Raw genomic sequence first — 57,671 nt, 5'->3', positions numbered from 1 at the left:
GGAGATCGATTTCGAGTTGGCCGCCGGTGGCGTGCTGGAAATCGAGTTTGAGGATGGCAGCAAAATCATTGTGAACCGCCATGCCGTTGCCAAGGAAATCTGGGTGGCGGCCCGTGCGGGCGGCTTCCATTTCCGCTGGGATGGTGCTGCCTGGGTGGACACCCGTGACGGACAGGAGCTGATGCAGAAGCTGTCCGCCCTCGCCAGCCAGCAGGCTGGCGAGACCGTGGTCTTGCGCTGACTTAGTCGCTGGGCGGCTTGCTCAGATCCGGTTTGGGTTCGGGCAAGGCTGCGGCTTCGTCAGGCGCCGGCGCCTGACCGATGTTTTCCGCGTAAATGTAGTTGCGGTCGCGCCCTTCGCCTTGTGCCACGAGGCCGTCCGGCATCGGTGGCGTTTGCGGCGGAACATCTTTCAGGGCCCGTTGCATGTAGCCGATCCAGATCGGGAGGGCGGCGACCCCGCCGGTTTCCTTGTCGCCCAGCTTCTTTGGCTGATCGAAGCCAACCCAGGCGCACCCTGCTGCCGTCATCTGGTAACCGCAGAACCAGGCATCGACGTACTCGTTCGTGGTGCCCGTCTTGCCGGCCAGATCCTGCCGTTTCAGGGTAGCCGAGGCGCGGGCGGCGGTACCGTAAATCGTCACGTCGCGCAGCATGGCGTCCATCATGAAGGCATTGCGCGGATCAATGACGCGAATGCTTTCATCTCCTGCTGGCGTGGCTGCAGCCTGGGCCAGCACCTGATTTTTTTCATCGCGGATTTCGCTGACCACGTAAGGGCTGATCTTGAAGCCGCCATTGGCAAATACCGCGTAGCCGGTCACCATCTGCCACGGGGTGACCGAGCCGGCGCCCAGTGCCATGGTCAGGTAAGGCGGGTGTTTGTCGGCGTCAAAACCAAAGCGCGAGGTGTAGTCCTGGGCGTATTGGGTTCCCATCGCTTGCAGGATACGAATCGAGACCATGTTCTTGGATTTGGCCAGCGCGGTCCGCAGCTTCATGGGGCCTTCATATTTGCCGTCGTAGTTATGCGGCTCCCACGCCTGAGCGCCGGTCTGGCTTGCCGGAATCACGATGGGTTCGTCGGCAACGATGCTGCCCGGCGTGTAGCCTTTTTCCAGGGAGGCCGAATAGATGAAGGGCTTGAAGCTGGAGCCGGGCTGGCGCCAGGCCTGAGTCACGTGGTTGTATTTGTTTCGATTGAAGTCAAAGCCACCGACCAGCGCGCGAATGGCGCCACTTTGCGGGTCGACCGCCACAAAGGCTGACTCCACTTCAGGGAGCTGGGCAATTTGCCATTGTCCCTTGTCATCCTTCTGCAGTCGAATGACGGCGCCGCGCTTCAGTCGCTTGTTGGGCGGCGCCTTGTCGTCCAGCATGCGGGCCGCGAATTTGAGGCTGTCGCCTGCCAGACTCACGATTTCGCCTCCACGGCGATAAGCGCGGAGTTGTTTGTTGTCCGCACTCAGGACAATGGCCGGAACGAGGTCGCCGGCATCGACAATATCGTGCAGCGCGTCATCCAGGGCTTCGTCCTGATCCGAGGTGATCTGTTTCATCTCCAGGTACGCTTCTGCGCCCCGGTAGCCATGTCGCCGGTCATAGTCCATCACGCCTTTGCGCAGGCTGTTGTAAGCGGCTTCCTGTTCTGCTTTGATCAGGGTGGTGTACACCTTGAGGCCACGCGTGTAGACATCCTCCGGGAAGCGCTCAACGACCATTTGCCGGGCCATTTCGGCAACGTATTCGGCGTGGACCGCGTAGTCGCCGAGTTCTCGACGCAGCACCAGCGGCTCTTTCAAGGCTGCTTCGTGTTGAGCGTCGGTGATGTGGCCGAGTTCGTGCATGCGGCGCAGCACATATTGCTGACGCAACTTGGCGCGCTTGGGATTGACGATCGGGTTATATGCGGACGGGGCCTTCGGGAGCCCGGCGAGCATGGCTGCTTCGGCAATGGAAATGTCCTTCAGCGGTTTTCCGAAATAAATCTGGGCGGCGGCGGCAAAACCGTAGGCGCGCTGACCGAGGAAAATCTGATTGATGTAAAGCTCAAGAATCTGGTCCTTGCTCAGGTTGTTTTCGATCTTGAAGGACAGCAACGCTTCGTAGAGCTTACGGGTGTAAGTTTTCTCACCGGTCAGGAAAAAATTGCGTGCAACCTGTTGGGTGATCGTCGACGCGCCCTGACGTTTGCCTCCGCCGATAACGTTTGTGACCGCAGCGCGAATGACGCCGACATAATCAATGCCGTTGTGATGATAGAATCGGTCATCTTCTGCCGAGAGAATGGCCTGCTTCATGATGTCCGGCACTTCCTGGATATTCACGACAGCGCGTCGTTCCTCACCGAACTCGCCAATCAGATGTCCGTCTGCTGAGTAGATACGCAAGGGAATCTTGGGGCGGTAGTCCGTGAGTACTTCCAGAGAAGGAAGATTGGGATAGGCCAGGACTACCATGATCATGCCGACGGCAATGACGATTGCGATGGCGCCGGCGATCATCAGCAAGGGGTACAGCAGAATGCGAAGCGAGGTAGGGGCGTTCGGCACGGTTGAGGCCATTTAAAAAAGTAAATTGACTGCGGGGCATTATACGCTGGCAGGATGTGGCCTCATGAAAGTCCTTTACAGCATTGGGGCTTGTTGCTAGGATTTGAAGTGAATTATTGGATTTTTATCTAACTACGTATTCTGTAAAGGTTTTTTGGGGGGGCTGTGCGTTTCGATATCTCCGCTTTGCTCAATCCAAAGGCAAAATCCCTGCTTGGCTTGGACATCAGTTCGTCTGCGGTCAAGCTGGTAGAGCTTGCTGCGGATGGGAAAAATGGCTATCGCGTTGAACGCTATGCCATTGAAGTTCTCCCCAAGGATGCCGTCGCAGACGGCAATATTGTCAATCACGATGGTGCTGTTGAGTCGGTCAAGCGAGCCTGGAAGCGTTTGGGTACCTCGACGCGCAACGTCGCCATGGCCCTGCCTACTTCGGCGGTCATCACGAAAAAAATCATCGTGCCCGCTGGCTTGCGTGAAGAAGAGTTGGGCATTCTGGTTGAAACAGAAGCCAATCAGTACATTCCGTTTGCCATCGAGGAAGTGAATCTCGACTATCAGGTCATTGGGCGTTCGCCTGTTTCTGCCGACGAGTTGGAGGTGTTGATTGCTGCCTCCAAAAAAGAGCGTGTCGAGGACCGGGTTGCGGTTGCCGAAGCGGCTGGCTTGAAGGCCACCGTCATGGACGTTGAGTCTCTGGCATCGCTGGCGGCATTCGAGTTGATTCAGCGTCAGTTGCCAGATGCCGGGCGCAACCAGATTGTTGCCCTGGTCGACGCTGGGGCCAACGTCACGACGCTGACGGTGCTTCGTAACGGTCAGCAGGTATATAGCCGCGAACAGGCTTTCGGTGGCCATCAGTTGACTCAGGAAATCGCCCGTCATTTCGGGATGAACCTGGATGATGCGGAGGCTGCGAAGCGGCGTGGAGATTTGCCCGAGGGATACGAAACCGAGTTGCAAGTGCCGTTCATGGAAGGGCTGGCATTGGAGATTTCCCGTGCTCTGCAATTCTTCTTTACATCCACTCAATTCAACCACGTTGACCATATCGTGCTTGCCGGTGGGTGCGCGGTCATGCCCGGGATTGAAGATATTGTCGCAACCCGCACTCAAGTGAATACCTTGCTTGCCAACCCCTTTGCGAACATGGCTGTTTCGGATTGGGTACGTTCCAAGGCACTCCTTGCTGATGCATCATCGTTGATGATTGCCTGTGGCCTTGCTCTGCGGAGGTTTGACCCAGCATGATCCGCATTAATCTGCTCCCCCACCGGGAAGAGGCTCGGAAGGCTCGACGCCAGCAATTTTACGTACTGGGTGGTTTGATATCCGTACTGGCTACGCTTATCGTTTTTGCTGGGTTCACGTTCATCTCGGGCTATGTGGATAGCCAACAGGAAACGAACAATTTCCTGAAAACGGAAATTGCCAAACTCGATGCGCAACTTGATCAGATCAAGCGTCTCAAGGAACAGACGCAGGCGCTGTTGGCACGTAAACAGATTATTGAGAACCTGCAGCGCGACCGTGGCGAGACGGTCTACTTGTTGAGCGAGATGGTGTCGCAAGTGCCTGAAGGTGTGTATTTGAAGACACTGAAACAGGATGGTCTGACGGTCAACATGACCGGATATGCACAATCCAATGCGCGTGTTTCCGCATTGATGCGCAATCTGGAGGCCTCTCCCTGGCTTGAGAATCCTCAATTGGTTGAAGTTAAGGCGGGGGTTCTGCATGGGCGGCGTATTAACGAATTTGTCATGAACGTAACCCTGACTCGCGTGAAAGCTGACGACGGCAAGGTGAAGAAATAATGGCTAAATCGCTGACATTGCCTCAAGTCGACTTCCAGAAGATTGCCGACGAATTTCGCTATCTCAATCCGAATGATCCGGGCGCATGGCCCCTGATTCCGAAAGTGGTGATCCTGGCGGGCTGGTTTTTGGCCGTCTTGATTGCCGGCTGGTGGTTTGTTTGGAGTGATCAGCTGACGGAGCTGGAAACCAAGGAACAAGAAGAGCAGACGTTGCGCCAGCAATATCTGGAAAAAAAGCGTCAGGCGATCAATCTTGACCTCTACACGCAGCAGTTGGCAGATATTGACCGCTCGTTCGGCGCACTCCTCAAGCAACTTCCTAACAAATCCGAAATCGAGTCATTGCTGATTGAGATTAACCAGGCAGGTCTGGGACGTGGCCTGCAATTTGAACTCTTCCGTCCGGGCAATGAAGAATTCAAGGATTTTTATGCGGAAATGCCGATCGCTGTTCGCATTAACGGTACTTACCATGATATCGGGGCTTTCGCTGCTGATATTGCAAAATTGCCACGCATCGTCACGCTCAACAATATCGCGATTACCCCGATGAAGGACGGCGGCTTGCTGACCTTGGATGCAACGACAAAGACTTTCCGTTACTTGGACGATGAAGAGGTCGCTCGACAGAAAAAGGCGCTGCAGGGGGCTAAAAAGTGAATAAGCTGATCGCTTTTTCGATGATTCTCTTGTTGTCGGGCTGTGGCGGCGCAGATCATGAAGACTTGCGTCAGTGGATGACGGATAGCGCAAAAGATATGCGTGGCAATATCCCGAAGCTACCCGAGGTTCTGCCTTATGAGCCGGTGCCCTATACGGTGGAGGGGCAACTCGACCCCTTCAAGGCCAGCAAAATTGAGCCCGATGCTAAAAATCGCTTCAATGGCAAGGGCGGTGCTTTTCAGCCTGATTTTGAGGCCAGGGACCTTAGAAATAATCTGCTTGAAAAATATCCGATCGAATCATTGAAAATGATTGGATACATGAATATTAATCGGCAGCCGATTGCCGTTGTTCAGGTTGAGGATAAAGTAAAACAAGTCAAGATGGGTGATTATCTTGGCCTCGATTTCGGGATGGTGACCAAAATCACGGATAAGGAAATCGAGTTGAGGGAATTGATTCAGGATTCTGCCGGTGATTGGAGCGAGCGCAAGAGTTCGCTTTTCCTGCAGAGCAAGGAGGGAAGTAAGCAATGAAATTGATCAATCGTCTCCGGCTTGTCGCCTTGGCTGGCAGCCTGTTTTGGGCTGGGAGTGTATTGGCACAAACGCCCTCGAATGTGATCGAGGCAATTAACGTCTCTCCGCAAGGCACCGATGTTGCCGTCAAGATTGATCTTAAGGAACCGCTTGCAAAAGGGCCTGCAGGATTCAGTGTGGCGAATCCCGCAAAAATTGCACTGGATTTTCCGGCAACCACAAACGGCCTGGGTAAAAATGCACAGGTGGTGAATGAGGGAGATTTGCACAGCTTGAATATCGTGCAAGTGGGCGAGCGGACACGATTGGTCCTGAATCTGACCCGCAATATGAATTATTCAACCCGCCTCGATGGCCGTTCCTTGTATGTGCTGCTTTCCCCGATTGCGCGTATTTCAGATGCACAAGTTCAGCGCGGTAGTCGATTTGCGGAAGAAACCCTGGTTGGGAGCAAGCATGCGATTCGCGATATTTCTTTCCGGCGCGGCAAAGATGGTGAAGGGCGGGTTATTGTTGATCTGAGCGATGCGGGTACCGGGATTGATATTCGCCAACAAGGAACTTCATTGTTGGTTGATTTTTCGAAAACCACGCTGCCTGACAGTTTGCGCCGTCGCTTGGATGTGCTGGATTTTGCAACCCCAATTTCGACCATTGAAACCAAACCGTTTGGCGATAATGTACGCATGGTGATTACACCAAAGGGGCAGTGGGAGCATAACGCCTATCAAAGCGACAACCAGTTCGTTATTGAAGTTAAACGCATTGTTGAAGATCCCAATAAACTCGTTCAAGGAACAAAAACCGGCTACCAGGGGCCGCGCGTCAGCATTAACTATCAAAATGGCGATGTTCGTGCGTTACTGCGCTTGATGGCGGAAGAGTTAGGCTTGAATGCAGTCATCAGCGAAACGGTGACTGGCTCTACGACGCTGGTTTTGAAAGATGTACCGGCGGACCAGGTAATCGATATCATCTTCCAGCAAAAAGGCTTGGATATGCGGAAGAAGGGCAACATCATCATGATTGCCCCTCGCGATGAAATTGCAACACGCGAAAAAACTGAGTTCGAATCCAAGCAACAGATCAGTGAACTGGAACCGCTGCAATCCGAACAATTTGTATTGAACTATGCCAAAGCTGCGGATGTGGCCCGCTTGCTTGCCGGTCTGGCGCCACTGGGGCCCGCGGGGCAATCAGTGCCGATGCCAACGCCTGGGTCGAACACGCAAAATGCACTCAGAATGCTAAGCAAACGCGGCAGTGTGATTGCCGATATTCAATCCAACCAGATTTTTGTTAACGATATTCCTTCTAAAATGGATGAAATTCGTGCCTTCATCAAAGCAGTGGATATTGGTGCGAAGCAGGTTTTAATTGAAGCTCGGGTTGTTGAGGCGACAGATGATTTTAATAAGACCCTAGGTGCGAAGCTCAATTTCCTGAACCGTCAGCCTGTGCAGTTGGGGGGCAGTGGAACTTACTTGGGCGGCGGGGCATATTCTCCTCCGACGCGAAGTAGCAGTGTTAACCTGGAAACAGGTGTGACCACGGGGACGTCAACACCGGGGACTCAAACAAGCGCAAATAACATTGGTATTAATCTTCCATCCTATGCGTCGAAGGGGGGGACATTGGCTTTCTCTTTGTTTAATGCCTCTCTGACTCGCATTTTGAATCTTGAATTGGCTGCACTGGAAATTGATGGGGTCGGTCGGATTGTGTCGTCGCCGCGAGTGATTACTGCCAATAACGTTAAAGCCAAGATTGAGGATGGGACTGAAATACCCTATGTCACTACTACGAACTCAGGCGGGGTGGTGACGCAGACAGTAAGTTTTAAGCCTGCCAAACTGGTGCTTGAGGCGACGCCTCAGATAACGCCGGAAGGGACCGTCAAGATGAATCTCGTCATCAAGAAGGAAGAGGCTGATTGGACCAATGCTGTATTGGGAAATCCCCCGATCAAAAGTTCGGTGGTGGAGACCAATGTGGTTGTTGAGAATGGGGGTACGGTGGTCGTGGGTGGGGTCTATATTACGAACACACAGAACTCCGTTGAAAAGGTGCCCTTGTTGGGGGATATTCCAGTATTGGGCTGGATGTTTAAATATAAGAATGAGATTGGTAAACGTCGCGAGTTGTTGGTCTTCATCACGCCTCGCATCATTTCAGAAAAAATGCGTTTGGACTAATTCTGAAGCGCTTTCAAAAGGCCGGCTTTGCCGGCCTTTTTTGTTAGTAGCCAAGAGTCGGCTAGAATCGCGGGCGTGGAAAATAGTAAAAACATCTATCTGGTCGGCTTGATGGGGGCGGGCAAGACGACGATTGGCAAGCAACTGGCCAAACGTCTGGGCCGCCGCTTCTACGATTCCGACCATGAAATCGTGGCACGGACAGGTGTGCCGATCCCAACGATTTTTGAGATCGAGGGCGAAGCGGGCTTTCGGCGTCGGGAGGCGCAGACAATCGTTGAGTTGACGGCCGAGTCCGGTATCGTGATGGCCACCGGCGGTGGTGTGGTCATCAATCCCGAGAATCGCCAGCGCCTCCGTGAAACCGGTTGGACGGTCTATCTCAATGTGCCGCCCAGACTGCTCTATGAACGTACCCGCCACGACAAAAATCGTCCGCTTTTGCAGGTCGCGGACCCCTTGGGCAAACTGGAAGAACTGCATGCCCAGCGAGACCCCTTTTATCGCGATGTGGCGAATATCGTGATCGAGGGGAACCAGTTGCTTGCAAGCGGGATCGTGCACCATCTTATTCGTGAATACAGCCAACTACCCCTGCTATGAACCAAACACTCAATGTCGCTTTGGGGGAGCGTAGTTACCCCATTCATATCGGAACCGGTTTGTTGGCTGACCCGGCGCTGATCCAACCCTTTTTCAAGCAGCGCAAGGCCCTGATCGTCACCAATGAGACGATTGCCCCCTTGTATCTTGATCGCTTGCGGTCGACGCTCGAAACAGCCGGAATTTCCGCGCTTTCAGTGGTCTTGCCGGATGGTGAGGCCTTCAAAACCTGGGAAACACTTAACCAGATTTTTGATGCGTTATTGGCCAGTCACTGTGAACGCAACACGACGCTGGTGGCCTTGGGCGGAGGGGTGATTGGGGACATGGGGGGCTTTGCTGCAGCGTGTTACCAGCGTGGCATGCCTTTTATCCAGGTTCCGACGACATTGCTGTCTCAGGTCGATTCATCGGTCGGCGGGAAGACGGCGATCAATCATCCGCTCGGCAAGAACATGATCGGCGCGTTTTATCAGCCGCGTCTGGTCCTGGCGGATATCTCCACGCTGGATACTTTGCCGAACAGGGAGTTGAAAGCCGGCCTGGCGGAGGTCATCAAGTATGGCTTGATTCGTGACCCCGAGTTCTTTTCATGGCTTGAGGGCAACATGCCACGCTTGCTGGCGAGAGATCGTGAGGCACTGATTTATGCGGTACATCGCTCTTGTCAGAACAAGGCAGACGTTGTCGCTGCGGATGAGCGCGAAACGGGCGAGCGTGCCTTGCTCAATCTGGGGCATACCTTCGGCCACGCCATCGAAACCGGCATGGGCTACGGGGTGTGGTTGCATGGCGAAGCGGTCTCTGCCGGCACCTTGATTGCGGCTGAACTGTCGATGCATTTGGGTTGGCTGACTGCAGACGATTGTGCACGGATAGAGCGTATTTTCAAGGCGGCGGATCTGCCGGTGCGTGGCCCTGCGCTGGGGGCTGCGCGTTACATTGAACTGATGCGTCACGACAAGAAGGTTCAGGATGGAAAGATGCGTCTGGTCCTGCTGAAATCGATCGGTCAGGGTGTCATTTCCGACATCGCGACGGAAGCGCAGATGGCCGAGGCCATTCAGGCACGTTGCGATGGGGGCTAAGCGCCCTGCATGACCTAATTTGGTGCGTCGCAGCATCTTGAATTGACGGGGTTTTCGGGGTATATTGCGTAGTTGCCCCTAATATTCGTACAAGCCGGCTAGCCGAAGGGGTGGCCGGCTTTTTTTATCTTTGGTCCTTGATTTCATTGGCCGAGTTTTTTGAAGGAACGACAGTGATGGAACCGGCAGTACCTGAGCGGCAGGGTTTGTACGACCCCGCCAACGAGCACGACGCCTGTGGCGTAGGTTTTGTAGCCCATTTCAAGGGGCAGAAAAGCCACAGCATCGTTGAGCAGGGTTTGTTGATCCTGAAAAACCTGGATCACCGCGGTGCCGTGGGTGCCGACCCCTTGCAGGGCGATGGCGCCGGTATTCTGATTCAGATTCCGGACCTGTTCTATCGCGAAGAGATGGCGAAGCAAGGCGTCGATTTGCCGCCGGCCGGCGAGTATGGCGTCGGTATGGTCTTCCTGCCCCAGGAAGCCGCTTCCCGCCAGGCCTGCATCGAAGAAATCGAGCGTTCTATCGCCGCCGAAGGCCAGCGTCTGATCGCCTGGCGTGATGTGCCGGTGAATCGTGACATGCCGATGTCGCCGACTGTTCGTGCCAAAGAGCCGATCATCAAGCAAGTCTTCGTCGGTCGCGGTCCGGACGTCTTCGTGACGGACGCTCTCGAGCGCAAGCTGTACGTGATCCGCCGTCGTGCTGCCAACGCGATCAAGTCGCTCAAGCTGAAGCACGGTCAGGAATTCTACGTGCCGTCGTTCTCGGCCCGGACCGTGAACTACAAGGGCCTGCTGCTGGCCGATCAGGTCGGTGTCTATTACTACGACCTTCAGGACAAGCGCACGACCTCCGCCTTGGCACTGGTGCACCAGCGCTTCTCGACCAACACCTTCCCGACCTGGGATCTGGCCCACCCGTTCCGTTACATCGCCCACAACGGCGAAATCAACACGGTGCGCGGTAACGTCAATTGGTTCAAGGCGCGCGAGCAGGCCATCTCTTCGCCGATCCTTGGCGATGACCTGAAGAAAATCTGGCCGCTGCACTATCCGGGCCAGTCGGACTCCGCTTCGTTCGATAACGCCCTCGAACTGCTGGTCATGGGCGGTGGCTATTCCCTCGCCCAGGCCGTCATGCTGATGATCCCGGAAGCTTGGGAAAAGCACACGACGATGGACGAAAACCGTCGCGCCTTCTACGAATACCATGCTGCCATGATGGAGCCGTGGGACGGCCCGGCTGCCGTGGCCTTTACCGACGGCCGCCAGATCGGCGCCACGCTGGACCGTAACGGCCTGCGTCCGGCTCGCTACCTGGTGACCGACGATGACCTCGTCGTCATGGCCTCCGAATCCGGCGTGTTGCCGATTCCGGAAAAGAAAATCGTCAAGAAGTGGCGCCTGCAACCGGGCAAGATGTTCCTGATCGACATGGAACAGGGCCGCATCATCGACGACAAAGAGTTGAAGGACTCCCTCGCCAATTCCAAGCCCTACCGCGAGTGGATCGACAAGATCCGCATCAAGCTGGATGAGGTTGAGGCCCCGGCCGAGCAAGCTCCGGCCGCCTCTGCCGCTGCTCTGCTCGATCGCCAGCAGGCCTTCGGTTACACCCAGGAAGACATCAAGGTCATCCTGGAGCCGATGGTTCAGAACGGTGAAGAAGCAACGGGTTCGATGGGTACGGACAGCTCGCTGCCGGTTCTCTCGAAGAAGAACAAGACCCTCTACACCTACTTCAAGCAGTTGTTCGCCCAGGTGACGAACCCGCCGATCGATCCGATCCGTGAAGAACTGGTCATGTCGCTCGTGTCGTTCATCGGTCCGAAGCCGAACCTGCTGAACACCAACGACATCAATCCGCCGATCCGTCTGGAAGTCTCCCAGCCGGTCCTGTCCTTTGCCGACATCGAGAAACTGCGCAATATCGAGCAGTACACCTCCGGCAAGTTCCGCTCTTTCGAGCTGGATATCTGCTATCCGGTGTCCTGGGGCAAGGAAGGCATTGAAGCCCGTCTGGCTTCGCTGGCTGCTGATGCCGAGGATGCAGTGCGTTCCGGTGCCAACATCCTGATCGTTTCCGACCGCAAGCTGGATGCCGACAATGTCGCCATTCCGGCCCTGCTGGCCACGTCGACCGTCCACCAGCATCTGGTGAAGAAGGGCCTGCGTACCTCGGCTGGTCTGGTGGTTGAAACCGGCTCTGCACGTGAAGTGCATCACTTTGCCCTGCTCGGCGGTTATGGCGCCGAAGCGGTCCACCCCTACCTCGCCCTCGAAACCATCGAGAGCCTGGCCAAGGGCGACGCCGAAAAGGCCGAGAAGTTCACCAAGAACTTCATCAAGGCCATCGGCAAGGGCCTGTGCAAGGTCATGTCCAAGATGGGCATCTCGACCTACATGTCCTATACCGGCGCGCAGATTTTCGAAGCCATCGGTCTGAAGAAGGACTTCATCGAGAAGTACTTCACCGGTACCCCGTCCAACGTCGAAGGGATCGGTGTGTTCGAAGTGGCAGAAGAAGCCATCCGTCTGCACAACGAAGCCTTCTCGGCTGACCCGGTGCTGACCAACATGCTGGATGCCGGTGGCGAATACGCCTTCCGTGTCCGTGGTGAAGACCACATGTGGACGCCGGACTCGATCGCCAAGCTGCAGCACTCGACCCGCTCCGGCAAGTACGAGACCTATAAGGAATACGCCAAGCTGATCAATGATCAGACCAAGCGCCACCTGACCCTGCGCGGTTTGTTCGAGTTCAAGTTCGCCGGTCAGGCGATTCCGCTCGACGAAGTCGAATCCGCCAAGGAAATCGTCAAGCGCTTCGCCACGGGTGCCATGTCGCTCGGTTCCATTTCGACCGAAGCCCACACCACCCTGGCCATCGCCATGAACCGCATCGGCGGCAAGTCGAATACTGGTGAAGGTGGCGAAGATGCCAAGCGCTTCCAGCCCCTGAAGGCTGGTCAGAAGCTGTCTGACGTGGTGGGTGCATCGCGTATCGAACGCGATTACACCTTCAAGGACGGCGATTCCCTGCGCTCTGCGATCAAGCAGGTTGCCTCCGGTCGTTTCGGTGTGACCGCCGAATACCTGGTCAATGCCGATCAGATCCAGATCAAGATGGCTCAGGGCGCGAAGCCGGGTGAAGGCGGTCAATTGCCGGGTACCAAGGTGTCCGAATACATCGGCAAGCTGCGTCACTCCGTCCCGGGCGTGACCCTCATTTCGCCGCCGCCGCACCACGACATTTACTCCATCGAGGATCTGGCTCAGCTGATCCACGATCTGAAGAACGTCAATCCGACCGCTTCGATCTCCGTCAAGCTGGTCTCGGAAGTCGGTGTCGGTACGGTGGCAGCCGGTGTCGCCAAGGCCAAGGCCGATCACGTCGTGATCGCCGGTTTCGACGGTGGTACGGGTGCTTCGCCTGTGTCGTCCATCAAGCATGCCGGTACGCCGTGGGAACTCGGCCTGTCCGAAACCCAGCAGACCCTGGTGCTGAACCGCCTGCGTTCGCGTATCCGCGTTCAGGTCGATGGTCAGATGAAGACCGGTCGTGACGTGGTTATCGGTGCCCTGCTGGGTGCGGACGAATTCGGTTTCGCCACCGCCCCGCTGGTCGTCGAAGGCTGCATCATGATGCGCAAGTGCCATCTGAACACCTGCCCGGTCGGCGTCGCCACCCAGGATCCGGAACTGCGCAAGCGTTTCTCCGGTCAGCCTGAGCACGTGGTGAACTACTTCTTCTTCGTTGCTGAAGAAGTGCGCGAACTGATGGCCCAACTGGGTATCCGCAAGTTCGACGATCTGGTTGGCCGTGTCGACCTGCTCGACATGCGTGCCGGTATCGAACACTGGAAGGCCAAGGGTCTCGATTTCTCCAAGATCTTCCATCAGCCTGCCGTGCCGGCCGATGTGCCGCGCCTGCATACCGAAGGCCAGGACCATGGTCTCGACAAGGCGCTGGATCACAAGCTCATCGAGCAAGCCAAGCCGGCACTCGAAAAGGGCCAGAAGGTCCAGATCGAAACCGAGATCATCAACGTCAACCGTACCTGCGGCACCATGCTCTCCGGCGAAGTGGCCAAGCGTTATGGTCATGCCGGCCTGCCGGACGACACCATCCACGTCAAACTGACCGGCACTGCCGGCCAGGCCTTCGGTGCTTTCCTGGCCAAGGGCGTGACCCTGGAACTGACCGGCGAAGGTAACGACTACGTTGGCAAGGGCTTGTCGGGTGGTCGCATCATCATCAAGCCGAGCCCGGATTTCCGTGGCGATACGCAGCAGAACATCATCGTCGGCAACACCGTCATGTACGGTGCCACCGAGGGTGAGTCCTTCTTTGCCGGTGTGGGTGGCGAGCGCTTCTGCGTGCGTAACTCCGGTGGTACGGCCGTGGTGGAAGGCGTGGGTGACCACGGTTGCGAATACATGACCGGTGGTACGGTCGTGGTGCTGGGGATGACCGGCCGTAACTTCGCGGCCGGTATGTCCGGCGGTATCGCTTACGTCTTCGACGAAGACGGCAGCTTCAAGAACCGCTGCAACCTGGCTCAGGTTGCGCTGGAAAAGGTGCTGCCGGCCAACCGTCACGCAGCCGGCGAGCCGCTCCATCGCGGCCAGGCTGACGAGAACCAGCTCAAGGAGCTGATCACCCGTCATGCCGAATACACCGGCAGCAAGACCGCCAAGGCGATCCTGGCCAACTGGGAAGCCAGCCGCGAGAAGTTCGTCAAAGTTTATCCGCATGAATACAAGCGCGCCCTCACCGAGATGGCCGCTGCTGCGAAGAAGGAGGCCGCATAATGGGCAAGCCGACTGGATTCATGGAGTTCGAGCGCCTGGAAGAGGCCTACGAACCGGTCGAACACCGCCTGAAGCATTACAAGGAGTTCGTCCAGACCTTGTCTGACGACGATTCCAAGACGCAGGGCGCACGCTGTATGGACTGCGGCATCCCGTTCTGCAACAACGGCTGCCCGGTGAACAACATCATTCCGGACTGGAATGATCTGGTTTACCGCGGCAACTGGAAGCAGGCGCTGGATGTGCTGCATTCCACCAACAACTTCCCGGATTTCACCGGCCGCATCTGTCCGGCTCCGTGTGAAGCCGCCTGTACGCTCGGCATCAATGCGGCACCGGTCGGCATCAAGTCGATCGAGCATGCCATCATCGATAAGGGCTGGGAAATGGGTTGGGTCGTGCCGCAGCCGGCCGCCGCCAAGACGGGCAAGAAGGTTGCCGTCGTCGGTTCCGGCCCGGCTGGTCTGGCTGCTGCACAGCAGCTGGCACGTGTCGGCCACGATGTGACCGTCTTCGAGAAGTCCAGCCGTATCGGCGGTCTGCTCGGTTTCGGCATCCCGGATTTCAAGCTGAACAAGTCCGTGATCGATCGTCGTGTTTCCCAGATGCAAGCCGAAGGCGTGGTCTTCAAGACCAAGGTCATCGTTGGCGACAAGTTCATTCCGGCCGGCATCAACAACGATGCGACCGAATGCGTTTCCGCAGACGATCTGAAGAAGTCCTTCGATGCCGTTATTCTGGCAGCCGGTTCCGAAATCCCGCGCGACCTGCCGGTGCCGGGGCGTGAGCTGAAGGGCGTCTATGCCGCCCTCGAGTTCCTGATCCCGCAGAACAAGGAAGTGCAGCAAGGCATTGCCAACCCGATCAACGTCAAGGGCAAGCATGTTGTCGTGATCGGTGGCGGCGATACCGGTTCCGATTGCGTCGGTACCAGCTACCGTCACGGTGCTGCGTCCGTGACCCAGTTCGAACTGATGCCGGCACCGCCGGAGCAGGAAGACAAGCCGCTGGTCTGGCCGTATTGGCCGCTGAAAATGCGTACCTCCTCTTCCCACAAGGAAGGTGAAACGGTGCGTGAATTTGCGGTGGCGACCAAGGAATTCATCGGCGATGGTAACGGCAACGTCAAGGCACTCAAGGCCGTGCGTGTCGAGTGGAAGGACGGCAAGATGGTTGAAGTGGCCGGTTCCGAATTCGAACTGCCGTGTGATGCCGCTTTCCTGGCCATGGGCTTTACCAACCCGGTGGGTTCCCTGCTGGATGCCTTTGGCGTCGAGAAGGATGCGCGTAACAACGCCAAGGCGGGTACCGAAGGCGAAGGCTGCTACCGCACCAACGTTGACGGTGTCTATGCTGCCGGCGACGTGCGTCGTGGCCAGTCCCTGGTTGTCTGGGCCATCCGTGAAGGCCGCCAGGCTGCCCGCGAAGTGGACCTGTTCCTGATGGGTGAGACGAACCTGCCGCGCTAAGCGACAATCAGTCTGATCCTGAGGCCCCGCCGTGCTTGAAGCCGGCGGGGCCTTTGTTTTTGCCGTTGGTCGGAAAAAATGACAAAAAACGAACCTGATCGCGGGGGCGCAATCGAACCAGCAAAGAACAGCGTCGGTGATCAGCGCCGCTGGCGTCACGTCGGCTCAAGCTTGCCAAGGCGAGGACGTTAATTCAGACAGGAAGACGCAATACCCGGCAGCCCACCAGACCACCACCACGCGGAGGTAGCCATGTCGATCTTCACCCGCTATCAAAGTCGCTACGATGCGGCGCAGGAAGAAGAGTTCTCGCTTCAGGAATACTTGGAACTCTGTCGCAATGATCCTTCAGCCTACGCTTCGGTCGCTGAACGGATGCTCATGGCAATCGGTGAGCCCGAGGTGGTCGATACCCGGCTCGATCCACGGCAATCCCGCATCTTCGCGAACAAGGTGATCAAGCTCTACCCGGCCTTCCGCGAGTTCTACGGGATGGAAGATGTCATCGAGCACATCGTGGCCTACTTCCGCCATGCCGCACAAGGGCTGGAAGAAAAGAAGCAGATTCTCTACCTCCTCGGACCGGTCGGGGGCGGCAAGTCCTCCCTGGCGGAACGCCTGAAGGCCTTGATCGAGAAAGTCCCTTTCTATGCGATCAAGGGATCGCCGGTGCACGAGTCGCCCCTCGCGCTTTTCAATATCGATGAAGATGGGCCGATTCTCGAGCAGGATTACGGTATTCCCCGGCGCTATCTGGGGGGCATCATGAGCCCTTGGGCGGTGAAACGGCTGCACGAGTATGGCGGGGATATCACCCGCTTCAAAGTGGTACGCCTCAGACCTTCCGTTCTTAATCAGGTCGCTGTGGCGAAGACCGAGCCCGGGGATGAAAATAATCAGGACATCTCCTCGCTGGTCGGCAAGATCGATATCCGAAAACTCGAAACCTATTCGCAGAACGACCCGGATGCCTACTCCTACTCCGGTGGCCTGTGTCTGGCCAACCGGGGCATCCTCGAATTTGTCGAGATGTTCAAGGCACCCATCAAGGTGCTGCATCCGCTCCTCACTGCGACGCAGGAGCAGAACTACAAAGGTACGGAAGGCTTTGGCGCTATTCCCTTCGACGGCCTGGTGCTCGCGCACTCGAACGAGGCGGAATGGCAGACCTTCCGCAACAACCGGAACAATGAGGCTTTTCTGGATCGCATCTACATCGTCAAGGTGCCGTATTGCCTGCGCGTGACCGATGAAATGCACATCTACGAGAAGTTGCTGGCCAACTCCTCGCTCACCCGCGCCCCGTGTGCCCCCGATACCTTGCGCATGATGGCCCAGTTCTCGGTATTGTCACGCCTCAAGGAGCCGGAAAACTCCAATCTGTTCAGCAAGATGCGGGTCTATGACGGTGAAAACCTCAAGGACACCGATCCGAAGGCGAAGAGTTATCAGGAGTACCGCGACTTTGCCGGGGTCGACGAAGGCATGACCGGCATTTCCACGCGTTTTGCTTTCAAGATCCTGTCCAAGGTGTTCAATTTCGATCATCGGGAAATCGCCGCCAATCCGGTGCATCTGATGTACGTGCTGGAACAGCAGATCGAGCAGGAGCAGTTCCCGCCTGAAGTGGAGGATCGCTATCGCCGTTTCATCAAGGAATACCTGAGCCCGCGCTATGCGGAGTTCATCGGCAAGGAAATCCAGACGGCCTACCTGGAAAGCTATTCCGAGTACGGGCAGAACATTTTCGATCGGTATGTGACCTATGCCGATTTCTGGATTCAGGATCAGGAATTCCGCGATCCGAATACCGGTGAAATGCTGGACCGTTCCGCGCTCAACGATGAGTTGGAAAAGATCGAGAAGCCTGCCGGCATCAGCAACCCGAAGGACTTCCGCAACGAGGTCGTGAATTTCGTGCTGCGGGCCCGCGCCAAGCATGACGGCAAGAACCCGGCCTGGACCAGTTACGAGAAGCTGCGGGCGGTCATTGAAAAGCGCATGTTCTCGAATACGGAAGACCTGCTGCCGGTCATCTCCTTCAATACGAAGGCCAGTGCGGACGAGCAAAAGAAGCATCAGGACTTCGTCGACCGCATGATCGACAAGGGATACACCGAAAAGCAGGTACGCCTGCTCTGCGAGTGGTATCTGCGCGTCAGAAAGAGCAGCTAGGCGGACGGACGGCCCTGCGGGGCCGGTCCCAACCAGCGACCACCGGACCACGGGAGGCGTCATGACCGTACGCATCGTCGATCGTCGGCAGGACAGCAGGAACAAGAGCTCCATCAACCGGAGCCGCTTCATCCGGCGTTTCAAGGGCCAGATCCGCAAGGCCGTGGCGGATGCCATTGCCAAGCGCGGCCTGCGTGATCTGGAGAGCGGCGAAAAAATCGGGATTCCCGGTAAGGACATTCACGAACCGCATTTTCAGAACGGTCGTGGTGGTGTGCAGGAGCGCGTGCATCCGGGCAACGACCGCTTTATCCAGGGCGACCAGATGGCCCGTCCGAGCGGCGGTGGCGGCCAAGGCCAGGGCGCGGGCCAGGCCAGCAATGAGGGTGAAGGACTGGATGACTTCGTGTTCACTCTGACCCGGGATGAGTTCCTCGACCTTTTTTTCGAAGAACTCGAGTTGCCGCACCTGGTGAAACGCCAGTTGGCCCGCATCGACGAATTCAAACGCATGCGGGCGGGCTATACGCAGACCGGCGTGCCGACCAACATCAATCTGGTACGCACCATGCGCGGTGCGGCCGGCCGCCGGATCGCCGTGGGCGGGCCCTATCGCCGCCGTTTGCGCGAACTACAGCAGGAACTGGAGTCATTGCTCGACGAGGCCTGCCCGGATGAGACGGAGGTACAGCGTCTGCGTCACGAAATCGCCGTGCTGCGGGCCAAGGCCGAGGCCGTTCCCTTCATCGACCCCTTTGACCTGCGCTATTCGAACCGGGTGCGTGTCCCGCAGCCGTCGACCCAGGCCGTGATGTTTTGCCTGATGGATGTCTCGGGCTCGATGGATGAGGCCACCAAGCAGATGGCGAAGCGGTTTTTCATGCTGCTGTACCTCTTCCTGAACCGCAATTACGAGCACATCGAGGTGGTCTTCATTCGTCACCACACCCTGGCTGAAGAGGTGGATGAGGATGCCTTCTTTCACAGCCGGGAAACGGGGGGCACGGTGGTGTCGACCGCCCTGAAGCTGATGCACGAAATCATCACGGCGCGCTACGCGAGCAGTCAGTGGAATATCTACGGTGCCCAGGCATCCGATGGCGACAACTGGAACGCGGATTCGCCCTTGTGCCGGGAGATACTCGAATCTGCCATCCTACCGGTGGTGCAGTATTTCGCCTACATCGAGATCACCGAAGGCGAACCGCAGAATCTCTGGCAGGAATACGAGAAGCTGGCGAGCACGCATGCCGGCCATTTTGCGCAGCAGCGCATCACCTCGCCCGCCGACATCTACCCGGTGTTCCGCGAACTCTTCCGGAGGCAGACGGCATGAGCAGGAAACGTCCCAGGAAAATCGCCGAAGGGTCGGACTGGACTTTTGAGGCGCTGGATCAGGCCGATGCGGAGATTGGGCGCGTCGCACGTGCCTACGGCCTGGATTGCTATCGGCATCAACTGGAGATCATCACCGCCGAGCAGATGATGGACGCTTACGCCGCCATCGGTATGCCTGTGTATTACCATCACTGGTCTTTCGGCAAGCATTTCCTGGAAACCGAAAACCGCTACAAGCGCGGCCACATGGGCCTGGCGTATGAGATCGTGATCAATTCCGATCCCTGCATTGCCTACCTCATGGAGGAAAACACGATGGCCATGCAGGCCCTCGTCATTGCCCATGCCGCCTACGGCCACAATTCCTTCTTCAAGGGCAATCATCTCTTCAAGCAATGGACCAGTGCCGATGCGATCATCGACTATCTGGTCTTCGCCCGGAATTACATCGCCGAATGCGAGGCGCGCCACGGCGTCGACGCCGTCGAGCAACTGCTTGATGCCTGCCACGCCCTGTCCAATCTCGGGGTCGATCGCTACAAGCGCTCGCCGCCCCTGTCCATGCAGAAGGAACAGGTTCGGCAACGCGAGCGGGAGGCTTATCTGCAATCGCAGATCAATGAATTGTGGCGGACCTTGCCACCTTCGGCCCAGGAACCCGCGAGCGACGAGGCCAGCCGTTTTCCGGCGGAGCCGGAAGAAAATCTGCTCTATTTCATCGAAAAGCACGCGCCGCTGCTCGAATCCTGGCAGCGCGAGATTGTCCGCATCGTGCGCAAGATCAATCAATACTTCTATCCGCAGCGCCAGACCCAGGTCATGAATGAAGGATGGGCCACCTACTGGCACTACACCCTGCTTCATACGCTCTATGACGAAGGCTGCCTCAGCGATGGCTTCATGCTGGAGTTTCTGCAGTCGCATACCAATGTCGTCATGCAGCCGCCTTATCACCACGACTGGTACAGCGGGATCAATCCTTATGCGCTGGGCTTTGCCATGTGGCAGGACATTCGCCGGATCTGCGAGGCGCCGGATGAGGAGGATCGCGCCTGGTTCCCCGAGATTGCCGGTTCGGACTGGCGGGAAACATTCGATTTCGCGATGCGCAACTTCAAGGACGAGAGCTTCATCGCGCAATACCTGTCGCCGCGTCTGATGCGCGAATTCCGCTTCTTCGCCGTTCAGGACGACGACACGCAACCCCGCCTCGCCGTCAGCGCCATCCATGACGAGAGCGGCTACCGCAGCCTGCGCCTCAAGCTGGCCGAGCAGTACAACCTCGGCAGCCACGATCCGGACATTCAGGTCTGGAACGTCGATTTGCGCGGCGACCGTTCGCTGACCCTGCGCCACTTCATGCACAAGCGCCAACCGCTCGGCGGCCAGATCGAGCGCATGATGGATCACCTTGCGACCTTGTGGGGGTTTACCGTGCGCATCGAACAGCAGGATGAACAGGGGCGTGTCACCCCGCTGATCGAACGCCAGAACGACCGCCGGCGGAACGCCTGAAGGCGCCTGGCGCCTCCTGCAAGCCGGAGTCAGGCCGCGTGTTGCGGGCTATCCACAGTCTGCCCGGATCATGTGACAATGTGACCTGATCAAGGGGGACAACACATGGCAGGCGAGTTGCAGGCAGCGTATTCCGTGTCCTTACCCAGCGGGGGGCTGGACGGACACATGATGTTGGTACTGGTCATCATGGTGCTGACCGGGGCATTGGGCGGGGTGGCCAATGTGTTTCTGGCCGAGCGGCAGGGCCCCCCAACCCGGCATGACTGGGTGAAATATCCGGTTTTTGGCATCGTGGCGGCGTTGACCGTCCCCCTCTTCCTGAACATGATCGCTTCGACCCTGCTCGAAGGCGCACGCACCAAGCCGATCGACCTCTTTGTCTTCGCCGGCTTCTGTTTGCTGTATGTCGTCGCCTCGCGTCGGCTCTTCGACAACATTGCCCAACGCCTGCTCGGACAGATGGAACATGTGCGGCGCGATGTCCTGCACCTGAAAACAGCGCAGGCCGAGCATGGCGCAGCGATCGCCGCCCTGCCGACACGCGCCGAGGCTGAGGTGGCCGCGGTGCCTGAACTTCCGAAAGCGCCAGAACCGGATCCGCGCGAGGTCCTCTCGTATAATGACGTGGAGATTTTGCGGGCCTTGCAGGCCGAGCGTTTTGTCTATGGCAACCTGGCCGCCCTGTGCGAGCGGACCGGTCTGCCGCGGGATCTGGTCAGCCAGCGCCTGACGGTGCTGAAGACCCTCGGGGTGATCGAAACCCGGATCAATGAACGCAACGTCCTGCACTGGATGGTCTCCGCGCGCGGCAAAGCCGTGCTGGACGACATTCTGGGCAGCAACGAAGACAAGAAAATTGCTTGAAACCTCGGCCCGAGCGGGCCTTATCTGATTAAAAACATGAACATCGTCATTCTCGCTGCCGGCCAAGGCAAGCGCATGCATTCCAACCTTCCCAAGGTTTTGCACCCGGTTGCCGGCAAGGCGCTGGCCCAACATGTGATTGATACGGCGCGCAGCCTCAACCCGGAAAAACTGGTGGTGGTGTATGGCCACGGTGGCGATGTCGTCCGGTCGACCCTCGCCGCAGACGATATTTGCTGGGCCGAGCAGGCGCAGCAACTCGGCACCGGCCATGCCGTGGCGCAGGCCGTGCCGCAGTTGGGTCGTGCTGCCCAGACGCTGGTGCTCTACGGCGATGTGCCGCTGACCTCGGCCGCAACGCTGAAGCGCCTGCTGGCCGCCGGTGAAGGTGGCCTGGCCATCCTGACGGTCGACCTCGCCGATCCGACCGGTTATGGCCGGATCGTGCGCGATGCGGCAGGCCAGGTGCAGCGTATCGTCGAACAAAAGGACGCCAGCGAGGCCGAAAAGGCCATCCGTGAGATCAACACCGGCATCATGGCCGTGCCCACCGCCCGCCTGGGGGCATGGCTGGCCAGCCTGAAGAACGACAATGCCCAGGGCGAGTATTACCTGACCGACATCGTCAGCCTGGCGGTTGCCGAAGGCTTGCCGGTGCGCACCGCGCAGCCGGAAGGCGAGTGGGAAGTCCTCGGCGTGAACAGCAAGGTCCAGCTGGCCGAACTGGAGCGCCAGCATCAGCGCAATCTCGCCGATGGCCTGCTGGTTGCCGGGGTGCGTCTGGCCGATCCGGCCCGGATCGATATCCGGGGTGAATTGAAGCATGGCCGTGATGTCGCCATCGATGTCGGCTGTGTCTTCGAAGGCACGGTAGAATTGGGCGATGCGGTGGAAGTGGGTCCTTACTGTGTGCTGAAGAATGTGAAGGTTGGCGCCGGGACGCGCATTGCGGCCTTCTGTCATTTCGAGGATGCGGTGATCGGCCCGGATGGCATTCTCGGGCCGTATGCCCGCCTGCGTCCGGGGGCGGAGCTGGGGCCGGAAGTGCACATCGGCAACTTCGTCGAGGTCAAGAAGAGCAAGATCGGCGCGCAATCGAAGGCCAACCATCTGGCTTACATCGGCGATGCCGAGATCGGCCAGCGCGTGAATGTGGGGGCCGGCACCATCACCTGTAACTACGATGGCGTGAATAAGCACAAGACCATCATCGAGGACGACGCCTTCATCGGCTCCGATAGCCAGTTGGTCGCACCGGTGACGGTGGGACGCGGCGCCACCCTGGGGGCCGGTACGACGCTGACCAAGGATGCCCCGCCCGATGCGCTCACCGTCTCGCGTGCCAAGCAGCTGACCCTCAGCAGCTGGCAGCGCCCGGTCAAGATCAAGAAGTAATCATGGATATCTGGTTTACCGTTTTTGCCCTTGTGACGTCCGTGCTGCTGGCGGGCGGAGGGACGCTGATTCTGGTCGGCTATATCGGCACGGTGCCGGCGGCGCTCAGTTTTGGCTGGCGGACCGGCATCCCGGCGCTCCTGCTGCCGGTGGTCGGCCCGCTCTGGTTTGCTTTCACCCATGGGCCGGATTTCCGGCGTGCTGTCTGGCAACTGATCGGCGGCAGTGTCCTGCTGATCCTGGCCGGAGCCTTGCTGCTCGGCCTGGGTCCGCACTTTGCCGAGCAGATGGTGGCGGACGCGATCGAGGCGGCCAAAATGCGGTGAGGTTTCTCATGTAGTCCAACTGTTCAGGGAGAACATCATGTCCAAGTACACCACCGAGGCCCTACGCACCCTGGCATTGGTCGGCCACGGGGCGGCGGGTAAGACGAGTCTGGCCGAGGCCATGCTCCACGCCACGGGGGCCATTCAGGCCAAGGGCAGCGTCGATAAAGGTAACACCGTCTGCGACCATGATCCTCAGGAAAAAGAGGCCGGTCACTCCCTGAACAGCAGTCTTTTCAGCCTGGACACCGGCGCAACGCGCATTCATGCGGTCGACACTCCGGGCTACCCCGATTTCGCAGGCCCGGCCATCGCCGCCCTGGCCGGCGTCGACACCGCGCTCATCGTGATCAATGCCCAGACCGGGGTCGAGCTGATGACCGAGCGCATGATGCGCTACGCTGCCGAGCGCAAGCTGTGCCGGATGATCGTCATCAACAAGATCGACGCTGACAATCTCGATCTGCCCGGCCTGGTGGCCGATATCCGTGCCCGTTTCGGCAAGGCCTGCATGATTCTCGACCTGCCGACGCACGGGGGCGCCGAGGTCGTCGAGGTGCTCGATACCGCCAATGGCGAGGCCGATTTCGAGTCCATTGCCGCCGCGCATCGCGCCCTGATCGACCAGATCGTCGAAGAAGATGAAGACCTGCTCGCGCAATACCTGGAAGACGGTGCCGATCCCAGCCCGGCGGCCCTGCATGCGCCCTTTGAAAAAGCCCTGCGCGAAGGGCATCTGATTCCCATCCTGTTCACCTCGGCCAAAACCGGGGCCGGCATTCCGCAGCTGTTGCATGTGCTGGCGACGCTTGCGCCCAACCCGGCCGAAGGCAATCCGCCTGCGTTCTACAAGGGCGAGCCCGGTGGCAAGAGCGAACCCTTCCAGGCCGATCCGGATCCGGCCAAACATGTGCTGGCTCATGTTTTCAAGGTGGTGGCCGATCCCTACATGGGCAAGATCGGTGTCTTCCGCGTGCATCAGGGCACGGTGAAAAAGGACATGTCCCTTTTTGTCGGTGACGGCAAGCGCCCCTTCAAGGTCGGTCACCTGTACCGCCTGCAAGGCAAGGACACGGTCGAGGTCGATCAGCTGTTGCCGGGCGACATCGGTGCCGTGGCCAAGGTCGATGAAATCGACTTCGATTGCGTGCTGCACGACTCGCATGAGGAAGACCACATCCACCTCGTGCCCCTCGATTTCCCGAAGCCGATGGCCGGTCTGGCGGTCGAAACCCGGCGCAAGGGCGACGAGCAGCGCCTTTTCGATGTGCTCGGCAAGCTGGCGATGGAAGACCCGACCTTCATCATCGAACGGCATCCGAGCAGCAACGAAACCGTCGTGCGCGGTCTGGGCGAGATGCATCTGAAGGCCAAGCTGGCCCGCATGGCCAGTCAGTACAAGCTCGAAGTCGACACACGCCCGCCGCGCATCCCCTATCGCGAAACCATCACCCAGCCGGCCGAGGCGATGTTCCGGCACAAGAAGCAATCCGGCGGTGCCGGGCAATTCGGCGAAGTGCATCTGCGCATCGCGCCACGTGAGCGCGGGGCCGGTTTCGCCTTTGTCGATGCCGTGAAGGGCGGGGTCATTCCCGGCGTCTTCATGCCGGCGGTCGAAAAGGGGGTGCGGCAGGCGCTGGCCGATGGGGTGGTGGCGGGCTATCCGGTCGAGGATATCGAAGTTACTGTCTTTGACGGCAAGACCCATGCGGTCGACGGCAAGGAAGTGGCGTTTACCATCGCTGGCCGCAAGGCCGTGATCGAGGCCATCCGTAGTGCGAAACCGATTGTGCTGGAACCCATCGTGCAGATCGAAATCACCGTCCCTGAAGCGGCGATCGGTGACCTGACCGGCGATCTCGCCGGCCGGCGTGGCCATATCACCGGGACCGACGGACGCGGGCATGGCATGGCGGCGATCAGCGGGGAAGTCCCGCTGGCGGAACTGAACGACTACCAGTCCCGCCTGAAGTCGCTGACCGGCGGCCAGGGCAGTTACACGCTGGAGTTCGCCCGCTACGCCGCGGTGCCACCCAACGTGCAGCAGCAACTGGCGAGCAAGTTCCAGTTGCGGGATGAGGACGAATAAGGCCGAATCGGCCTGATTGCAAAGCGCCGGCATGACCGGCGCTTTTTTTGGCTTGTGTGCCTGCTCGGGACGTGCGGGCGTCTTTTATGTTCCGCGCAAATGCCCGCCGGATCTGACATCGCCGGGGGCGGACAGGGCCGGTCGCCATGAGGCGGCCCCGGCCCCTGATTTCATCGCGTGGTCGGCGTCAGCCAATCTCGGTAGCGCATGTCCTCGCCACGCACAGCCGCCAAATAGGCCTGCTGTATCCGGCGCGTGATCGGCCCGGGTTCGCCTTTGCCGATGCGCCGACGGTCGACCTCGATCACGGGCGTGATTTCAGCGGCGGTACCGGTCAGGAAAACTTCGTCCGCACAATACAGTTCATCACGCGTGATGCGTTTGCTGCGCACCGTCAGCCCGGCATCTGCTGCGAGGGTCATCACTGTCCGACGGGTGATGCCGTCGAGGGCCGACGTGGTTTCCGGCTGCAGCAGTTCCCCCTTGCTGACCATGAAGAGGTTTTCACTGCTGCCTTCGGCCACATAGCCTTCGGTATCCAGCAGCAGGGCTTCGTCATACCCGTCGCGGCGTGCTTCGCGCACCGCCAGAATGGAGTTGGCGTAGGTCGAGATGGCCTTGGCGCGGCACATCTGCACATTCGGATGATGCCGGGCGTAGGAGGCCACCCGGACGCGGATGCCGGTGTCCATGGCCTGATTGCCGAGATAGGCGCCCCAGTGCCAGGCCGCAATCATCAGATGCGAGGCGGCGCCTGCCGGGTCAACGCCCAGCTTTTCTGCGCCCAGGAAGAGCAGGGGGCGCAGGTAGGCGCTGTCGAGCCCGTTGCGGCGCACGGCCTCGATACAGGCTTCGGCCATCTCGGCGCGTGTGTAGGGCAGGTCGATGGCCAGGATATGGGCGGAGTCTTCCAGGCGACGCAGGTGCTCGTCCAGGCGGAAAATGGCCGGGCCGTGTGCGGTTGCATAGGCGCGGATACCTTCGAAACAACCGTAGCCGTAATGCAGGGTATGGGTCAGCACGTGCACTTTGGCATCGCGCCAGGGCAGCCATTGGCCATTCAGCCAGATAAAGCCGTCACGATCTTGCATGATGAATTTCCTCGAAACAGGGATGTTGACCGTCGGGCGGTCATCGCGATCGGGGCCGCAAGGGGTGTGCGGCATTGCGGGCTACAGGGGGAGACCGGGTAGGCGGGCCGGTAGCGGATGCAGGCGGTCAGGCTAGGATGCCGTCGAGGGAAAGGTGATTCAAACGAAACAGTATTGCTATAGGTGAATCAGTTTCATCCGAATTCGCTACTGTTTCGAGGTGGGACAGTGTTTTGGGCAGCGGCAGCTTGGTGCTGCCGGGGCATTGCACACACCCAGTAAGGGCGCGTCAGGGACGAACGTAGTGATAGCCCTGCATCTGGTACTCGACCAGTGCGGGCATGCCGGCTTCGGTGATGTTGGCTTCGCTGATGCCTTGCAACTCGCGGTGATCGAGGTTGCGATATTTCAGGCTGTTGTCACAGACCCGAATTTTCAGACCTTGGGCAACCAGTTTCTTCAGTGTGTCTTTGGTGCTGGGAACGCCTCCACCCTGTTGGATTGAAAATACGGCATCGCCATGAATGAGCAGGATGACGTCTGCCTGCTTGACCGTATTCAGGTGGTTGGTGATGTTGAGCAGGGTGCTGCGCTGAACGGCGACGTCCTGCGTATTCAGTTCATAGACGACTTTTTGGCCGGCGGAATAATGCTCGGTGTAGTGGGCGATGGGACGGTAATCAGCCTGCGCCGTGGCAGATAGCAGGGCGAGTGCCATCAGGGAAGCATACTTTTGCATGAAAATTCTCGAATAACAGGGTGGATGAAACAGCTCGAAGCGGTGGGCGTGATAATCCGCAGATGCCACGGGTCTCAGCCTGCATCGCGTCCGGCTCGCTGCAGCCAGCGAATGAAGGCCATGATGAGCGGCTTGTCCTGCACGGCGGGGGCGGCCACGATATAAAAGCTGCGGTCCGGGCAATCAGTGGCGAAGGGGCGGACCAGACGACCGCTGGCGAGTTCGGCTGCTGCGATGGTCGAGGTCATCAGGGCCACGCCGTGGCCGGCCGCTGCGGCGTCCAGCATCAGGGCCGCGTCGTCATACTGCGGGCCGTTGGCCGGCTCCGGACGTGGCAGGCCGGCGGCGGCAAACCAGCGCTGCCAGGAGAGCAAGGGATGGCGCAGCAGTCGCATCGCATCGAGATCGGCGGGGGTGTGCAGCGTGGCCGCCAGGGCCGGACTGCACACGGGGAAAACGCGCTCTTCAAACAGTTTCCAGGCGAGCAGGCCGGGCCATTCCTCCTCGCCGTAGCGCACGCCGAGATCGGCCTCGCCATTGAGGAGCGGCCCCAAACCCGTGGCGGTGCCGAGGTGGAAATCGATGTCGGGGTGCTGCATCTGATACGCCGCGACACGGCCGACCAGCCAGCGCCCGCCCAGTGCCGGCGCGGCGGAGATGCGCAGGCGGGCCTGTTCGGGCTGGCGCAGGCTGCTGCTGGCTTCGTCCAGCTTGAGCAGCGCCTCGCGGACAACGGCGAGATAACGTCGTCCGCTGGCCGTGAGGGTCACGGCACGATGTCGCCGCTCGAACAAGGGTTGGCCGAGATGGACTTCCAGCAGACGGATGCGATGACTGACCGCCGACGGCGTCAGATGCAGGGCCGTGGCCGCCGCCAGAAAACTGCCCAGGCGGGCTGCGGCTTCAAAAGCCGGCAGGGTGTGGAGCGGCGGCAGGTCGCGCATGGCCGGGGCGGGTAGTCGGTTTCAGGCCAATCCTTAGCGTCGACCGCCGAGAATCGAACCCAGCACGCCGCGCAGGATCTGCTTGCCGATTTCACGGCCCACGGTACCGGCCATGCCGCGCACGGCGCTCTTGGCCGCCGCCTCGATCACGCCTTCGCGCCGGCCGCCGCGCGGGCCGGTGCTGCCGGTCAGGATGTCGCCCAGGCCGCCGAAGAGGCCGCCGCCCTCGGCTTCGGGCTCGGCCTGCGGGGCCGGCTGGCGCGGGGCGGAGGGGGCCGGGGCGCCGGCATGGTTGCCCCAATCGTCCACGCTGGGCGTGCGCTTGCCTGCCGGGCTGGCCGGCGGCGGTGGCAGGGCGCCCGGTCGGGCCGGAGCCTTGGTCGCGGGCGCGGCCTGGCCGCGCAGGATTTCGAAGGCCGATTCACGGTCGACCGTCTGACCGTAGGTCTTGAGCAGGGGCGAGGCCTGGATCATGGCCTGGCGCTCTTCCGGCGTGAGCGGGCCGAGGCGGGAGGCCGGCGGGAAGATGACGCTCTTTTCGACGACGTTCGGGCGGCCCTTCTCGTCCAGGCAGGAGATCAGGGCTTCGCCGACGCCCAGTTCGGTGATGACGCTGGCCGCGTCGAACTTGGGATTGGCGCGCATGGTCTGGGCGGCGGCCTGCACGGCTTTCTGGTCGCGCGGAGTGAAGGCGCGCAGGGCGTGCTGGACGCGGTTGCCGAGCTGGCCGAGGATTTTCTCCGGCACGTCGAGCGGATTCTGCGTCACGAAATAGACGCCGACGCCCTTGGAGCGGATCAGGCGGACGACCTGCTCGACCTTGTCGACCAATGCGCCCGGCGCATCGCTGAAGAGCAGATGCGCTTCGTCGAAAAAGAAGACGAGCTTGGGTTTTTCCAGATCGCCGGCTTCCGGCAGTTGCTCGAAGAGTTCGGCCAACAGCCAGAGCAGGAAGGTGGCGTAGAGCGTGGGGGTATTGACCAGCTTTTCGGCAGCCAGGATGTTGATGACGCCGCGTCCGTGCTCGTCGGTGCGCATGAGGTCCTGGATGGCCAGCATGGGCTCGCCGAAGAACTGGTCGCCGCCCTGCTCTTCCAGCGACAGGAGGCCGCGCTGGATGGCGCCGATGGAGGCGGTCGACACATTGCCGTACTCGGTTTTGTACTGGCTGGCGTTGTCGCCGACGTGCTGGACCATGGCGCGCAGGTCCTTGAGGTCGAGGAGGAGCAGGCCCTCGTCGTCGGCGATCTTGAAGACCAGCTGCAGGACGCCGGTTTGCGTGTCGTTCAGGCCAAGCAGGCGGGCGAGCAGGAGCGGCCCCATGTCGGAGACGGTGGCGCGCACGGGCACGCCGTTGGTGCCGAAGACATCCCAGAACGCAACCGGATTGGCGAAGGGCGTGAAGCCATCCAGGCCCAGCTCCTTGATCCGGGCTTCCAGCTGGGGCGTCAGCTTGCCTTCCGCACCCATGCCGGAGAGGTCGCCTTTCACGTCGGCCATGAAGACCGGCACGCCGGCATAGGAGAGGCGCTCGGCAATCGATTGCAGGGTGACCGTCTTGCCTGTGCCCGTTGCCCCGGTGATCAGGCCGTGGCGGTTGGCCATCTGCGGCAGCAGGGCGGGAAAACCGTCTTCGGACTTGGCGAGATACAGCGGTTCGGACATGGCAGCGGGCTCCGGAAAGTAAGTATTCCGGCATTCTAGCAATGGCCCGGCGGCGCTTTGTGAAACTGCGTAAGGCACGATACGAAAGGGCGATCCCGAAGGATCGTGCGGGAAGGCGCGCCACGCGGTAAAATCCCGCCTTCTTTGTCTTTTTTGCAGGAAATCATCATGGCCGGACACTCCAAATGGGCCAACATCCAGCACCGTAAGGGCCGTCAGGACGAAAAGCGCGGCGCCGCTTTCTCCAAGATCGCCAAGGAAATTACCGTGGCCGCCAAGATGGGCGGCGGCGATGTCAGCTTCAACCCGCGCCTGCGTGTCGCGGTCGACAAGGGCAAGGCCGTCAATATGCCCAAGGACAAGATCGATACCGCGATCAAGAAGGGCACCGGCGAACTCGAAGGCGTCGATTACGTTGAAGTACGCTACGAAGGCTACGGTATCGGCGGCGCCGCCATCATGGTGGATTGCCTGACCGACAACAAAACCCGGACCGTGGCCGAAGTGCGTCATGCCTTCTCCAAGCACGGCGGCAACATGGGTACCGACGGTTGCGTGGCTTTCCAGTTCAAGCACTGCGGCCAGATGCTGTTTGCGCCGGGTACCGACGAAGGGGCGTTGATGGATGCCGCCATCGAGGCGGGTGCCGAGGACGTGGCGACGAACGACGACGGTTCGATTGAAGTGATCACCGCGCCGACCGAGTTCATCACCGTCAAGGATGCGCTGGAAGCGGCCGGCTTCAAGCCGGAATTCGCCGAAGTGACGATGAAGCCGGAAGGCGAAAACGTGTTCACCGGGGACGATGCCGTCAAGATGCAGAAACTGCTCGATGCGCTCGAAAACCTCGATGACGTGCAGGAAATCTACACCACGGCGGTGATCGAGGAGTAAGCGACACCGTGCCGCCGCTGCCGATCATCATCGACATTGAAGCGTCGGGGTTCGGCCGCGGCAGCTACCCGATCGAAGTCGGGTACTACACACCGGATCAGCGGTCGTATTGCACCCTGATCCGGCCCGAGCCGGACTGGACCCACTGGGACCCGTCGGCCGAGCAAATCCACGGCATCACGCGCGATCTGCTCCTCGATAAAGGGCGTCCGGCGGTCGACGTCTGCCTGGACCTCAATTCCGATCTGCGCGGCGAAACCCTTTATTGCGATGCCTGGGCTTACGACTATGTCTGGCTCAGCCGGCTTTACGACGCGGCGGAGATGAATCCGACCTTTCGCCTGAAAGACCTGCGCGAATTGCTGGCCGAGTGCGAACAGGCGCTCTGGCACGCCCAGCGTGCGGTTGTCGAGGAGCGGCTGGCCTTGCGCCGCCACCGGGCGAGCGGCGATGCGCGCACCCTGTTCGAAACTTTTTCCGATGTCAGCCGGCGCTGCAAGCCGGACTGGGCGGCCTGAGCCGATGCCGGCCCGAAGCGTGTCGCGGGTTTTACCCCGGTTTGCGTCGTTGACCGTCGGCCAACTGCCCGGCGGGCCGCTTGCGGCCGGAGGGCGCGCATGAGCAGTGTCCGTATCCTCGGCATCGACCCCGGCCTGCGCGTGACCGGCTTTGGCGTCATCGAAAAGGACGGCAACCAGCTGCGCTATGTGGCGAGCGGGTGCATCAAGTCCAACGACAAGGCTTCCCTGCCCACCCGTCTGGGGACGCTCTTCGCCGGGATCAGCGAAGTCATCGAGACCTATCGCCCGGATCAGTCCGCCGTGGAAATCGTCTTTGTGAACGTCAATCCGCAATCGACCCTGCTGCTCGGGCAGGCGCGGGGGGCGGCGGTGACGGCGCTGGTGCATGGTGGCTTGTCGGTGGCCGAATACACCGCCCTGCAGGTCAAACAGGCTGTGGTTGGGCATGGCAAGGCAGCCAAGCAGCAGGTGCAGGACATGGTGGTGCGTCTGCTGTCGCTCGCCGGTTCGCCCTCAAGTGATGCGGCGGATGCGCTTGCCTGCGCCATTTGCCACGCCCACGGCGGGCAAGGTCTGGGTGCATTGGCCACGGCGGGGTATCGCGTTCGGGGCGGCCGCCTGATACGATGATGACTGTTTGAACATACAGTATTCAGGGCCCCGATGATCGGACGACTGACCGGCGTGATCGCCGAAAAAAATCCGCCGCAGATCGTGCTCGACGTGAATGGCGTCGGTTACGAGCTCGACGTGCCGATGAGCACCTTCTACAACCTGCCTTCTGTCGGTGACAAGGCGACCCTGCTCTGCCACTTTGCCGTGCGCGAGGACGGGCATTACCTGTACGGCTTCCTGAGCGAATCGGAGCGTTTTGCCTTCCGGCAGTTGCTGAAAATTTCCGGGATCGGCGCCCGCACGGCGCTCTCCGTGCTCTCCGGCTTGTCCGTGGCTGATCTGGCGGCCGCCGTTGCGCGCCAGGAAGTGGGCCGCCTGATCAAGGTGCCGGGGATCGGCAAGAAGACGGCGGAACGCCTGCTCCTCGAACTCAAGGGCAAGCTGGCCGAAACCACGGGTGCAGCCCTGCCGGCGACGGTCGACGATGCCGCGCAGGACATTTTGAATGCCCTGCTCGCCCTCGGTTATAACGAGAAGGAAGCCGGCGGCGCCCTGAAGCAGTTGCCGGCGGGGGTGAGTACCTCGGATGGTATCCGCCAGGCCCTCAAACTGCTTTCCAAGGTCTGATCCACGCGCATGCTCGGCGAACAGAATCCCAAACGGCTGGCGCAGGTCGCGCTGGTGGTGCTGCTCATTGTCGGCTGCGTCGCCGTGCTCCTGCCTTTCATCGGCGCGGTGCTCTTCGCGCTGGTCATCTGGATTTGCACCTGGGATGTGTACGCCCGCCGGTTTTTGCCCTGTCTGGGCGGTCGACCGTCGGCCGGGGCCTCGCTGATGCTGCTTTTGCTGGTGCTCATCCTGTTGCTGCCGACGCTCTTTTTGGCCGGTTCGCTGGCCAGCGGGGCGGATCGCCTGATGGATTTTGTCCGTCCCTATTTCGAGCAGGGTTTGCCGGCCAATCCGCCGGCCTGGCTGGCCACCCTGCCGCTGGTGGGCAGCGAAATCGACAGTTTCTGGCACCAGATCGCCAGTAATCGCGAGGAGTTCAATGGCCTGATCCGCCAGTTGCTCGCTCCGGCGCGTTCCTTCCTGCTCGCGCTCGGCGGCATTCTCGCCAACGGCCTGTTGCAGATCGCCCTGGTGCTGTTCGTTTCATTTTTCCTGTTCCGCGACGGCGAGGCGCTGTCATCCGCACTCTATACCGCCGCCCGCAAGCTGGGTGGCGAACTGGGCGAAGGCATGGTCGACAAGGCCCAGGATACGGTCGTCGGCGTCATGCTTGGCATTGTCGGCACGGCGGCGGCTCAAGGCACCGTGGCCCTGCTCGGCTTCCTGATCGCCGGGGTGCCGGGGGCGGTGCTGCTCGGCTTTGCCACCTTCTTCCTGTCGATGATTCCGGTCGGTCCCCCGTTGATCTGGGGGGGCGCGGCGGCCTGGCTGTATAGCGAGGGGCAAACCGGCTGGGCGATTTTCATGGCCTTGTATGGCGCCTTCGTAATCAGCTCCATCGACAATTTCGTGAAGCCCATCCTGATGGCGCGCGGCGCCGGGCTGTCCATTTTGCTCATTGCCCTGGGCGTGCTCGGGGGCGTGCTCGTCTTCGGCTTCATCGGCATCTTCCTCGGCCCGGTCCTGCTGGCGCTCGGGCAGATGCTCTTCATCCGCTGGATTCGTGAGGAATCATGATCGAAACCGACAAGCTGGCCGCTGTTTCCCCGGTCGACCGCATCATCGCCCCGCAATCCAAGTCGGCGCAGGAAGAAGCGCTGGAACGGGCACTGCGCCCGAAGCGACTGGCCGATTACACCGGGCAGCAAAAAATCCGCGATCAGCTGGAAATTTTCATTCAGGCTGCCAAAAACCGGGGTGATTCGCTCGACCATGTCCTGCTCTTCGGCCCGCCGGGTCTGGGCAAGACGACGCTGGCCCACATCGTCGCCGCCGAAATGGGGGTGAACCTGCGCCAGACCTCCGGCCCGGTGCTCGAACGCGCGGGCGATCTGGCGGCCATCCTGACCAATCTCGAGCCGCATGATGTGCTGTTCATCGATGAAATCCATCGTCTGAGCCCCGTCGTCGAGGAAATCCTCTACCCGGCGCTGGAGGATTTCCAGATCGACATCATGATCGGCGAAGGGCCGGCCGCCCGTTCGGTCAAGCTCGACCTGCCACCATTTACGCTGGTCGGCGCGACGACGCGGGCCGGCATGCTGACCAATCCGCTGCGCGACCGCTTCGGGATCGTTGCCCGCCTCGAGTTTTACAACGCGCAGGAGTTGCAGAGCATCGTCAGCCGCTCGGCAACGCTGCTCGGTGCGCCGATCGACGCCGAAGGTGCGCTGGAAATCGCCAAACGCTCACGCGGCACGCCGCGGATCGCCAACCGCCTGCTCCGCCGCGTGCGCGACTACGCCGAAGTGAAGGGCGATGGCCGCATTCACCGCGAGATTGCCGACGCCGCCCTGCACATGCTCGATGTCGACCCGGCCGGGCTCGACCTGATGGACCGCAAGCTCCTCTCCGCCGTGATCGACAAGTTTGGCGGCGGGCCGGTCGGCGTCGACAACCTGGCCGCCGCCATCGGCGAGGCGCGTGACACCATCGAGGACGTGCTGGAGCCCTACCTCATCCAGCAGGGCTATCTGCAGCGCACCCTGCGCGGGCGCATCGCCACCCCGGCCATCTACCGCCACCTCGGGCTGGTCGTGCCGGATGGGGCAGGCGGCAGCGACGTGCGCTAGACCCGGAAGCTGGCCACCGAGGTTTTCAGTTGCGTGGCCAGGCTTTGCAACTGGTGGGCGTCGTCCACCACACCGCGAACCGCCGTGTGGTTTTCCTCGTTCATGATGGCAACCTGCTCGACGTTACGGGCAATGACTTCGCTTGCTGCAGATTGTTCGCGCAGGGCTTCGGAAATGTCGTGCACTGCTGATTGAACTTGTTGGGTGGCGCTGCTGATGCGGTGCATGGCCTCGCCGGCTTCGCCCGCTTGCTCGACGCTGCCATTGACTTTTTGCGCACCGTTTTCAATACCGGCAATCGCCTGGCCGGTGGTTTCCTGGATATCGGTAATCATGTGGCTGATTTCGTGTGTTGATGCACTGGTTCGCTCGGCCAGTTTGCGCACTTCATCCGCCACGACAGCGAATCCGCGCCCGGCTTCGCCTGCACGTGCTGCTTCGATGGCTGCGTTCAGAGCGAGCAAATTGGTCTGGTCCGCAATGTCCTTGATCACGTTGACGATATCGCTGATCTGGCGAGAGCCGGCTTCGAGTTTCTCAACTTGCCCGGCGGACTGATTAACCGCTTCTGCGCTACGTTGCATCTCGTCAACGGCACGCCCCATGCATTGGCTGCCGCTATCGGCCAGATCCCCCGCCCGTTCAGCCATGTTGTTGGCAGTTCCTGCACTGTCCGAGACATGGCGGATACTGACCGTGATTTGTTCCAGGGTCGCAGCAATGGCGGAGGTCGCATCATTTTGTTGAGAGACACCAGCCGAAACACGGTCCGCCATATCAACCAGATTGTTTGAAGCCGTATTCAGGGCGTTGGCTCCCTGATGGATGTGTGTGACGATCTCGGCAAGTCCTGTTTGCATCCGAGACATGGCGGCGATCAGGCTGGTCTGGTCACCGGGGCGGGTTGGAATCGGCTGAGTGAGATCTCCGGCTGCGATCCGCTGTGCCGCTGCTGCGGCATCGGTCGGCTCTCCGCCCAGGGGGAGAAGCACCATGCGGCGTAACATCATGAACATCATGCCGATCAGGATGACGCAGGCAATCAGGCCGCCAGCGAGCACGGCAATCGTCTGGCGATGGACAATCGCAGCAGCCTCGGCCTCCGGATACGCGGCCGTGATCTGGAACTGCCAGCCAGGAAAAGTCTCGCTGCGCACGACCCAGTCGCCTGGCGTCTTGATCCGTGTGCCAATATCGTTATCTGTAGTGTGTGCCGACCGAAAACGGACCTTGCCCTGTGCATCGGTGATCGCGAGCCACCCGCTCTCCAGCAGGCGGGCGGTGTCGATAGCCTGCTTGAGTGCGGCCATGTCGATCTTGTAGCCGACATACCAGATGCCGATGACACCACCATTGGCGTCGCGGATGGGTTCGTAACCTGTCATGAAGGGGTTGCCCAGAATATCCACGACCCCATAAAATGCTTCCCCTTTGCGAATGGCTGCGATGGCCTTTCCCTTCGGGTCGAGTAGCGTACCAACGGCGCGTTCGCCGTCACGCTTCACATTGGTCGAAATGCGGACAAAATCATCCCCTTGGCGGACAAAAAGGGTGGCAGTGCCGCCCATGAGTTTGACGACACCGTCGACCAGATCAAATTGATTCGCCTGCGCGTGTGTGCCGAGTACCAGATTGGGCACCTGTTTGTCGCGTACTGAAGTGAGCGGGCCGAGGCTGGCACTACCGTATGCTTTGCCCCGTTCCATCAGGAGCCGCATGGCGCTGCGGGTTTGTTCGCTGATCAGGGCGTCGGTCACGTTCAAAATCTGAATGGCCTCGTGCAGGTGCCGTTCTGTTTCCCGGCCGAGGTTGTCGTTGATGCGAGCGGCGCTGAGGGAGGCGAGGAACCAGGCGCATCCAAAGACAACCAGAATAATGAACGCGGAGACCGGGACGATGAAGCGGGCCTGCAGGCTATTCTTGACCATGGCGCAGATACTCCCTTGATTGTTGGCATTATTCTAATATCTGTTAAATCAAAGTCTGCGGTAAAGACTGCCTGTTTTGAGCAGGGAGCGCTTTTGCACAGCAACATCCCGTTACAGACCAATCCGCATCCCGCAAGGTAAAATCGCGGGATGAAACATGAGCAGAAGCCCAACGCCTTCACAATGCCGGTCCGTGTCTATTACGAAGACACCGATGCCGGGGGCGTGGTTTATTACGCGAATTACCTCAAGTTTTTCGAGCGTTGCCGCACCGAATGGATGCGCCAGGTCGGCCACGACCAGTCGGCGCTTGCCGCCGAGGCCGGCATCCTCTTCGTCGTGCGCAAGGCAGCCTGCGATTACCTGAAGCCGGCCCGTCTCGACGACCAGCTCAGTATCGGCCTGGAAGTCGAAAAACTGACCCGCGTCCGCGTGGTGTTCCGCCAGCATGCCCGCCGGGGCGACCAGGAACTGGTGACCGGCACCGTTGAAATCGCCTGCGTCGACCGTGATCGACTGACGCCGGCTCCGATCCCCGATTTTCTGTACGAGAAACTGGAAGCGCTGAAATGAATGTGACCCAGGACCTGTCCATCCTCCACCTGATCCTCGAGGCCTCGGCCGTCGTGCAGGCCGTCATGGCGCTGCTGGCCAGCGTCTCCTTCATGTCCTGGTACTACATTTTCATGAAGTGGTTTGCCGTGCGTCAGGCGCGCGAAAAGACCGAGGGCTTCGAGCGTGATTTCTGGTCTGGCGGCAATCTGACCAATCTGTACAACAGCGCGGTCAACGACCGCCACAACGCCGGTTCGATGGAGCGCATCTTCGAAGCCGGTTTCCGCGAATTCACCAAGCTCAAGGGCCAGAGCAACCTGGATCCGAAGGACATCGTCGATGGCGCCCGCCGCGCCATGCGCGCCACCTACCAGCGCGAGATGGATGCCCTCGAGTCGCACCTCGCCTTCCTGGCTTCGGTCGGCTCGGTCTCGCCTTACATCGGTCTCTTTGGCACCGTCTGGGGCATCATGCACGCCTTCCGCGGCCTCTCCAACGTCGGTCAGGCCACGCTGGCCTCGGTTGCCCCGGGTATCGCCGAAGCGCTGGTCGCCACCGCCATCGGCCTCTTCGCCGCCATCCCGGCCGTGCTCGCCTACAACCGCTTCTCCCATGACATCGACCGTCTGGCCGTGCGCTACGAGTCCTTCATGGAAGAGTTCTCCAACATCATCCAGCGCCAGATGCGGTAAGCCATGCGCCAGCGCAAGCTCAAGAACGAAATCAACGTCGTTCCCTACATCGACGTCATGCTCGTGCTGCTCGTGATCTTCATGGTCGCGGCGCCGATGATGACGACGTCGTCCGTCGATGTGCCGACGGTCGGCAAGGCCAACCAGGCGCCGACGGCCCCGCTCGAAGTGGCGATCAAGGCAGACGAAAGCCTGACCCTCACCGACCGCGCCGGAAATGGCAAGGAAATCCGCGTTGACCGCAAGGAACTGCCGGCCATGATCCGGGCCGCGCAGGAACGTAACCCTGAACAGCCCGTCCTGATCGCCGGCGACAAGAACGTCAAATACGACGCCGTGCTCACCGTGATGGATGAGTTGCAGCGTGCCGAAGTGAAAAAGGTCGGCCTGGTGGTCCAGAAGAGCAGCAAATGATCCTTGAACGCCCCGAAGAACCCGGAAAGAGAAAGGCCATGGTGCTGGCGGCGCTGGTGCACCTCGGCCTGATCGCCTTCCTGTTCCTTGGGGTGCAATGGAAGCGTAGCCAGACCGAGGTCGTCGAGGTCGAACTCTGGGCGCCGCAAAACACGCCGGCGACCAATGTGGCACCGCCGCCTCCGCCGCCCAAGCCGGAACCGCTGCCTGAACCGAAGCCCGAGCCCAAGCCGCAACCGAAACCTGAACCCAGGATCGAGCCACCGGCCCCGAAAAAGCCGGACATCGCGATCAAGGAAGAGAAGAAAAAGCCGGAGCCGCCCAAGCCCGAACCCAAGAAACCCGAGCCCAAGCCGGAACCCAAACCTGAGCCGAAAAAGCCCGAACCCAAGCCTGAGCCGAAAAAGCCCGAACCCAAGCCGGAACCGAAGAAGCCGGAGCCGCCCAAGTTCGATTTCAGCAAGGAACTGGCCAATGAGACCAGCCAGCTGAAGAACGCCCGTACGGCAGCCGACACGCAGCGCATGACCAATGCGGCGGCGGCGGAGTCCGAGCAGCGGGCGGGGGCGAACAAGCGCGGCCTGGAAAGTTATGTCGGCAAGATTCGCGGCAAGATTCGCGGCAACATCGTCCTGCCGCCCGGCATCCAGGGCAACCCGGAAGCCGTGTTTGAAGTCACCCAGTTGCCGACCGGCGAAGTGCTCGGCGTGCGCCTGAAGCGCTCCAGCGGCAACACCGGTCTCGATACCGCCATTGAACGCGCCATCCTCAAATCCTCGCCGCTGCCCAAGCCGGACGATCCTTCGATGTTCCAGCGCGTACTGGAAATCAAATATCGTCCGTTTGAAGAGTAAAATCGCGCGAACCTTTTGAATTCAAAGCCTATGTCTTCGATCACCCGTCGCATTTTCCTGGCCCTGGCGCTGTCGACCGCCGCCCTCGCCCAGGCTCAGTTGTCCATTGAAATCACTGGGGCCGGTGCCAACCGCATCCCGGTCGCCATTGCCGATTTTCCCGGCGACAGCGTGGCGGCCCGCATCATCACCGGTACCGTGCGTTCCGACCTGGAGCGCAGCGGCCTGTTCAAGTTGATCGACCATGGCAATACGGCGGTCGACGAGAATACGGCGGTCAATCTGGCCGACTGGAAGGCCAAGGGGGCAGATGCCTTCGTGGGCGGCAGCGTCTCGCGTAGCCTGGATGGCCGTCTGGAAGCCCGTTTCCGCTTGTACGATGCGCAGAAAGCCGTGTCCTTGGGCGGTGCCGCCTATGTGACGAGCAATGAGCAACTGCGCGCCGCCGGGCATCGCATTGCCGATTACATCTACGAAAAGCTGACCGGCGAAAAGGGTGTCTTCTCGACGCGCATCGCCTACGTCGTCAAGGCGCGCGGCCAGTTCCTGCTGCAGATCGCCGATGCCGATGGTCAGGGCGCCGCGACGGCCCTGACCTCGACCGAGCCGATCATCTCGCCGGCCTGGTCGCCGGATGGCAGCAAGCTGGCCTACGTCTCCTTCGAAAAGAAGAAGCCGGTCATCTACGTGCACTCGCTGGCCTCCGGTCAACGCCATATCGTGGCCAATTTCAAGGGTTCCAACTCGGCCCCGGCCTGGTCGCCGGATGGCCGCAAGCTGGCGGTCGTCCTGTCCAAGGACGGCAACTCCCAGATTTACGCCGTGAATGCGGATGGCAGCGGCGTGCAGCGCATCACCCAGTCGGCCGGCATCGATACCGAGCCGCGTTATTCGGCAGATGGCGGCACGATCTTCTTCACCTCCGACCGGGGCGGCAGCCCGCAGATCTATCAGGTTGGCGCCAATGGTGGTGATGCGCGCCGCGTCAGCTTTGAAGGCAGCTACAACGTGTCGCCGCGTCCGTCGCCGGACGGCAAGAGCATTGCCTACATTACCCGCCGCGAAGGCCGCTTCCAGCTGGCCATCATGGACCTGGCGAGCCGCCAGGTGCAGGTCCTGACCGATTCCCAAAAAGACGAATCCCCGAGTTTCGCCCCCAATAGCCGCATGATCCTGATCGCCACCGAAGTTGGCGGGCGCGGCATCCTATCCGCTGTCTCCAGCGATGGCAGGATCAAGCAACGCCTCACCGTCTCCGCGGGCGATGTCCGCGAGCCGGCCTGGGGCCCCTTCTTCAAATAAATCCACGCCGGAGTCTTACCTGTGAAAAAACTGCTTGTTCCCGCCCTCCTGTCGGCCCTCATCGTCGGCTGTTCCACTACCCCGCTGCCTGATGACGCCAATGGCGCCCCGGTTGAATCCCGTGCCGGGGGCAACAGCGGGGTCGCCCCGGTGGTCGCCGGTGGCGTCGACGCCAATGGTCTGCCGCGCGAACTGACCGATCCGAAGAGTGTCCTTTCCAAGCGCAGCATCTACTTCGAACTCGACAGCTACGAAGTCAAAGGCGAATACAAGGACCTCGTCGCTGCCCACGCCAAGTACCTGAGCGCCAACCGTGGCTTCAAGGTCCTCGTTCAGGGCAACACCGACGAGCGCGGCAGCCGTGAATACAACCTCTCCCTGGGCCAGAAGCGTGCCGACGCCGTCAAGCGTTCGCTGACCCTGCTCGGCGTCAAGGACGACCAGATCGAATCCGTCAGCCTCGGCGAAGAAAAGCCGAAGAACCCGGGTCACGATGATGCCGCCTGGGCGGAAAACCGCCGCGCCGACATCCTCTACCGTGCCGCTGACGGCCGCGGCGAGTTCTGATCATGCGCCGCCTGACGCTGGTTTGCCTGATGGCGGCGGCCTGGGCTGCGACGCCGGCTCACGCCGGCCTCTTCGATGACGAGGAGGCGCGTCGCCAGATCGCCGATTTGAAAGCGAAGTCCGATGCCCGCGCCGATCAGCAGGCCAAGTCGATTCTCGATTTGGCCAACCAGAATCAGCGTCTGGCCGAGGAGGTCGCCAACCTGCGCGGCCTCCTGGAAACCCTGATCCACAAGCAGGAAGTCGGTGACAAGCGGGCCCAGGATTTCTATCTGGATCTCGACACCCGCCTGCGCAAGTTCGAGGCGCCCGCCGCTGCGGGCGGTGCGGGTGCGCCCGCCGAGGGTGCCCCGGCTGCCCAGCAGGCCGCCACGCCGGCTGCTGACCCGGCGCGTGAAGGTCCGGATTACGAAGCGGCCCTGAATTTCTTCAAGGCTGCCAAGTACAAGGAAGCTGCTGTCGCCTTCAGCGCGTTCATGCAGAAGTATCCCGGCGGTCAACTTGCCCCGAATGCCCAATACTGGCTCGGCAATGCGTGGTACGCCCAGCGTGACTGCAAGAAGGCCATCGAGGCCCAAACCGTGGTCACCACCAAGTATGCGGACAGCCCGAAGGCACCGGATGCCTGGATGGCGATTGCCACCTGCCAGCAGGAAATGGGGAACGCGGCTGCGGCCAAGCGCTCGCTGGAAACGGTGCTCGCCAAGTACCCGAACACCCCGGCTGCCGACGCAGCCAAACAACGTCTCAAGAAGTAAGTCTGTCATCGCGGTGCTGCCCGCCGGTCGACCGGCCGGGCACACCCAAAACGGGCCGATGGCCCGCTCCCAAGGTCATTGCCGTGGCGCTCCGAATTACCGAAATCTTCTATTCGCTGCAGGGCGAAGCTTCCCGCGTCGGCCTGCCGACTGTTTTTGTCCGCCTGACGGGCTGCCCGTTGCGCTGCACTTGGTGTGATACCACCTACAGCTTTACCGGCGGTGAAGCGGCGACCATCGACTCGGTGCTTGCTGAAGTTCGCCGTCATCCGGCCAGGCAGGTTTGCGTCACCGGTGGCGAGCCGCTCTCCCAGAAAGACTGCCTGCCTTTGCTGACCGCCTTGTGCGACGCCGGTTACGACGTCTCGCTGGAAACCTCCGGGGCGCTCGATATTAGCGGTGTCGACCCGCGCGTCTCGCGCATCATGGACCTGAAGGCGCCGGGTTCCGGCGAGGTCGACAAGAACCGCTGGGAGAACCTGGCCTGTCTGACCCGTCGCGACGAACTCAAAATCGTCCTCGCCAGCCGCGAGGACTACGAATGGGCGCGCGAGCAGGTGCGTAGCCACGATCTGCCGTCCCGTTGCCCGGTCCTCTTCTCGCCGGCCCAGGGCGCGCTGGCGCCCACCCAACTGGCCGAATGGATGCTCGAAGACGGTCTCGATGTGCGTTTCCAGATGCAGTTGCACAAGCTCCTTTGGGGTAACATGATCGGAAAATAACGGAGGAGGCCGTCATGCAGAATCGCCGTCAGTATTCCCGTGTTCCCTTCCAGTCCGAAGCCCGCCTGATTCTTGCCGACGGCGAACATACCGTCGACATCGTTGATCTTTCCCTGAAAGGGGCGCTCGTCCGTTTGTCGGCCGACGGCTTCATTCAGGTCGGCTCGCATGGCACCTTGTCGCTGGCGCTGGATGCCGGCGAAACCCTGATCCGCATGGGCGTGACGGTCGTGCATCACCAGGGCATGACCCTGGGTTTGGCCTGCCGCGATATCGATCTCGACAGCGTGACCCATTTGCGCCATTTGCTGGCCGTGAATCTCGGCGATGAAACCTTGCTCGAGCGTGAACTGAGTCAGTTCACCGGCCGTTGATCGTCGCCAACCCCCGCCCTGCCCGGGATGAGCAGTAAATCACTTGCCATTGTTCTTTCCTTTTCGTCATAATCAGGCGTCCGTTTAAGGGCTGATTGGGCCCGGATTCACCGATAGGGATCGGTTTCCGGGCAGGAGAGGCAACATGTCGGTAGCGACTGGCGGCGGTGCAGGCCGAAACGCCGGGCAACAATGCTCCATCCTGACGTACAGGAGGGCAAGGTGGTAAGTGAAGCGCCCTGTATCGCAGGTGGCTGGGTCGAGCTTGAACCATCGGTCCTGCATCAGGCCATGCTGGATCATGCCGGTCACGCCATCATTGCCACCGACCGCCAAGGCCTGATTCTCTATTTCAATCGGACTGCCCAGCACTTGCTCGGCTATCGCTGGCAGGACGTGGTCGGCCATCTGACACCGCTCCAATTTCATGTTCAGGAAGAAATCGCGGCCCATGCGGCGGTGCTCAGCCGTGCGCGCGGCGTGAGCATGGCGGCGGATTTCCAGGCCCTGGTCGCCGGACTGGAGACGCAGCCACGCATCGAACACGACTGGACGTATGTGTGTGCGGATGGCGCCCGTCTGCCGGTGCGCCTGACCATCACGGCGTTGACGAATGCCCAAGGGGCATTGATCGGCTATCTCGGCCTGGCGGCCGATCTGCGCGAGCGACACGCCCATGAACAGGAACTGCGCATCGCCGCAACGGCGTTTGCCTCCCAGGCCGCAATCATGGTCACCGACGCTGACCAGCGCATCCTGCGCGTCAATGATGCCTTCATGCGACTGACCGGCTATCGCGCCGAGGATGCCATCGGGCAAACCCCGCGCCTCCTGAAGTCCGGTCGGCAGGACGCCAGTTTCTATGTGGCGATGTGGGAGAGCCTGGCGGTCAACGGTCATTGGGAGGGTGAAATCTGGAATCGGCGGCGTTCCGGCGAAATTTATCCGGAGTGGCTGACAATCAGCGCCATTCAGGATGCCCAGGGACGGCTGACCCACTACGTGAGCACCTTCACCGATATTTCGGAACTCAAGGTGGCTGAATCCGAGATCCATTCGCTGGCCTTCTACGATCCGCTGACCGGCCTGCCCAACCGGCGCCTGATGTTCGACCGGCTCGGTCAGTCGATGGCCGCCGCTGCGCGCCATCATCAGTACGCGGCCTTGCTGATCATCGATCTGGATAACTTCAAGACGCTGAACGACACGCTGGGACACGACATCGGGGATTGCCTGCTCATCGAGGTGGCACGGCGGCTCCGGCGCAGCATTCGCGAGAGTGACACGGCGGCACGCCAGGGGGGCGATGAGTTTTCCGTCCTGCTCGACGATCTCGGGCTGGATGCCGCGCAGGCGGCGGCCCGGGCGGAGGGGGTGGCGAACAAGTTGGTGCAGGAACTGGCGCGGCCCTATGCCCTGCCGGGCGGTGTCGAGCATTTCTGCTCGGCGAGCATCGGGATTTCCCTCTTTCAGGGGCAGGCGCGCTCGCTTGAAGCCATCGTCAAGCAGGCCGACATCGCGCTGTACGGCGCGAAGGATGACGGGCGCAATACCTACCGCTTCTTCGATGGGGCGATGCAGACCGTCCTCGACCAGCGTGCCCGACTCGAAAGCGGCTTGCGTCAGGCCCTGCTGGCCGGCGAGTTCCGCCTGATGCTGCAGGCGCAGTTCGATGCGGCGGGCGGCTTGCTCGGTGCGGAATGCCTGCTGCGCTGGCAAAAGCGCGACGGCGAACTGGTGTCGCCGGGCGATTTCATCCCGTTGGCGGAGGAAACCGGGCTGATCGTGCCGATCGGGCATTGGGTCATCGAAGAAGCCTGCGTCCTGCTGGGGCGCTGGCAGCAGCACGCCGCCACGCAGGCCTTGTGTCTGGCGGTGAATGTGAGCGCCCGGCAGTTCCGGCAGGCTGATTTCGTCGAGCGGATCCGGGGGGCGCTGGCGCGGCACCAGGTTAATCCGGCCCGGCTCAAGCTGGAACTGACCGAAAGCCTGCTCCTTGAACAGGTCGATGACGTGGTTGGAAAAATGCGTGCCCTGTGCGAGCTCGGGGTGCGTTTTTCACTCGATGACTTCGGGACGGGCTATGCCTCGCTCGCCTATCTCAAGCGCTTTCCCTTCGAGCAGTTGAAGGTCGATCGTTCCTTCATCCGCGAGCTGGCGGAGGATCCGGATGACGCGGCCATCGTGCGGGCCATCCTGGCCATGGGCGATGCGCTGCGCTTGCAGGTGGTGGCCGAAGGCGTCGAGAACGAGCCGCAACATCGTTTCCTGGTCGAGCATGGCTGCCGCCAGTTTCAGGGCTATCTCTTCGGTCGACCGTTACCGGCCGCCGAATTCGAGGCCCGGCTTGCTGCCGATGCCGCCTCGGCCTCCGAGGCCTCAGAGGCCGAGGTAGCGGTGCCAGATCCCGTGATCGGCATCCAGTTCGGCTGAGCTGCCCCGCCAGACCACCTGGCCCCGTTCCAGAATGGTGTGCCGGTCGGCCAGCGCGATCAGTTTTTCCACGTATTTATCGACGACCAGCACGCTCTGGCCGGCGCTGCGCAAGCGGGCCAGGCAGGCCCAGATTTCGTCGCGGATGAGCGGCGCCAGCCCTTCGGTGGCTTCGTCGAGAATGAGCAGGCGCGGGTTGGTGACCAGCGCGCGGCCGATGGCGAGCATCTGCTGCTCGCCGCCCGAGAGCTGATTGCCGAGGTTTTTGCGGCGTTCGGCCAGGCGGGGGAACAGGTCGTAGACGCGGGCCGGAGTCCAGGGGCCGGCCAGCTTGCGCCGGTTGGCGAAAAAGGCCACCAGATGCTCGTCGACCGTCAGATTCGGAAAACACTGGCGGCCTTCCGGCACCAGCGCGATGCCGGCGCGGCCGATGCGGTCCGGGCGCCAGCCATCGATGCGTTCGCCGGCAAAACGGATGCTGCCCGCCTTGACCGGCTCCAGCCCGCACAGGGCGCGCAGGGTCGTGGTCTTGCCCATGCCGTTGCGGCCGAGCAGGGTGGCGGCTTCGCCTTCGGCCATCTGCAGGTCGATGCCGAACAGCACCTGGCTCGGTCCGTAGGCGACGGCCAGGCCTTCGATTTCAAGCAGGGCGCTCACAGGTGGTCTCCCAGATAGGCGCGCCGCACGGCCGGGTCGGCGCGCACGGTGTCCGGTGTGCCGGTGCAGATCAGTTCGCCATTGACCAGCACCGAGATGCGGTCGGCCAGACGGAACACCGCATCCATGTCGTGCTCGACAAGGAGCAGCGTGACATGCCGGGCCAGATGTTCGATCAGCTCGACCATGCGGGCCGATTCCTCGGGGCCGGTGCCGGCCATCGGCTCGTCGAGCAACAGGACCTTGGGTTGGGTGGCCAGCGCCATGGCCAGTTCCAGCGCACGTTGTTCGCCGTGCGAGAGCGCCGCCGCCAGGGTGTGGATCTTGGCGGCCAGCCCGACCTGCGCCAGGTAGCCGGCTGCCGTCTCGAACAAGGCTTTTTCCTGCGTCACCGGGCGCCAGAAACGGAAGCTGCTGCCGGCGTCGGGTCGCCCCTGGACGGCAAGCACCACATTGTCGAGCGCCGAGAGGGCCGGGAACACGTTGGTGATCTGGTAGGAACGGGCCATGCCGCGCTGAACGCGCGCATGCATGGGTTGCCGGGTGACGTCCTCGCCGGCGAAGTGGATGCTGCCGCTGTCCGGGAAGAGCGCGCCGGAAAGGTGGTGGATGAAGGTCGTCTTGCCGGCGCCATTGGGGCCGATCAGGGCATGCACTTCCCCGGCTTCAAGGCTGAAATCGACGGCTTTGAGCGCGTCGACCGCGGCAAAGCGCCGGGAGAGCTGGCGGACTTCGAGGATCGGGCGGATCATGAGGCGGCTCCGCGACGGGCAAACAGGGCGGCAATGCCTTTCGGGGCAAACAGCACGATGGCGAGCAACAGGCCGCCCAGGAGCAGATGCCAGTGTTCGGTGACGCCGACCAGGACTTCCTCGAGGCCCAGCAACACGGCCGCCCCGGCCACGCCGCCAAAGAGACTGCCGACGCCGCCGATGATCACCATCACGAGCAAGGTGCCGGACTGCGTCCATTGCAGCAGGTTCGGGCTGGCCAGGCCGGTCAGGTTGGCGAGCAGTGCTCCGGCCAGTCCGGCAACGGCGCCGCCCAGTGCAAACGTCACCAGGCGATAGCGGAAAACCGGATAGCCGAGGGCGGCCATGCGCGTCTCGTTCTCGCGGATGGCTTGCACGGTGCGTCCGAAACGGGCCTGGGCGAGGCGGGCAAAAAGCAGCATGGCGACGGTCAACGCGCCCAGGGCGGCAAAATACAGGGTCTGGTCATCGGCCAGCGCATGGCCGGCCAAGGTCATCCGGCCCTGCAGGGGCAGGCCGTCGTCACCGCCCCAACTGCGCGCCGAAACAAAGAGGTAGTAGGCCATCTGGGCGAAGGCGAGCGTGATCATGATGAAGTAGACCCCGCGCGTACGCAGGCTGATCAGGCCGACCAGCGCAGCGAACAGGCCGGCTGCGGCCATGGCCAGCGGCAGGGCAATGAGCGCTTCGTTGATGCCGGCTTGCTGGCAGAGGGCGGCCGTGTAGGCCCCGGCACCGAGAAAGGCAGCGTGGCCGAGCGAGACCATGCCGCCGAAACCGAGCACGAGGTTCAGGCTGGAGGCGGCCAGGGCAAAGATCAGGACGCGTGTTGCAAAGCCGATGTAGAAGCTCTGATCGAGGGCCTGAAGCAGGCCGGGTAACAGGCAGAGTGCGACCAGGCCGATCAGGGCAACCGGCTTTTGCCAGCGGGGGGCTTGATAGAAGGCCATCTCACGCCCTCGCCGGGAACAAGCCCTGCGGCTTGAAGAAAAGGATGGCCGCCATCAGCAGGTAGATCAGGATCGAGGCCAGGGCGGGGCCGAGCGTGGCGGCAGCATCGGTCGGCAAGACGGCGCGCAGCAGCGTGGGCAGCAAAGCGCGGCCGAGGGTGTCGACCGCACCGACGATCAGCGCACCGACCAGCGCACCGCGAATCGAGCCAATGCCGCCGATGATGATGACCACGAAGGCCAGGATGAGCACGCTTTCGCCCATGCCGACCTGTACCGCGAGCAGCGGCCCGAGCAAACCGCCGGCCAGGGCGCAGAGTGCGGCGCCGAATACGAAGACCGCGGTGAACAGGGCTCGCACATTGATGCCGAGGGCCTCGGTCATCTCCCGATTGGCCGCGCCTGCCCGCACCCACATGCCGACCCGGCTCTTGGCGACGAGCAGGTAGAGCAGGCCGGCGACGCTCAGTCCGACGGCGATGATGAGCAGGCGATAGGCCGGATAGAAAAAGACGTCGTCCCCCAGCGGCAGTTCGACCGGCCCGGCCAGGGCCTCCGGCGGATTCAGCATCAAGGGCGCCGGGCCCCAGATCGTGCGTACGCCCTCGTTGGCGATCAGGATCAGGGCGAAGGTGGCGAGCACCTGCGACAGATGGTCGCGCGTGTAGAGCCGGCGGAACAGCGTGGTTTCAAGCAGCAGCCCGAGTACGGCCGTGCCGAGCACGCCGGCACCGAGGCCGATCCAGAACGAGTCGGCCGCCTGGGTGGCCGCTGCGACGAGGTAGGCGCCGACCATGTAGAGCGAGCCATGGGCCAGGTTGATGCAATCCATAATGCCGAAAACGAGCGTCAGCCCGGCGGCAAGGAGGAAGAGCATCAAACCGAATTGCAGGCCGTTCAGGGCCTGTTCGAGCATCAGTTGGGTCATGTAAACAGCGGGATGGGATGCGCGCAGGGCGCAAGGCCGGGGCTGGCGTGTCAGGGGACGGGTACCTTGGCAGCATCTGCTGCCAAGGTGGGTTGATACCCGATTACTTCATCTTGCACTGCGCGACGTAGGCGTCGGCGTGATTCGTGAAGATGGTGCCCATGGTCTTGTTGGTGATCCGCCCCTGGGCATCCTTGCCGATGGCGCGCAGCACGTAGTTCTGCACCGGGTAGTGGTTGCTGTTGAACTTGAAGTCACCGCGCACCGACTTGAAGCGCTTGGCTTCCAGCGCCTTCTGCAGGGCCTTCTTGTCTTCGAGATTGCCCTTCACGTCACGCACGGCAGCATCCATCATCAGCGCGGCATCGTAGCCTTGCGATGCATAGAGCGACGGCAGGCGGCCATATTCCTTCTGGAAGTCGGCGACGAAGCGCTTGTTCTCCGGATTGTCCATGTCGTGGGCCCAGTGCGAGGAGTTGAACATGCCGAGCATGGAGCCGCCCACGGCCTTGATCACATCCTCATCCGCCGAGAAGCCGGGTGCGAAGAGCTGGGTGTCGCGGGAGAGGCCGGCCGCCACGAACTGCTTCACGAAGTTGATGCCCATGCCGCCCGGCAGGAAGAAGAAGAGGGCATCCGGCTTGGCGGCGCGGATCTGGGCCAGTTCGGCCGCGTAATCAAGCTGGCCGAGCTTGGTGTAGATCTCTTCGGTCTTGCCTTTGTAGAAGCGCTTGAAGCCGGAGACGGCATCCTTGCCGCCCGGGTAATTCGGGGTGACGATCAGGACGTTCTTGTAGCCCTTGTCCTGCACCACCTTGCCAACGGCTTCGTGCAGGTTGTCGTTCTGCCAGGCGACGTTGAAGAAGAAGGGATTGCACTGCTCGCCGGCGTACTGCGACGGGCCGGCATTGGCCGAGATGTAGAAGGTCTTGTTCTCGAAGACGGTCGGGCCGACGGCGAGCATGATGTTGGAGAAGACGATGCCGGTCATGAAATCGACCTTGTCCTTCTTCAGGAACTTGTCGGTGACCTGCTTGGCGACGTCCGGATTCTGCTGGTCGTCGGCGATGAGGACCTCGGCCGGCAGGTTGCCCAGCTTGCCGTTCAGATGCTTGATGCCGAGGTTGAAGCCGTCACGGATATCGACACCCAGACCGGCACCCGGGCCGGACAGCGTGGACACCAGACCGACCTTGATCTTGTCGGTGGCATGGGCGGTGCCCAGCATCAGGGGCAGGGCAAGCAGGGCGGCAGCAAGCGGGGTCGGGCGGAACGGCATGGAATGTCTCCGGGAGGGTGTTTGTTTTGCGTGGAATTCCTGAAATTGTAGCGCAGGAACAAGCAGATACCGCCGCGGTCGACGTTCATTTTCGGGTATATTCGCGCCCCATGATGAAGCCTGCAATCGTTCTCCTTTCCGGCGGCCTCGATTCCGCCACCTGTCTCGCCATCGCCCGCTCGCAGGGCTTTGAAGCGTACTGTTTGTCTTTTGATTACGGCCAGCGCCACAACGCCGAGCTGAAAGCCGCCGAACGCGTGGTTCAGGCGCTCGGCGCGCGCGAACATCGGGTGGTCAATTTCGGCATCGCCCAGTTTGGCGGCTCGGCCCTGACCGATACCTCGATCGCCGTGCCCACCGACGGTGTCCAGCCGGGCATTCCCGTTACCTACGTGCCGGCCCGCAACACCATCATGCTGTCGCTGGCCCTTGCCTGGGCCGAGGTCTTGGGCAGCAAGGACATCTTCGTCGGCGTGAATGCGGTCGACTATTCCGGCTATCCGGATTGCCGCCCCGAATACATCGCCGCCTTTGAAAACATGGCCAATCTGGCGACCAAGGCGGGGGTCGAAGGGCATCATCTGCGCATTCATGCGCCGCTGATCGACCTCTCCAAGGCGGACATCATCCGCACCGGCGCAGCGCTGGGCGTCGATTACGGGCTGACCGTCTCCTGTTATCAGGCGGATGACGCAGGCCGTGCCTGCGGTGTCTGCGACTCCTGTCGTTTGCGTGCCGAAGGCTTCGCCGCCGCCGGTGTGCCTGACCCGACCCGTTACCAGGACTGACCATGGATACGATCGTTGCCAACAGCACCCTCCTCTGGCTCGGCCTGGCGGTAGGGGCCGCATTCGGGGCGATTGCCCAGAAAACCCATTTCTGCACCATGGGGGCCGTGGGCGACATCGTGAATATGGGCGACTGGACGCGCATGCGCATGTGGCTGCTTGCCATCGGCGTCGCCATCCTGGGCGCGGCCGGTCTGGAAGCGGCGGGCCTGATCAATCTGGCCAACAGCATCTATCGGTCCGCCAGCTTTACCTGGCTCTCCTATCTGATCGGTGGCGCTTGTTTCGGGATCGGCATGGTGCTCGCCTCCGGGTGTGGCGGTAAAACCCTGATCCGGATCGGTGGCGGCAACCTCAAGTCGCTGGTCGTTTTTATCGTGCTGGGCCTGGTCGCCTATATGACCATGCGCGGTGTGTTCGGCGTGTTTCGTGTGAGCGTGCTCGACAAGGTGGCGCTCACCTTCCCGAATGGTCAGGGCCTGCCCGCCTTGCTGGCCGGCTTGGGGCTGGCCCCGGCGATGGCGTTCTGGCTGCCGGTTTTGGCACTGGGCGGCGGGTTGACCGTCTTTGCCCTGATGCGCAAGGATTTCTGGACCCTGGACAGCCTGCTCGGCGGGATCGGGGTGGGGCTGGTCATCGTGGCGGGGTGGTACGTGACCGGCCATGTCGGCTATGTGGCCGAACATCCGGACACCCTGCAGGAGGCCTTCATCGCCACCAACAGCGGGCGGATGGAATCGCTCAGTTTTGTCGCGCCGCAGGCCTATACGCTCGAATGGCTGATGCTCTGGTCGGACAGTACCCGCACCATGAGTTTCGGGATTGCCACGGCGCTGGGGGTCATCCTGGGGGCCTGGGCGAGTGCCCTGGCAACGGGCACGTTCCGCTGGGAAGGCTTTGCCAGCGTAGAAGATACGGCCAACCATCTGCTGGGGGCGGCGCTGATGGGCTTTGGCGGGGTGACAGCCATGGGATGCACGGTCGGCCAGGGAATTTCCGGGGTCTCGACGCTGGCCCTGGGCTCCATCGTCACCTTTGGCGCCATCGTCGCCGGCGCGGCCGCAGCCTTGAAATACCAGTACTGGCGCTTGATGCGCGAAGGGTGAGCCGCGCTCTCCCGCGATGGGGAGCCGTCTGCGTGACAGCCCGTCGGCGGCCTCCAAATGTCATCGCAGTCCATGACGTCCGGCTCGATTGTCGTGGATAATCCTTTTATCCGAATCCAGCCAAGGGGGAAGACATGTCGTGCCGACAATGGGCCTGGGCCCTGTTCCTGTTTGCAAGCGGCGTGTTCGCCGAACCCGGGGTGACCGACAAGACGCTGCTCATCGGCCAGACGATCGCGCTGGAGCAAGGTAAAAATGCCTATGGCGTGGCTGCCCTGCAGGGCGTCAAGCTCTATGTCGACAAGGTCAATGCCGAAGGCGGCGTACATGGCCGCAAGCTTGTCCTGCGCACGCTGGACGATGAGAACAAGGCAAGCAATGCGGCGAGCAATGCCCGTCAGTTGCTGGCAGAGGGGGCTTTCATCCTGTTTGGTTCGATCGAGGGCGGCCCCTCCACGGCGGTTGCCGAAGTCGCCAGTGCGCAAAAAGTACCCTTCTTTGGGCCCATGGCAGGGTCGCCGACGTTACGTCGTCCTCACCAGCCTTACGTTTTTCCCGTGCGTGCCGAGCACCGTGACGAATTCCGCGCCCTGATGAACTGGGGCAAGACGATTGGCATGACGACGGTGGGTTTTTTGCGTGCGGATACCGAGGTCGGCCTGACCCATCTGGAGAATGTCCGCCTGATTTCCGCCGAATTGGGCATGACGCTCGCGCTCGATTTGCCTTTCAAAGGCGAGGTCAGCGACGCCCAGCTCGATCAGATGGTGAACATGCTCCGTGAGAAAAAACCTGATCTGCTCTTCAATCACGGCTCCAGCGGCCTCTATCAGCGTCTGGTCGTGAAGGCCAAGGCGGCAGGGTTGAAGACGGCTTTCATGGGGGTGAATTCCGGTTCGACCCAGCTGGCCGCCAAGCTCGGTGATCTGGCGCACGGAATGGTGTTTGCACAGGTGGTGCCCAATCCGCGCGACAAACGCCAGCCGATTACCCGGGAATTCCTTGAAACGGCGAGCAAGGCTCAGGCCTCGGGTGATCTGAGCTATGGCGAACTGGAGGGTTACCTGACGGCCAAGGCGCTGGTCATGGCCCTGAAGGCGAGTGGCAATCATCCGACACGGGAGGGATTCATCCGAACCCTCGAATCATCGCGCTTCGATCTGGGGGGCGTGACTGTGCGCTGGAAGGCCGGGGACCACGAAGGTGCGCGTACGGTCTACCTGAGCATGGTCGGCAAGAACGGTCAGTTCCTCGACTGATTCCCGGCGCTCAGGCGCCCTCGTTTGCTTTCAGCTTCGCGATCACGAGCGGAAAGGCGCCGGAGCCCAGCAGGGCGACGGCGGAGACCAGAAAGGCGAGCCCGGCCATGGGATCGTCGAGAACGGGGTGAATCAGCCCGCCCAGATCGGCCAGGCTGAGCAGGCCGGGAATGGCACACAGGATGCCGAGGGCGGTCAGGATCAGGAATGAGGTCGGATAGCGCTTCATGCGCCCATTGTACGGCGAATCGGTGCGCCGATAAATCTTGATCTTCATCAAAAATGCGCCGATCTTCGTTTAAGTAACTAGTTACTTGTGATGAAAACGCGCTGATCGCTTTGCTTGCCGTTGTGGTTGCAGGCTGCCCGGATTTTCCCTCATTTCTCTGTCATTTTTTGCCTTAGTGCCTTGTTGTTAAAGGATTTGTTGATGCTGGCACGCGCGTTGCACTAAGGGCGCACAAAAAACAAAACGAGATCCCCCCGACAGAGAGGCCGGCACCTTGCCGGAAAACGAAAAGAGGGGACCCACATGGCGAATACCAGTCTTATCCAGCTGGAAAACAACCCGCAGATCGATGCCGCTGCTGAGCGACTGTCCATGTCGCGGCGCGAATTCCTGCAATTTTGTGCCGCCCTGGCGACGACGCTCGGTCTGCCGCAAGGCGCCGATGCGGCCGTGGCCGAGGCCGTCGCGACCAAGAAGCGCCCGAGCGTGATCTGGTTGCACTTCCAGGAATGTACCGGCTGCTCGGAGTCGATCCTGCGTGCCGAGCATCCGACGCTCGAGAAGCTGATTCTCGACATCATTTCGCTCGACTACCACGAGACCCTGTTCGCTGCCGCCGGTCATCAGGTGGAAGCGGCCCGTCATGCGGCGATGCGTGAAAACAAAGGCCAGTACATCCTGGTGGTGGAAGGCGCGATTCCAACGCGTGACAACGGGGTTTACTGCAAGATCGGTGGCAAGACGGCGCTGGAACTGCTTAAGGAGTGCGCGGCGGATGCCGCCGCTGTGATCGCCATCGGATCTTGTGCCTCCTGGGGGGGGATGCCTTCGACCGGCCCGAACCCGACCGGCGCGTCCAGCGTCGACAAGGTGTTGGGCAAGCCGGTCGTGACCATTCCCGGCTGCCCGCCCAATCCGTACAACTTCCTGACCACGGTCGTGCATTTCCTGACTTTTGGGGCCTTGCCGGCGGTCGACCATCTGGGACGGCCCAAATTCGCCTACTCCCGCCTCATCCACGAAAACTGCGAGCGCCGTGCTCATTTCGACGCCGGGCGTTTTGCCATGGAATTCGGCGACGATGGACACCGCAAGGGCTATTGCCTGTACAAGCTGGGTTGCAAAGGGCCGGAAACCTATGCCAACTGCTCGGTCATCCTGTTCGGCGATGCCGGGGCCGGCACCTGGCCGGTGGCCTGCGGTCATCCGTGCATCGGCTGTACCGAACAAGGCGTCGGCTTCGAGAAACCGATTCACGCCATGGCCAAGCTGAAGAACATCGAGCCCAGTGCCTTCCTGCCGCGCATCGTCGAGGAAAAGGGTATGGGCGCTTCGCTCGGTTCGGCCGCCGTGCTGGCCGCGGTGGCCGGTGCGGCCGCCGGGGCGGGGGCGATGGTCGCGAAGAACCTGGGCCTGTCGCATCAGGCCGAGGAGATGGAACGGGCGAAACAGGAAGCCAGCACGTCTGCACGGTCGGAGGGCTGAGCCATGACCACGCGACGCGATTTTCTGCGCGGCTGCCTGGCCGGCGGTGCGGCAGCGGCCGCGACCGTCGTGCCCGAGGTGGCCTGTGCGCGCGATACCCTGCAACGCCCGCCCGAAGCGCTCGGCCTGCTCTACGACGCCACCCTCTGTGTCGGCTGCCAGGCCTGCGTGGCTGCCTGCAAGCAGGTGAATGCCAATCCGGCCGAGTTCACGGCGGTCGATAAGCTGTGGGACACGCCGCTCGATACCAGCGGTCACACCTTCAACCTGATCAAGATGTACCGCAACGGGACCATGGAAACGAAAGATGCCGAGACCAACGGCTTCGCCTTCATGAAGACCTCGTGCATGCATTGCGCCGACCCGTCCTGCGTCTCGGCCTGTCCGGTCTCGGCGATGACCAAGGACCCGCTGACCGGGGTGGTCGGTTATGACGCGGATGCCTGCATTGGCTGTCGCTACTGCGTGGCGGCCTGTCCCTTCGGGATTCCGAAATACCAGTACGACTCGCCCACCGGCAAGATCGGCAAGTGCGAGCTGTGCCGGCATCGCCACAAGGACGGGCATTACTCGGCCTGCGCCGAAGTCTGCCCGACCGGGGCCACGCTCTTTGGCCGCACGGAAGACCTGCTGGCCGAAGCCAAGCGTCGTCTGGCCCTGAAGCCGGGCGAGTGGACCACCATGCCGCGCGGTCGGCTGGCCAAGCCGGGCGAAACCGCCGAAGAGGCGGCGCGCTGGAAAGGGCTGCGCAATCAGGATTACGCAGCGCAGGTCGGGGCATACAAGCAGCATGTCTATGGCGAGACGGAATACGGCGGCACGCAGGTGTTGAAACTGTCCGCCGTCGAGTTCGAAAAGGTTGGCATGCCCAATCTGCCGCCCAAGGCTGCTGCGGCGACCTCGGAAACCATTCAGCACAGCCTGTACGGCGGGCTGGTCATGCCGCTGGCCGTGCTGGCCGGCCTGACCTGGGTCGCCAAGCGCAACGTTGTGCATGACGAGGATGACAAGCAGGGAGGTCAGTCATGAGTTCGAACCATCATCACGCGCCGCCGGCCCCGGTTGGCGGCCCCCTACTCAATGCGGCGACGGTCGTATGCGGACTGCTCATCATGGCGATGTTCGCCGTGCTTTTCGTCCGCTTCATCTTCGGCCTGGGGGCGGTGACCAACCTGAACGACGGCTATCCCTGGGGCATCTGGGTCGTCTTCGATGTCGTCATCGGCTCGGCATTTGCCTGCGGCGGCTTTTCGGTGGCCATGCTGGTCTACATCTTCAACAAGGGCGAATACCACCCGCTGGTCCGGCCAGCCTTGCTGGCCAGCCTGTTCGGCTACACCCTGGCCGGCGTGGGCGTGATCTTCGATCTCGGGCGTTACTGGAACTTCTGGCACATCCTGTGGCCGACCTACGCCAATCCCAATTCCGTGATGTTCGAAGTGGCGCTCTGCATCTCCTGCTACATCACGGTCATGTGGATCGAGTTCTCGCCGGTCTTCATGGAGAAGTGGGGGCTGAAGGTGGCCAGGAAGAAACTGGAGAGGGTGCTGTTCTTCTTCATCGCGCTCGGCACGCTCTTGCCGATGATGCATCAGTCCTCGCTCGGCACCCTGCTCGTCGTCATGGGCACGCAGGTCAATCCGCTCTGGCAGACGCCGATTTTGCCCCTGTTGTATCTGTTGACCGCCGTGACCATTGGCTATGGCGTGGTGCTCTTCGAATCCTGTCTGGCCGCATCGGCCTATCGCATGGAGATCGAGATGCACCTGCTGCGCCCGATGGCCAGGATCATGCTCGGTTTGCTCGGCATCTTCCTGCTGGTGCGCGGCATCGACCTGAGTGTGCGCGGGGCCTGGGCGCATGCCTTCTCGCCCAGCCTGGAAGCCTTCTTCTTCTGGCTGGAAATGGGCTGCTTCATGCTGCCTTATGCCTTGATCGGGGCGCCTTCTGCCCGGAAAAATCCGGCCCGGCTCTTCCTGGCCGGGATCGCCATCATGAGCGGCGGCGTCCTGCTCCGCGTCAATGGTTTCCTGATCGGCTACGACACCGGCCCCGGCTGGCACTACTTCCCGAGCATCGCCGAGATGCTGGTCACGATCGGCATGTTTGCCGTCGAAGTCCTCGGCTACATCCTCATTACCCGTCGCTTCCCGGTGCTGCCGCGCCCGGTTGCCGCGCACTGAATGCATTAGGAGAATCACCATGAGCAAACGTGTAACCATCGACCCCGTGACCCGCATCGAGGGCCACCTGCGTGTCGACGTCGAAGTGGATGGCGGCCGGGTCAAGAAGGCCTGGGCCTCGGGCCAGATGTGGCGGGGCGTCGAGAACATCCTGATCGGGCGCGACCCGCGCGATGCCTGGGCGATCACCCAGCGTATCTGCGGCGTGTGCACCACCGTGCATGCCATCGCCTCCGTGCGTGCCGTCGAAAACGCACTGCAGCTGGAAATCCCGGTCAACGCGCAGTACATCCGCAACATGATCATGCTGGCCCACGCCGTGCATGACCACATCGTGCATTTTTATCACCTCTCCGCGCTCGACTGGGTCGATGTCGTCTCCGCGCTCAAGGCTGATCCGGCCAAGGCGGCGAGCGTGGCGCAGGGCCTGTCGAGCTGGAGCGGCAACAGCGCTGCCGAGTTCAAGAAAGTGCAGGACAAGCTGAAGGGCTTTGTCGGGACGGGGCAGCTTGGCATCTTCACCAACGGCTACTGGGGCCACCCGGCCATGACGCTGAGCCCGGAAGTGAACCTGATTGCCACGGCGCACTATCTGCAAGCGCTCGAAATCCAGCGTTTTGCCAGCAAGATCGTCGCTGTTCTCGGCTCAAAGTCGCCGCATATCCAGAACGTGGCGGTCGGCGGCGTGGCCAATCCGCTGGCCACCGATGCCCAGTCCGTGCTGACCCTTGAGCGCCTGCTGGCGATCAAGGAATGGATGCTCAAGCTCGAGGATTTCGTCAAGAACTGCTATCTC

The 57,671-nt window shown here is 61.2% G+C and carries 52 protein-coding genes (2 of these 52 only partly in view); 40 read left to right on the top strand and 12 right to left on the bottom strand.

Features of this window, described 5'->3' with window-relative positions:
- Positions 1–241, top strand: the 3' portion of a protein-coding gene (cyaY, locus tag AACO21_RS00815; protein ID WP_346190577.1) for an iron donor protein CyaY. The gene continues 77 nt to the left of window position 1, outside the view; only the last 241 of its 318 coding nucleotides appear in the window; its start codon lies off the left edge, out of view; its stop codon occupies positions 239–241.
- 1 nt (position 242) lies between these two features.
- Here cyaY and AACO21_RS00810 read toward each other — a convergent pair whose 3' ends face one another.
- Positions 243–2,504: a penicillin-binding protein 1A gene (locus AACO21_RS00810; protein ID WP_346190962.1), complete on the bottom strand. Its 2,262-nt coding sequence runs from the start codon at positions 2,502–2,504 to the stop codon at positions 243–245.
- Positions 2,505–2,717: 213 nt separating this feature from the next.
- On the opposite strand from AACO21_RS00810, the gene AACO21_RS00805 reads away from it, so the two are divergent.
- The 16 genes from AACO21_RS00805 to fusA all read left to right on the top strand — a co-directional run bounded on the left by AACO21_RS00805 (position 2,718) and on the right by fusA (position 25,450).
- Positions 2,718–3,803, top strand: a complete 1,086-nt coding sequence (locus AACO21_RS00805) for a pilus assembly protein PilM (protein WP_346190576.1) — start codon at positions 2,718–2,720, stop codon at positions 3,801–3,803.
- Positions 3,800–4,369 (top strand): PilN domain-containing protein, encoded by a 570-nt coding sequence (locus tag AACO21_RS00800; protein WP_346190575.1) that lies wholly within the window; start codon positions 3,800–3,802, stop codon positions 4,367–4,369. Before AACO21_RS00805 ends, AACO21_RS00800 begins: the two co-directional genes overlap by 4 nt.
- Positions 4,369–5,031: a type 4a pilus biogenesis protein PilO gene (locus AACO21_RS00795; protein WP_346190574.1), complete on the top strand. Its 663-nt coding sequence runs from the start codon at positions 4,369–4,371 to the stop codon at positions 5,029–5,031. Before AACO21_RS00800 ends, AACO21_RS00795 begins: the two co-directional genes overlap by 1 nt.
- Positions 5,028–5,570, top strand: a complete 543-nt coding sequence (locus AACO21_RS00790) for a pilus assembly protein PilP (protein WP_346190573.1) — start codon at positions 5,028–5,030, stop codon at positions 5,568–5,570. The genes AACO21_RS00795 and AACO21_RS00790 overlap by 4 nt, the downstream gene beginning before the upstream one ends.
- Entirely contained in the window at positions 5,567–7,768 is a 2,202-nt protein-coding gene (gene pilQ, locus AACO21_RS00785; protein ID WP_346190572.1) for a type IV pilus secretin PilQ, read from the top strand. Before AACO21_RS00790 ends, pilQ begins: the two co-directional genes overlap by 4 nt.
- A 75-nt stretch (positions 7,769–7,843) precedes the next feature.
- Positions 7,844–8,371 carry a shikimate kinase gene (locus AACO21_RS00780; RefSeq protein WP_346190571.1) on the top strand — a complete coding sequence of 176 codons (528 nt, stop codon included), beginning with the start codon at positions 7,844–7,846 and terminating at the stop codon, positions 8,369–8,371.
- The gene (aroB, locus tag AACO21_RS00775) at positions 8,368–9,459 is read left to right on the top strand and encodes a 3-dehydroquinate synthase (protein WP_346190570.1); all 1,092 of its coding nucleotides are present in this window, start codon (positions 8,368–8,370) and stop codon (positions 9,457–9,459) included. The genes AACO21_RS00780 and aroB overlap by 4 nt, the downstream gene beginning before the upstream one ends.
- Before the next feature lie 176 nt (positions 9,460–9,635).
- Positions 9,636–14,276, top strand: coding sequence for a glutamate synthase large subunit (gltB, locus tag AACO21_RS00770; protein ID WP_346190569.1), 4,641 nt, complete (start codon positions 9,636–9,638; stop codon positions 14,274–14,276).
- Positions 14,276–15,745 (top strand): glutamate synthase subunit beta, encoded by a 1,470-nt coding sequence (locus AACO21_RS00765; RefSeq protein ID WP_346190568.1) that lies wholly within the window; start codon positions 14,276–14,278, stop codon positions 15,743–15,745. The genes gltB and AACO21_RS00765 overlap by 1 nt, the downstream gene beginning before the upstream one ends.
- A gap of 252 nt (positions 15,746–15,997) precedes the next feature.
- Positions 15,998–17,920 (top strand): PrkA family serine protein kinase, encoded by a 1,923-nt coding sequence (locus AACO21_RS00760; RefSeq protein ID WP_346190567.1) that lies wholly within the window; start codon positions 15,998–16,000, stop codon positions 17,918–17,920.
- A gap of 61 nt (positions 17,921–17,981) precedes the next feature.
- Positions 17,982–19,256 (top strand): YeaH/YhbH family protein, encoded by a 1,275-nt coding sequence (locus tag AACO21_RS00755; RefSeq protein ID WP_346190566.1) that lies wholly within the window; start codon positions 17,982–17,984, stop codon positions 19,254–19,256.
- Positions 19,253–20,773: a SpoVR family protein gene (locus AACO21_RS00750; RefSeq protein ID WP_346190565.1), complete on the top strand. Its 1,521-nt coding sequence runs from the start codon at positions 19,253–19,255 to the stop codon at positions 20,771–20,773. The genes AACO21_RS00755 and AACO21_RS00750 overlap by 4 nt, the downstream gene beginning before the upstream one ends.
- Positions 20,774–20,878: 105 nt before the next feature.
- Positions 20,879–21,640: a YEATS-associated helix-containing protein gene (locus tag AACO21_RS00745; RefSeq protein WP_346190564.1), complete on the top strand. Its 762-nt coding sequence runs from the start codon at positions 20,879–20,881 to the stop codon at positions 21,638–21,640.
- Between the two features lie 36 nt (positions 21,641–21,676).
- Positions 21,677–23,035: a bifunctional UDP-N-acetylglucosamine diphosphorylase/glucosamine-1-phosphate N-acetyltransferase GlmU gene (gene glmU, locus AACO21_RS00740; RefSeq protein ID WP_346190563.1), complete on the top strand. Its 1,359-nt coding sequence runs from the start codon at positions 21,677–21,679 to the stop codon at positions 23,033–23,035.
- A 2-nt stretch (positions 23,036–23,037) separates the two neighbouring features.
- On the top strand, positions 23,038–23,361 hold the full coding sequence (locus AACO21_RS00735) for a hypothetical protein (RefSeq protein WP_346190562.1): 324 nt from the start codon (positions 23,038–23,040) through the stop codon (positions 23,359–23,361).
- 37 nt (positions 23,362–23,398) lie between these two features.
- Positions 23,399–25,450: an elongation factor G gene (fusA, locus tag AACO21_RS00730; protein WP_346190561.1), complete on the top strand. Its 2,052-nt coding sequence runs from the start codon at positions 23,399–23,401 to the stop codon at positions 25,448–25,450.
- Between the two features lie 170 nt (positions 25,451–25,620).
- On the opposite strand, the gene AACO21_RS00725 is transcribed toward fusA, so the two are convergent.
- The 4 genes from AACO21_RS00725 to AACO21_RS00710 all read right to left on the bottom strand — a co-directional run bounded on the left by AACO21_RS00725 (position 25,621) and on the right by AACO21_RS00710 (position 29,889).
- Positions 25,621–26,541 (bottom strand): branched-chain amino acid transaminase, encoded by a 921-nt coding sequence (locus tag AACO21_RS00725; RefSeq protein WP_346190560.1) that lies wholly within the window; start codon positions 26,539–26,541, stop codon positions 25,621–25,623.
- Between the two features lie 289 nt (positions 26,542–26,830).
- A complete protein-coding gene (locus AACO21_RS00720; protein ID WP_346190559.1) occupies positions 26,831–27,280 on the bottom strand; it encodes a DsrE family protein in 450 nt (149 codons plus the stop codon).
- Between the two features lie 74 nt (positions 27,281–27,354).
- Entirely contained in the window at positions 27,355–28,224 is an 870-nt protein-coding gene (locus AACO21_RS00715; protein WP_346190558.1) for a LysR substrate-binding domain-containing protein, read from the bottom strand.
- A 33-nt stretch (positions 28,225–28,257) separates the two neighbouring features.
- Positions 28,258–29,889: a helicase HerA-like domain-containing protein gene (locus AACO21_RS00710; RefSeq protein WP_346190557.1), complete on the bottom strand. Its 1,632-nt coding sequence runs from the start codon at positions 29,887–29,889 to the stop codon at positions 28,258–28,260.
- A 168-nt stretch (positions 29,890–30,057) separates the two neighbouring features.
- Here AACO21_RS00710 and AACO21_RS00705 point away from each other — a divergent pair, with 168 nt between their 5' ends.
- From AACO21_RS00705 to ruvB, 6 genes are all read left to right on the top strand, one after another.
- Complete coding sequence (locus AACO21_RS00705) at positions 30,058–30,783, top strand: YebC/PmpR family DNA-binding transcriptional regulator (protein WP_346190556.1); 726 nt, start codon at positions 30,058–30,060, stop codon at positions 30,781–30,783.
- 8 nt (positions 30,784–30,791) lie between these two features.
- Positions 30,792–31,301, top strand: a complete 510-nt coding sequence (locus tag AACO21_RS00700) for a hypothetical protein (RefSeq protein ID WP_346190555.1) — start codon at positions 30,792–30,794, stop codon at positions 31,299–31,301.
- 99 nt (positions 31,302–31,400) lie between these two features.
- On the top strand, positions 31,401–31,934 hold the full coding sequence (gene ruvC, locus AACO21_RS00695) for a crossover junction endodeoxyribonuclease RuvC (protein ID WP_346190554.1): 534 nt from the start codon (positions 31,401–31,403) through the stop codon (positions 31,932–31,934).
- Positions 31,935–31,967: 33 nt separating this feature from the next.
- Positions 31,968–32,546, top strand: a complete 579-nt coding sequence (gene ruvA, locus AACO21_RS00690; RefSeq protein WP_346190553.1) for a Holliday junction branch migration protein RuvA — start codon at positions 31,968–31,970, stop codon at positions 32,544–32,546.
- A gap of 9 nt (positions 32,547–32,555) precedes the next feature.
- Positions 32,556–33,605, top strand: a complete 1,050-nt coding sequence (locus tag AACO21_RS00685) for an AI-2E family transporter (RefSeq protein WP_346190552.1) — start codon at positions 32,556–32,558, stop codon at positions 33,603–33,605.
- Positions 33,602–34,660, top strand: coding sequence for a Holliday junction branch migration DNA helicase RuvB (gene ruvB / locus AACO21_RS00680; protein ID WP_346190551.1), 1,059 nt, complete (start codon positions 33,602–33,604; stop codon positions 34,658–34,660). Before AACO21_RS00685 ends, ruvB begins: the two co-directional genes overlap by 4 nt.
- Here ruvB and AACO21_RS00675 read toward each other — a convergent pair.
- Positions 34,657–36,588, bottom strand: coding sequence for a methyl-accepting chemotaxis protein (locus AACO21_RS00675; RefSeq protein WP_346190550.1), 1,932 nt, complete (start codon positions 36,586–36,588; stop codon positions 34,657–34,659). The genes ruvB and AACO21_RS00675 overlap by 4 nt on opposite strands.
- A gap of 150 nt (positions 36,589–36,738) precedes the next feature.
- Between AACO21_RS00675 and ybgC the strand changes: the two genes are divergently transcribed.
- The 10 genes from ybgC to AACO21_RS00625 all read left to right on the top strand — a co-directional run bounded on the left by ybgC (position 36,739) and on the right by AACO21_RS00625 (position 45,259).
- The gene (ybgC, locus tag AACO21_RS00670) at positions 36,739–37,161 is read left to right on the top strand and encodes a tol-pal system-associated acyl-CoA thioesterase (RefSeq protein ID WP_346190549.1); all 423 of its coding nucleotides are present in this window, start codon (positions 36,739–36,741) and stop codon (positions 37,159–37,161) included.
- Positions 37,158–37,835 (top strand): protein TolQ, encoded by a 678-nt coding sequence (tolQ, locus tag AACO21_RS00665; RefSeq protein ID WP_346190548.1) that lies wholly within the window; start codon positions 37,158–37,160, stop codon positions 37,833–37,835. The genes ybgC and tolQ overlap by 4 nt, the downstream gene beginning before the upstream one ends.
- 3 nt (positions 37,836–37,838) lie before the next feature.
- Positions 37,839–38,249 carry a protein TolR gene (gene tolR / locus AACO21_RS00660; RefSeq protein ID WP_346190547.1) on the top strand — a complete coding sequence of 137 codons (411 nt, stop codon included), beginning with the start codon at positions 37,839–37,841 and terminating at the stop codon, positions 38,247–38,249.
- Positions 38,246–39,103 (top strand): energy transducer TonB, encoded by an 858-nt coding sequence (locus AACO21_RS00655; protein WP_346190546.1) that lies wholly within the window; start codon positions 38,246–38,248, stop codon positions 39,101–39,103. Before tolR ends, AACO21_RS00655 begins: the two co-directional genes overlap by 4 nt.
- Positions 39,104–39,133: 30 nt before the next feature.
- Positions 39,134–40,405, top strand: a complete 1,272-nt coding sequence (gene tolB, locus AACO21_RS00650; protein ID WP_346190545.1) for a Tol-Pal system beta propeller repeat protein TolB — start codon at positions 39,134–39,136, stop codon at positions 40,403–40,405.
- A gap of 21 nt (positions 40,406–40,426) precedes the next feature.
- Positions 40,427–40,972, top strand: coding sequence for a peptidoglycan-associated lipoprotein Pal (pal, locus tag AACO21_RS00645; protein WP_346190544.1), 546 nt, complete (start codon positions 40,427–40,429; stop codon positions 40,970–40,972).
- Positions 40,973–40,974: 2 nt separating this feature from the next.
- The gene (gene ybgF / locus AACO21_RS00640) at positions 40,975–41,730 is read left to right on the top strand and encodes a tol-pal system protein YbgF (RefSeq protein ID WP_346190543.1); all 756 of its coding nucleotides are present in this window, start codon (positions 40,975–40,977) and stop codon (positions 41,728–41,730) included.
- A gap of 83 nt (positions 41,731–41,813) precedes the next feature.
- A complete protein-coding gene (queE, locus tag AACO21_RS00635; protein ID WP_346190542.1) occupies positions 41,814–42,452 on the top strand; it encodes a 7-carboxy-7-deazaguanine synthase QueE in 639 nt (212 codons plus the stop codon).
- 14 nt (positions 42,453–42,466) lie between these two features.
- The gene (locus AACO21_RS00630; protein ID WP_346190541.1) at positions 42,467–42,826 is read left to right on the top strand and encodes a PilZ domain-containing protein; all 360 of its coding nucleotides are present in this window, start codon (positions 42,467–42,469) and stop codon (positions 42,824–42,826) included.
- A 192-nt stretch (positions 42,827–43,018) separates the two neighbouring features.
- Positions 43,019–45,259, top strand: coding sequence for an EAL domain-containing protein (locus AACO21_RS00625; RefSeq protein ID WP_346190540.1), 2,241 nt, complete (start codon positions 43,019–43,021; stop codon positions 45,257–45,259).
- On the opposite strand, the gene AACO21_RS00620 is transcribed toward AACO21_RS00625, so the two are convergent.
- From AACO21_RS00620 to AACO21_RS00600, 5 genes are all read right to left on the bottom strand, one after another.
- Positions 45,206–45,916 carry an ABC transporter ATP-binding protein gene (locus AACO21_RS00620; protein ID WP_346190539.1) on the bottom strand — a complete coding sequence of 237 codons (711 nt, stop codon included), beginning with the start codon at positions 45,914–45,916 and terminating at the stop codon, positions 45,206–45,208. The two genes, AACO21_RS00625 and AACO21_RS00620, sit on opposite strands and share 54 nt — an antisense overlap.
- The gene (locus AACO21_RS00615) at positions 45,913–46,668 is read right to left on the bottom strand and encodes an ABC transporter ATP-binding protein (protein WP_346190538.1); all 756 of its coding nucleotides are present in this window, start codon (positions 46,666–46,668) and stop codon (positions 45,913–45,915) included. The genes AACO21_RS00620 and AACO21_RS00615 overlap by 4 nt, the downstream gene beginning before the upstream one ends.
- A complete protein-coding gene (locus tag AACO21_RS00610; RefSeq protein WP_346190537.1) occupies positions 46,665–47,618 on the bottom strand; it encodes a branched-chain amino acid ABC transporter permease in 954 nt (317 codons plus the stop codon). Before AACO21_RS00610 ends, AACO21_RS00615 begins: the two co-directional genes overlap by 4 nt.
- Before the next feature lies 1 nt (position 47,619).
- Complete coding sequence (locus tag AACO21_RS00605) at positions 47,620–48,546, bottom strand: branched-chain amino acid ABC transporter permease (protein ID WP_346190536.1); 927 nt, start codon at positions 48,544–48,546, stop codon at positions 47,620–47,622.
- Positions 48,547–48,649: 103 nt separating this feature from the next.
- The gene (locus AACO21_RS00600; protein WP_346190535.1) at positions 48,650–49,825 is read right to left on the bottom strand and encodes an ABC transporter substrate-binding protein; all 1,176 of its coding nucleotides are present in this window, start codon (positions 49,823–49,825) and stop codon (positions 48,650–48,652) included.
- A 110-nt stretch (positions 49,826–49,935) separates the two neighbouring features.
- Between AACO21_RS00600 and queC the strand changes: the two genes are divergently transcribed.
- The 3 genes from queC (at position 49,936) to AACO21_RS00585 (ending at position 52,978) form a co-directional block, all read left to right on the top strand.
- A complete protein-coding gene (gene queC, locus AACO21_RS00595) occupies positions 49,936–50,613 on the top strand; it encodes a 7-cyano-7-deazaguanine synthase QueC (RefSeq protein ID WP_346190534.1) in 678 nt (225 codons plus the stop codon).
- 2 nt (positions 50,614–50,615) lie between these two features.
- Positions 50,616–51,719, top strand: a complete 1,104-nt coding sequence (locus AACO21_RS00590; protein WP_346190533.1) for a YeeE/YedE family protein — start codon at positions 50,616–50,618, stop codon at positions 51,717–51,719.
- A gap of 134 nt (positions 51,720–51,853) precedes the next feature.
- Complete coding sequence (locus AACO21_RS00585; RefSeq protein WP_346190532.1) at positions 51,854–52,978, top strand: ABC transporter substrate-binding protein; 1,125 nt, start codon at positions 51,854–51,856, stop codon at positions 52,976–52,978.
- A 10-nt stretch (positions 52,979–52,988) separates the two neighbouring features.
- Here AACO21_RS00585 and AACO21_RS00580 read toward each other — a convergent pair whose 3' ends face one another.
- Positions 52,989–53,255, bottom strand: a complete 267-nt coding sequence (locus AACO21_RS00580; RefSeq protein WP_346190531.1) for a hypothetical protein — start codon at positions 53,253–53,255, stop codon at positions 52,989–52,991.
- Positions 53,256–53,510: 255 nt separating this feature from the next.
- Between AACO21_RS00580 and AACO21_RS00575 the strand changes: the two genes are divergently transcribed.
- The 4 genes in view from AACO21_RS00575 to AACO21_RS00560 are tightly spaced (at most 19 nt apart) and all read left to right on the top strand, a layout consistent with a single transcriptional unit that may run on beyond the window.
- On the top strand, positions 53,511–54,692 hold the full coding sequence (locus tag AACO21_RS00575; protein WP_346190530.1) for a hydrogenase small subunit: 1,182 nt from the start codon (positions 53,511–53,513) through the stop codon (positions 54,690–54,692).
- Between the two features lie 3 nt (positions 54,693–54,695).
- Complete coding sequence (gene hybA, locus AACO21_RS00570; protein ID WP_346190529.1) at positions 54,696–55,721, top strand: hydrogenase 2 operon protein HybA; 1,026 nt, start codon at positions 54,696–54,698, stop codon at positions 55,719–55,721.
- The gene (hybB, locus tag AACO21_RS00565) at positions 55,718–56,875 is read left to right on the top strand and encodes a Ni/Fe-hydrogenase cytochrome b subunit (protein ID WP_346190528.1); all 1,158 of its coding nucleotides are present in this window, start codon (positions 55,718–55,720) and stop codon (positions 56,873–56,875) included. Before hybA ends, hybB begins: the two co-directional genes overlap by 4 nt.
- Before the next feature lie 19 nt (positions 56,876–56,894).
- Positions 56,895–57,671 carry the beginning of a nickel-dependent hydrogenase large subunit gene (locus AACO21_RS00560; RefSeq protein WP_346190527.1) on the top strand. It continues 936 nt past the right edge of the window, so only the first 777 of its 1,713 coding nucleotides appear in the window; the start codon lies at positions 56,895–56,897; its stop codon lies beyond the right edge, outside the window.

This window comes from Dechloromonas sp. ZS-1, assembly GCF_039649255.1.
GTDB lineage: Bacteria > Pseudomonadota > Gammaproteobacteria > Burkholderiales > Rhodocyclaceae > Azonexus.
The sequence above is the reverse complement of the archived record's forward strand: the minus strand, read 5'-3'. Positions and strand labels throughout refer to the sequence as shown.

Bases quoted from the DNA above. Each gene is read 5' to 3' on its own strand.
- AACO21_RS00810 (WP_346190962.1), bottom strand. From the start codon at position 2,504: ATGATCGCCGGCGCCATCGCAATCGTCATTGCCGTCGGCATGATCATG.
- AACO21_RS00800 (WP_346190575.1), top strand. From the start codon at position 3,800: ATGATCCGCATTAATCTGCTCCCCCACCGGGAAGAGGCTCGGAAGGCT.
- AACO21_RS00795 (WP_346190574.1), top strand. From the start codon at position 4,369: ATGGCTAAATCGCTGACATTGCCTCAAGTCGACTTCCAGAAGATTGCC.
- pilQ (WP_346190572.1), top strand. From the start codon at position 5,567: ATGAAATTGATCAATCGTCTCCGGCTTGTCGCCTTGGCTGGCAGCCTG.
- aroB (WP_346190570.1), top strand. From the start codon at position 8,368: ATGAACCAAACACTCAATGTCGCTTTGGGGGAGCGTAGTTACCCCATT.
- gltB (WP_346190569.1), top strand. From the start codon at position 9,636: ATGGAACCGGCAGTACCTGAGCGGCAGGGTTTGTACGACCCCGCCAAC.
- AACO21_RS00765 (WP_346190568.1), top strand. From the start codon at position 14,276: ATGGGCAAGCCGACTGGATTCATGGAGTTCGAGCGCCTGGAAGAGGCC.
- AACO21_RS00760 (WP_346190567.1), top strand. From the start codon at position 15,998: ATGTCGATCTTCACCCGCTATCAAAGTCGCTACGATGCGGCGCAGGAA.
- AACO21_RS00755 (WP_346190566.1), top strand. From the start codon at position 17,982: ATGACCGTACGCATCGTCGATCGTCGGCAGGACAGCAGGAACAAGAGC.
- AACO21_RS00750 (WP_346190565.1), top strand. From the start codon at position 19,253: ATGAGCAGGAAACGTCCCAGGAAAATCGCCGAAGGGTCGGACTGGACT.
- AACO21_RS00745 (WP_346190564.1), top strand. From the start codon at position 20,879: ATGGCAGGCGAGTTGCAGGCAGCGTATTCCGTGTCCTTACCCAGCGGG.
- glmU (WP_346190563.1), top strand. From the start codon at position 21,677: ATGAACATCGTCATTCTCGCTGCCGGCCAAGGCAAGCGCATGCATTCC.
- AACO21_RS00735 (WP_346190562.1), top strand. From the start codon at position 23,038: ATGGATATCTGGTTTACCGTTTTTGCCCTTGTGACGTCCGTGCTGCTG.
- fusA (WP_346190561.1), top strand. From the start codon at position 23,399: ATGTCCAAGTACACCACCGAGGCCCTACGCACCCTGGCATTGGTCGGC.
- AACO21_RS00725 (WP_346190560.1), bottom strand. From the start codon at position 26,541: ATGCAAGATCGTGACGGCTTTATCTGGCTGAATGGCCAATGGCTGCCC.
- AACO21_RS00720 (WP_346190559.1), bottom strand. From the start codon at position 27,280: ATGCAAAAGTATGCTTCCCTGATGGCACTCGCCCTGCTATCTGCCACG.
- AACO21_RS00715 (WP_346190558.1), bottom strand. From the start codon at position 28,224: ATGCGCGACCTGCCGCCGCTCCACACCCTGCCGGCTTTTGAAGCCGCA.
- AACO21_RS00710 (WP_346190557.1), bottom strand. From the start codon at position 29,889: ATGTCCGAACCGCTGTATCTCGCCAAGTCCGAAGACGGTTTTCCCGCC.
- AACO21_RS00705 (WP_346190556.1), top strand. From the start codon at position 30,058: ATGGCCGGACACTCCAAATGGGCCAACATCCAGCACCGTAAGGGCCGT.
- ruvC (WP_346190554.1), top strand. From the start codon at position 31,401: ATGAGCAGTGTCCGTATCCTCGGCATCGACCCCGGCCTGCGCGTGACC.
- ruvA (WP_346190553.1), top strand. From the start codon at position 31,968: ATGATCGGACGACTGACCGGCGTGATCGCCGAAAAAAATCCGCCGCAG.
- AACO21_RS00685 (WP_346190552.1), top strand. From the start codon at position 32,556: ATGCTCGGCGAACAGAATCCCAAACGGCTGGCGCAGGTCGCGCTGGTG.
- ruvB (WP_346190551.1), top strand. From the start codon at position 33,602: ATGATCGAAACCGACAAGCTGGCCGCTGTTTCCCCGGTCGACCGCATC.
- AACO21_RS00675 (WP_346190550.1), bottom strand. From the start codon at position 36,588: ATGGTCAAGAATAGCCTGCAGGCCCGCTTCATCGTCCCGGTCTCCGCG.
- ybgC (WP_346190549.1), top strand. From the start codon at position 36,739: ATGAAACATGAGCAGAAGCCCAACGCCTTCACAATGCCGGTCCGTGTC.
- tolQ (WP_346190548.1), top strand. From the start codon at position 37,158: ATGAATGTGACCCAGGACCTGTCCATCCTCCACCTGATCCTCGAGGCC.
- tolR (WP_346190547.1), top strand. From the start codon at position 37,839: ATGCGCCAGCGCAAGCTCAAGAACGAAATCAACGTCGTTCCCTACATC.
- AACO21_RS00655 (WP_346190546.1), top strand. From the start codon at position 38,246: ATGATCCTTGAACGCCCCGAAGAACCCGGAAAGAGAAAGGCCATGGTG.
- tolB (WP_346190545.1), top strand. From the start codon at position 39,134: ATGTCTTCGATCACCCGTCGCATTTTCCTGGCCCTGGCGCTGTCGACC.
- ybgF (WP_346190543.1), top strand. From the start codon at position 40,975: ATGCGCCGCCTGACGCTGGTTTGCCTGATGGCGGCGGCCTGGGCTGCG.
- AACO21_RS00630 (WP_346190541.1), top strand. From the start codon at position 42,467: ATGCAGAATCGCCGTCAGTATTCCCGTGTTCCCTTCCAGTCCGAAGCC.
- AACO21_RS00625 (WP_346190540.1), top strand. From the start codon at position 43,019: ATGCTCCATCCTGACGTACAGGAGGGCAAGGTGGTAAGTGAAGCGCCC.
- AACO21_RS00615 (WP_346190538.1), bottom strand. From the start codon at position 46,668: ATGATCCGCCCGATCCTCGAAGTCCGCCAGCTCTCCCGGCGCTTTGCC.
- AACO21_RS00610 (WP_346190537.1), bottom strand. From the start codon at position 47,618: ATGGCCTTCTATCAAGCCCCCCGCTGGCAAAAGCCGGTTGCCCTGATC.
- AACO21_RS00605 (WP_346190536.1), bottom strand. From the start codon at position 48,546: ATGACCCAACTGATGCTCGAACAGGCCCTGAACGGCCTGCAATTCGGT.
- AACO21_RS00600 (WP_346190535.1), bottom strand. From the start codon at position 49,825: ATGCCGTTCCGCCCGACCCCGCTTGCTGCCGCCCTGCTTGCCCTGCCC.
- queC (WP_346190534.1), top strand. From the start codon at position 49,936: ATGATGAAGCCTGCAATCGTTCTCCTTTCCGGCGGCCTCGATTCCGCC.
- AACO21_RS00590 (WP_346190533.1), top strand. From the start codon at position 50,616: ATGGATACGATCGTTGCCAACAGCACCCTCCTCTGGCTCGGCCTGGCG.
- AACO21_RS00585 (WP_346190532.1), top strand. From the start codon at position 51,854: ATGTCGTGCCGACAATGGGCCTGGGCCCTGTTCCTGTTTGCAAGCGGC.
- AACO21_RS00580 (WP_346190531.1), bottom strand. From the start codon at position 53,255: ATGAAGATCAAGATTTATCGGCGCACCGATTCGCCGTACAATGGGCGC.
- AACO21_RS00575 (WP_346190530.1), top strand. From the start codon at position 53,511: ATGGCGAATACCAGTCTTATCCAGCTGGAAAACAACCCGCAGATCGAT.
- hybA (WP_346190529.1), top strand. From the start codon at position 54,696: ATGACCACGCGACGCGATTTTCTGCGCGGCTGCCTGGCCGGCGGTGCG.
- hybB (WP_346190528.1), top strand. From the start codon at position 55,718: ATGAGTTCGAACCATCATCACGCGCCGCCGGCCCCGGTTGGCGGCCCC.